At 72.3% G+C, this 54456-nt stretch carries 57 protein-coding genes and 1 pseudogene (1 of these 58 only partly in view); 23 read left to right on the top strand and 35 right to left on the bottom strand.

What is annotated here, in order from left to right:
• The 5 genes and pseudogenes from AB0K28_RS38585 to AB0K28_RS38605 all read right to left on the bottom strand — a co-directional run.
• A pseudogene (locus AB0K28_RS38585) lies at positions 1-517 on the bottom strand (hypothetical protein); the annotation flags it as partial.
• Complete coding sequence (locus AB0K28_RS38590; RefSeq protein WP_345404520.1) at positions 517-879, bottom strand: hypothetical protein; 363 nt, start codon at positions 877-879, stop codon at positions 517-519. The gene AB0K28_RS38590 and the pseudogene AB0K28_RS38585, both read right to left, overlap by 1 nt.
• Positions 876-1742 carry an extradiol ring-cleavage dioxygenase gene (locus AB0K28_RS38595; protein ID WP_364379960.1) on the bottom strand — a complete coding sequence of 289 codons (867 nt, stop codon included), beginning with the start codon at positions 1740-1742 and terminating at the stop codon, positions 876-878. The genes AB0K28_RS38590 and AB0K28_RS38595 overlap by 4 nt, the downstream gene beginning before the upstream one ends.
• A complete protein-coding gene (locus AB0K28_RS38600) occupies positions 1735-2544 on the bottom strand; it encodes a citryl-CoA lyase (protein ID WP_364379962.1) in 810 nt (269 codons plus the stop codon). Before AB0K28_RS38600 ends, AB0K28_RS38595 begins: the two co-directional genes overlap by 8 nt.
• Positions 2541-3737: a CoA transferase gene (locus AB0K28_RS38605; RefSeq protein WP_345404508.1), complete on the bottom strand. Its 1197-nt coding sequence runs from the start codon at positions 3735-3737 to the stop codon at positions 2541-2543. Before AB0K28_RS38605 ends, AB0K28_RS38600 begins: the two co-directional genes overlap by 4 nt.
• Positions 3738-3942: 205 nt before the next feature.
• On the opposite strand from AB0K28_RS38605, the gene AB0K28_RS38610 reads away from it, so the two are divergent.
• Entirely contained in the window at positions 3943-5376 is a 1434-nt protein-coding gene (locus tag AB0K28_RS38610; RefSeq protein ID WP_364379965.1) for an amidohydrolase family protein, read from the top strand.
• 42 nt (positions 5377-5418) lie between these two features.
• Here AB0K28_RS38610 and AB0K28_RS38615 read toward each other — a convergent pair whose 3' ends face one another.
• Positions 5419-6456, bottom strand: coding sequence for a helix-turn-helix domain-containing protein (locus AB0K28_RS38615; RefSeq protein ID WP_364379968.1), 1038 nt, complete (start codon positions 6454-6456; stop codon positions 5419-5421).
• A 178-nt stretch (positions 6457-6634) separates the two neighbouring features.
• On the opposite strand from AB0K28_RS38615, the gene AB0K28_RS38620 reads away from it, so the two are divergent.
• The 3 genes from AB0K28_RS38620 (at position 6635) to AB0K28_RS38630 (ending at position 8233) form a co-directional block, all read left to right on the top strand.
• The gene (locus AB0K28_RS38620; protein ID WP_364379971.1) at positions 6635-7276 is read left to right on the top strand and encodes a DJ-1/PfpI family protein; all 642 of its coding nucleotides are present in this window, start codon (positions 6635-6637) and stop codon (positions 7274-7276) included.
• A gap of 238 nt (positions 7277-7514) precedes the next feature.
• Entirely contained in the window at positions 7515-7961 is a 447-nt protein-coding gene (locus AB0K28_RS38625; protein ID WP_364379974.1) for a hypothetical protein, read from the top strand.
• Between the two features lie 2 nt (positions 7962-7963).
• Complete coding sequence (locus tag AB0K28_RS38630; RefSeq protein ID WP_364379977.1) at positions 7964-8233, top strand: hypothetical protein; 270 nt, start codon at positions 7964-7966, stop codon at positions 8231-8233.
• Here AB0K28_RS38630 and AB0K28_RS38635 read toward each other — a convergent pair.
• On the bottom strand, positions 8221-8604 hold the full coding sequence (locus AB0K28_RS38635; RefSeq protein ID WP_364379980.1) for a tautomerase family protein: 384 nt from the start codon (positions 8602-8604) through the stop codon (positions 8221-8223). The genes AB0K28_RS38630 and AB0K28_RS38635 overlap by 13 nt on opposite strands.
• A 24-nt stretch (positions 8605-8628) precedes the next feature.
• Positions 8629-9195 (bottom strand): TetR/AcrR family transcriptional regulator, encoded by a 567-nt coding sequence (locus AB0K28_RS38640; RefSeq protein ID WP_364379983.1) that lies wholly within the window; start codon positions 9193-9195, stop codon positions 8629-8631.
• A gap of 139 nt (positions 9196-9334) precedes the next feature.
• On the opposite strand from AB0K28_RS38640, the gene AB0K28_RS38645 reads away from it, so the two are divergent.
• Complete coding sequence (locus AB0K28_RS38645; protein ID WP_364379986.1) at positions 9335-10156, top strand: SAM-dependent methyltransferase; 822 nt, start codon at positions 9335-9337, stop codon at positions 10154-10156.
• 187 nt (positions 10157-10343) lie between these two features.
• Here the strand turns inward: AB0K28_RS38645 and AB0K28_RS38650 are convergent, their stop codons facing one another.
• Both AB0K28_RS38650 and AB0K28_RS38655 read right to left on the bottom strand, forming a co-directional pair.
• Positions 10344-11336, bottom strand: a complete 993-nt coding sequence (locus AB0K28_RS38650; RefSeq protein WP_364379989.1) for a hypothetical protein — start codon at positions 11334-11336, stop codon at positions 10344-10346.
• 201 nt (positions 11337-11537) lie between these two features.
• The gene (locus tag AB0K28_RS38655) at positions 11538-12101 is read right to left on the bottom strand and encodes a dihydrofolate reductase family protein (protein WP_364379992.1); all 564 of its coding nucleotides are present in this window, start codon (positions 12099-12101) and stop codon (positions 11538-11540) included.
• A 127-nt stretch (positions 12102-12228) separates the two neighbouring features.
• Here AB0K28_RS38655 and AB0K28_RS38660 point away from each other — a divergent pair, with 127 nt between their 5' ends.
• On the top strand, positions 12229-12681 hold the full coding sequence (locus AB0K28_RS38660) for a MarR family transcriptional regulator (RefSeq protein WP_364379995.1): 453 nt from the start codon (positions 12229-12231) through the stop codon (positions 12679-12681).
• On the top strand, positions 12678-13898 hold the full coding sequence (locus AB0K28_RS38665) for an epoxide hydrolase (protein ID WP_364379998.1): 1221 nt from the start codon (positions 12678-12680) through the stop codon (positions 13896-13898). The genes AB0K28_RS38660 and AB0K28_RS38665 overlap by 4 nt, the downstream gene beginning before the upstream one ends.
• Before the next feature lie 71 nt (positions 13899-13969).
• Here AB0K28_RS38665 and AB0K28_RS38670 read toward each other — a convergent pair whose 3' ends face one another.
• From AB0K28_RS38670 to ctaD, 3 genes are read right to left on the bottom strand one after another with little or no spacing between them, the layout of a single operon-like run.
• Entirely contained in the window at positions 13970-14458 is a 489-nt protein-coding gene (locus tag AB0K28_RS38670; protein ID WP_364380001.1) for an NUDIX domain-containing protein, read from the bottom strand.
• Positions 14459-14476: 18 nt separating this feature from the next.
• Positions 14477-14704 carry a DUF3040 domain-containing protein gene (locus tag AB0K28_RS38675; RefSeq protein WP_355427968.1) on the bottom strand — a complete coding sequence of 76 codons (228 nt, stop codon included), beginning with the start codon at positions 14702-14704 and terminating at the stop codon, positions 14477-14479.
• Between the two features lie 5 nt (positions 14705-14709).
• Entirely contained in the window at positions 14710-16365 is a 1656-nt protein-coding gene (ctaD, locus tag AB0K28_RS38680) for a cytochrome c oxidase subunit I (RefSeq protein WP_364380005.1), read from the bottom strand.
• Between the two features lie 239 nt (positions 16366-16604).
• Between ctaD and AB0K28_RS38685 the strand changes: the two genes are divergently transcribed.
• Positions 16605-17531: an AEC family transporter gene (locus tag AB0K28_RS38685; RefSeq protein WP_364380008.1), complete on the top strand. Its 927-nt coding sequence runs from the start codon at positions 16605-16607 to the stop codon at positions 17529-17531.
• Positions 17532-17669: 138 nt separating this feature from the next.
• On the top strand, positions 17670-18125 hold the full coding sequence (locus AB0K28_RS38690) for a VOC family protein (protein WP_364380011.1): 456 nt from the start codon (positions 17670-17672) through the stop codon (positions 18123-18125).
• A 135-nt stretch (positions 18126-18260) separates the two neighbouring features.
• Here AB0K28_RS38690 and AB0K28_RS38695 read toward each other — a convergent pair whose 3' ends face one another.
• The 3 genes from AB0K28_RS38695 to AB0K28_RS38705 form a co-directional block, all read right to left on the bottom strand.
• Positions 18261-18863, bottom strand: a complete 603-nt coding sequence (locus AB0K28_RS38695; RefSeq protein ID WP_364380014.1) for a DAK2 domain-containing protein — start codon at positions 18861-18863, stop codon at positions 18261-18263.
• Positions 18860-19879: a dihydroxyacetone kinase subunit DhaK gene (locus AB0K28_RS38700; protein ID WP_345404457.1), complete on the bottom strand. Its 1020-nt coding sequence runs from the start codon at positions 19877-19879 to the stop codon at positions 18860-18862. The genes AB0K28_RS38695 and AB0K28_RS38700 overlap by 4 nt, the downstream gene beginning before the upstream one ends.
• A 375-nt stretch (positions 19880-20254) precedes the next feature.
• Positions 20255-20953 carry an SDR family NAD(P)-dependent oxidoreductase gene (locus tag AB0K28_RS38705; protein WP_364380017.1) on the bottom strand — a complete coding sequence of 233 codons (699 nt, stop codon included), beginning with the start codon at positions 20951-20953 and terminating at the stop codon, positions 20255-20257.
• Between the two features lie 103 nt (positions 20954-21056).
• Between AB0K28_RS38705 and AB0K28_RS38710 the strand changes: the two genes are divergently transcribed.
• Complete coding sequence (locus tag AB0K28_RS38710; RefSeq protein WP_364380020.1) at positions 21057-21923, top strand: helix-turn-helix transcriptional regulator; 867 nt, start codon at positions 21057-21059, stop codon at positions 21921-21923.
• 110 nt (positions 21924-22033) lie between these two features.
• Here the strand turns inward: AB0K28_RS38710 and AB0K28_RS38715 are convergent, their stop codons facing one another.
• The gene (locus AB0K28_RS38715) at positions 22034-23047 is read right to left on the bottom strand and encodes a TauD/TfdA family dioxygenase (RefSeq protein WP_364380279.1); all 1014 of its coding nucleotides are present in this window, start codon (positions 23045-23047) and stop codon (positions 22034-22036) included.
• 203 nt (positions 23048-23250) lie between these two features.
• Positions 23251-24624: a hypothetical protein gene (locus AB0K28_RS38720; protein WP_364380023.1), complete on the bottom strand. Its 1374-nt coding sequence runs from the start codon at positions 24622-24624 to the stop codon at positions 23251-23253.
• A gap of 78 nt (positions 24625-24702) precedes the next feature.
• Here AB0K28_RS38720 and AB0K28_RS38725 point away from each other — a divergent pair, with 78 nt between their 5' ends.
• Positions 24703-25143, top strand: coding sequence for a nuclear transport factor 2 family protein (locus AB0K28_RS38725; RefSeq protein WP_364380026.1), 441 nt, complete (start codon positions 24703-24705; stop codon positions 25141-25143).
• A 10-nt stretch (positions 25144-25153) separates the two neighbouring features.
• On the opposite strand, the gene AB0K28_RS38730 is transcribed toward AB0K28_RS38725, so the two are convergent.
• Both AB0K28_RS38730 and AB0K28_RS38735 read right to left on the bottom strand, forming a co-directional pair.
• A complete protein-coding gene (locus AB0K28_RS38730) occupies positions 25154-25480 on the bottom strand; it encodes a zinc-binding dehydrogenase (protein ID WP_364380029.1) in 327 nt (108 codons plus the stop codon).
• 43 nt (positions 25481-25523) lie between these two features.
• Complete coding sequence (locus tag AB0K28_RS38735) at positions 25524-26408, bottom strand: S1 family peptidase (RefSeq protein WP_345404442.1); 885 nt, start codon at positions 26406-26408, stop codon at positions 25524-25526.
• Between the two features lie 120 nt (positions 26409-26528).
• Between AB0K28_RS38735 and AB0K28_RS38740 the strand changes: the two genes are divergently transcribed.
• A complete protein-coding gene (locus tag AB0K28_RS38740; RefSeq protein WP_345404439.1) occupies positions 26529-27797 on the top strand; it encodes a PP2C family protein-serine/threonine phosphatase in 1269 nt (422 codons plus the stop codon).
• 67 nt (positions 27798-27864) lie between these two features.
• Entirely contained in the window at positions 27865-28911 is a 1047-nt protein-coding gene (locus AB0K28_RS38745) for an aldo/keto reductase (protein WP_364380032.1), read from the top strand.
• On the opposite strand, the gene AB0K28_RS38750 is transcribed toward AB0K28_RS38745, so the two are convergent.
• From AB0K28_RS38750 to AB0K28_RS38790, 9 genes are all read right to left on the bottom strand, one after another.
• Entirely contained in the window at positions 28895-30475 is a 1581-nt protein-coding gene (locus AB0K28_RS38750; RefSeq protein WP_364380035.1) for an AMP-binding protein, read from the bottom strand. The genes AB0K28_RS38745 and AB0K28_RS38750 overlap by 17 nt on opposite strands.
• A 69-nt stretch (positions 30476-30544) precedes the next feature.
• On the bottom strand, positions 30545-31687 hold the full coding sequence (locus AB0K28_RS38755) for an FAD-binding oxidoreductase (RefSeq protein WP_364380038.1): 1143 nt from the start codon (positions 31685-31687) through the stop codon (positions 30545-30547).
• Positions 31688-31698: 11 nt separating this feature from the next.
• The gene (locus AB0K28_RS38760; protein WP_364380041.1) at positions 31699-32505 is read right to left on the bottom strand and encodes an ABC transporter permease; all 807 of its coding nucleotides are present in this window, start codon (positions 32503-32505) and stop codon (positions 31699-31701) included.
• Positions 32502-33494 carry an ABC transporter permease gene (locus AB0K28_RS38765; protein WP_345404429.1) on the bottom strand — a complete coding sequence of 331 codons (993 nt, stop codon included), beginning with the start codon at positions 33492-33494 and terminating at the stop codon, positions 32502-32504. Before AB0K28_RS38765 ends, AB0K28_RS38760 begins: the two co-directional genes overlap by 4 nt.
• Positions 33458-34552, bottom strand: a complete 1095-nt coding sequence (locus AB0K28_RS38770; protein ID WP_364380044.1) for an ABC transporter ATP-binding protein — start codon at positions 34550-34552, stop codon at positions 33458-33460. The genes AB0K28_RS38765 and AB0K28_RS38770 overlap by 37 nt, the downstream gene beginning before the upstream one ends.
• Positions 34553-34598: 46 nt before the next feature.
• A complete protein-coding gene (locus AB0K28_RS38775) occupies positions 34599-35630 on the bottom strand; it encodes an ABC transporter substrate-binding protein (RefSeq protein WP_364380047.1) in 1032 nt (343 codons plus the stop codon).
• Positions 35627-36676, bottom strand: coding sequence for an ABC transporter substrate-binding protein (locus AB0K28_RS38780; RefSeq protein WP_364380050.1), 1050 nt, complete (start codon positions 36674-36676; stop codon positions 35627-35629). The genes AB0K28_RS38775 and AB0K28_RS38780 overlap by 4 nt, the downstream gene beginning before the upstream one ends.
• Positions 36673-37788: an N-methyl-L-tryptophan oxidase gene (gene solA, locus AB0K28_RS38785; RefSeq protein ID WP_364380053.1), complete on the bottom strand. Its 1116-nt coding sequence runs from the start codon at positions 37786-37788 to the stop codon at positions 36673-36675. The genes AB0K28_RS38780 and solA overlap by 4 nt, the downstream gene beginning before the upstream one ends.
• A gap of 84 nt (positions 37789-37872) precedes the next feature.
• Positions 37873-38607 carry a GntR family transcriptional regulator gene (locus tag AB0K28_RS38790; RefSeq protein WP_364380056.1) on the bottom strand — a complete coding sequence of 245 codons (735 nt, stop codon included), beginning with the start codon at positions 38605-38607 and terminating at the stop codon, positions 37873-37875.
• A 100-nt stretch (positions 38608-38707) separates the two neighbouring features.
• Here AB0K28_RS38790 and AB0K28_RS38795 point away from each other — a divergent pair, with 100 nt between their 5' ends.
• The 3 genes from AB0K28_RS38795 to AB0K28_RS38805 all read left to right on the top strand — a co-directional run bounded on the left by AB0K28_RS38795 (position 38708) and on the right by AB0K28_RS38805 (position 41474).
• Positions 38708-39730, top strand: a complete 1023-nt coding sequence (locus tag AB0K28_RS38795; RefSeq protein ID WP_364380059.1) for an aminotransferase class V-fold PLP-dependent enzyme — start codon at positions 38708-38710, stop codon at positions 39728-39730.
• 144 nt (positions 39731-39874) lie between these two features.
• Complete coding sequence (locus AB0K28_RS38800; protein ID WP_364380062.1) at positions 39875-41173, top strand: ankyrin repeat domain-containing protein; 1299 nt, start codon at positions 39875-39877, stop codon at positions 41171-41173.
• A gap of 154 nt (positions 41174-41327) precedes the next feature.
• Entirely contained in the window at positions 41328-41474 is a 147-nt protein-coding gene (locus AB0K28_RS38805; RefSeq protein WP_345404408.1) for a hypothetical protein, read from the top strand.
• Here the strand turns inward: AB0K28_RS38805 and AB0K28_RS38810 are convergent.
• From AB0K28_RS38810 to AB0K28_RS38820, 3 genes are read right to left on the bottom strand one after another with little or no spacing between them, the layout of a single operon-like run.
• On the bottom strand, positions 41456-42016 hold the full coding sequence (locus tag AB0K28_RS38810; protein WP_364380065.1) for a TetR family transcriptional regulator: 561 nt from the start codon (positions 42014-42016) through the stop codon (positions 41456-41458). The two genes, AB0K28_RS38805 and AB0K28_RS38810, sit on opposite strands and share 19 nt — an antisense overlap.
• 31 nt (positions 42017-42047) lie before the next feature.
• Positions 42048-42914 carry a haloalkane dehalogenase gene (locus AB0K28_RS38815; RefSeq protein WP_364380068.1) on the bottom strand — a complete coding sequence of 289 codons (867 nt, stop codon included), beginning with the start codon at positions 42912-42914 and terminating at the stop codon, positions 42048-42050.
• Between the two features lie 34 nt (positions 42915-42948).
• On the bottom strand, positions 42949-43767 hold the full coding sequence (locus AB0K28_RS38820; RefSeq protein ID WP_364380071.1) for an NAD(P)H-binding protein: 819 nt from the start codon (positions 43765-43767) through the stop codon (positions 42949-42951).
• Between the two features lie 83 nt (positions 43768-43850).
• On the opposite strand from AB0K28_RS38820, the gene AB0K28_RS38825 reads away from it, so the two are divergent.
• Positions 43851-44420: a TetR/AcrR family transcriptional regulator gene (locus tag AB0K28_RS38825; protein ID WP_345404399.1), complete on the top strand. Its 570-nt coding sequence runs from the start codon at positions 43851-43853 to the stop codon at positions 44418-44420.
• Between the two features lie 143 nt (positions 44421-44563).
• Complete coding sequence (locus AB0K28_RS38830) at positions 44564-45553, top strand: MFS transporter (protein ID WP_364380074.1); 990 nt, start codon at positions 44564-44566, stop codon at positions 45551-45553.
• A gap of 81 nt (positions 45554-45634) precedes the next feature.
• Here AB0K28_RS38830 and AB0K28_RS38835 read toward each other — a convergent pair whose 3' ends face one another.
• On the bottom strand, positions 45635-46924 hold the full coding sequence (locus AB0K28_RS38835; protein ID WP_364380077.1) for a BadF/BadG/BcrA/BcrD ATPase family protein: 1290 nt from the start codon (positions 46922-46924) through the stop codon (positions 45635-45637).
• Between the two features lie 294 nt (positions 46925-47218).
• Here AB0K28_RS38835 and AB0K28_RS38840 point away from each other — a divergent pair, with 294 nt between their 5' ends.
• Positions 47219-48517, top strand: coding sequence for an alpha-glucosidase/alpha-galactosidase (locus tag AB0K28_RS38840; RefSeq protein WP_364380080.1), 1299 nt, complete (start codon positions 47219-47221; stop codon positions 48515-48517).
• Positions 48518-48525: 8 nt separating this feature from the next.
• A complete protein-coding gene (locus AB0K28_RS38845; protein WP_364380083.1) occupies positions 48526-49305 on the top strand; it encodes a DeoR/GlpR family DNA-binding transcription regulator in 780 nt (259 codons plus the stop codon).
• 169 nt (positions 49306-49474) lie between these two features.
• Here AB0K28_RS38845 and AB0K28_RS38850 read toward each other — a convergent pair whose 3' ends face one another.
• On the bottom strand, positions 49475-50743 hold the full coding sequence (locus AB0K28_RS38850) for an alpha-glucosidase/alpha-galactosidase (protein ID WP_345404381.1): 1269 nt from the start codon (positions 50741-50743) through the stop codon (positions 49475-49477).
• Positions 50740-51738 (bottom strand): carbohydrate kinase family protein, encoded by a 999-nt coding sequence (locus AB0K28_RS38855; protein WP_364380086.1) that lies wholly within the window; start codon positions 51736-51738, stop codon positions 50740-50742. Before AB0K28_RS38855 ends, AB0K28_RS38850 begins: the two co-directional genes overlap by 4 nt.
• A gap of 118 nt (positions 51739-51856) precedes the next feature.
• Between AB0K28_RS38855 and AB0K28_RS38860 the strand changes: the two genes are divergently transcribed.
• The 3 genes in view from AB0K28_RS38860 to AB0K28_RS38870 are tightly spaced (at most 2 nt apart) and all read left to right on the top strand, a layout consistent with a single transcriptional unit that may run on beyond the window.
• Positions 51857-53155, top strand: coding sequence for an ABC transporter substrate-binding protein (locus AB0K28_RS38860; protein WP_364380089.1), 1299 nt, complete (start codon positions 51857-51859; stop codon positions 53153-53155).
• 2 nt (positions 53156-53157) lie between these two features.
• Entirely contained in the window at positions 53158-54099 is a 942-nt protein-coding gene (locus AB0K28_RS38865) for a sugar ABC transporter permease (RefSeq protein WP_364380092.1), read from the top strand.
• Positions 54099-54456, top strand: the start of a protein-coding gene (locus AB0K28_RS38870) for a carbohydrate ABC transporter permease (protein ID WP_345404372.1). It continues 461 nt past the right edge of the window; 358 of the gene's 819 nt are visible here — the first part of the coding sequence; the start codon lies at positions 54099-54101; its stop codon lies beyond the right edge, outside the window. Before AB0K28_RS38865 ends, AB0K28_RS38870 begins: the two co-directional genes overlap by 1 nt.

The raw sequence follows: 54456 nt of genomic DNA on the forward strand, positions 1-54456 counted from the left end.
CTCCCCCGACGTGCTCGATCTCACCGACCTCGACCGCCCAGCCCCCGGCCCGGGCGAGGTCCTGGTCCAGGTCAAGGCCGCGTCCGTCCAGCCCTCCCAGCACCAGCACCTGCTCCCCGGCGGCCAGCTCACCCCGCCAGGTCAGCGCCTGGTACGCGGCCACCGCCGACAGCCCGAGCGCCGCCACGGCGACGGGGCCGGCGTCACCGGGCAGCTCGACGACGTCGCCGGCGGGCACGCAGGCCAGCTCCGCCATGCTCCCGTCGCCCGGCGCCATCCCGGCCGGCGTGGGGAACCACACCAGCCGCCCGCCCACTGTTCCGACCCCCTGCACGCCGGGGACGTACGGCGTCGCGGGCGCCCCGAAGTAGGAGGCCCCGCCCGCGCACAGCACGTCGAGCGGCGTGATCGGCGCGGCGAGCACCCGCACGAGCAGCTCCCCCGCCCCCGGCGAGGGGTCGGGCCGGTCGGCCGGGCGCGGCGGCCGGCCGCACGTGTCGATCTGCGCGGCCCGCATCAGGTGGCGATGTCCGGATACGGCAGCTGGTGGTGCGCGAGCCGCCGCGCGTACTCCAGCTGGAAGCCCAGCGGCTCGCTGTAGTCGCGCTCGAACATCGCGATGAACAGCGTCAAGGTGAGGAACGGATGCGCGCCCAGCTCGAACAGCTTGGGGTAGTCGTGGCCGGCCAGCGCCTCACGTTCGGCGTCGTCGAAGCGCAGCCACGTGGACGACTCGCCGGAGTGGCAGCCGAGGATGCGGTTGGCGTACTCGGCCTCCCACCACTCGACGGTGGCGCGGGGCTGCTCGCGGTAGCGCTCGACCAGCTCGGGGTCGCGATCGACGGTGAAGAGGAACTTGTTCAGCAGGTACTTGCTCATGCGCGGCCGCCTCCGTTCCGGTACCAGGTGAAGTACGCCTCCATGGTGTGGAACAGGTCGTAGGTGTCCACGTAGTCGGCCTTGCGCCCCTCCCCGGCGACCCCCATCATCAGCATGAAGTCCATGAAGCCGTGGGTGGCGTTGCCCGGGTTCCACAGGCTGTCGAGGGTGACCTCCGACAGGCAGCCCTCGATGTCGCCGGTGGAGATCCACTCGACGGCCTTGCGGTCGAAGTCGGGGTCGGGGCCGTGCGGCCCGAACTGGCGAGGGCCGCCCAGCTCCAGCGACAGGTGCCCGGTGCCGATGACCGCCACCCGCTGGTTTCCCGGCCACGACTCGACCAGCTCGCGGATGGCCTGGCCGAGCTGGATGAAGCGCTTCGGCTGCGGCAGCGGCGGGGCGAAGATGTTGGTGTAGACGGGCACGATCGGCAGGTCGTTCTGCGGGCGCAGGGTGATGATCGGGCACGTGATGGAGTGGTCGATCCGCAGCTCGTTGGAGAAGGCGAGGTCGAAGCCCATGTCCATGCCGCCGCGCAGCAGGTGCGCCGACAGGTCCTCCTGGCCCTGGAAGAGCATGCGGGGCAGGCCGAACTCGCGTTCCTCGTTGTAGAAGTTCGCGTCGTAGAAGGGGGCCTTGCCGACCAGGAACTGCGGCATGTTGTCCAGCCAGAACTGGTGGAAGTGGTCGGAGCCGACCATGACGAGGACGTCGGGGTTCGCCCGCGTCAACGTCTCGCGGAAGGCTTCGACCTTGCGTACCCACTCGTCGGCGAACGGCGGCCGGTCCTCCCCCGTCGAGGTGGAGGCGCGGTAGTAGAACGGGTGGTGGGTCGACGCGATGACCGCGACGAGTTCAGCCATGCGAACCTCCGTAGGGCTCGGGGTCGATGGGCCGGTTGTTGAGGTCCACCGACAGGAAGATGTCGTTGGCGACGGGGTTGCGCAGCTCCTCGGCGAGCTGCCCGATGAGCCCCGCGGTCCTGGCCAGCAGGGCGAACGCGCGCAGCAGCTCCAGCGGCAGGCCGAGGTCGGCGAGCGCGGCGCCGCACACCCCCGCGCCGTTGAGCGGCAGGGTACGGCCGAGCACCTGGGGATGCACCCGGCCGATCGCGGCGAACAGCAACAAGTGGGGGCCGTAGAGGCCCTCTTCCGCGGCGATCTCGAACAGCCTGGGCGTGCGCGGATCGCCGTCCTTGTGCACGTGGTGGCCGAGGCCGGGGATGAGCTTGCGTTCCTCGCGGCGGGCCCGCACGGTGCGCAGGGCGAGGGCGTCCCAGCCGGCGTCGTCGGCGGGCAGCGGGTCGCCGTGCTCCTGGATGACGTCGTCCAGGAAGCGGCCGCAGTCCTCGGTGACGCCGAGGAAGCGCGAGCCGCCGCCGAGCAGCCCCGCCGCCAGCGCCCCCTGGACGGAGTCGGGCGCCGACAGGTACGTCAGCCGCGTCACGATCGCGGTCGGCGTGAACCCGTGGTCGGCCAGCGCGGCCAGCACCGCCTCGAAGACGCGTACCTCGCCGGGCGACGGGCGGCGCTGGGTGGCCAGCCAGAACGCCAGCTCGCCGAAGCCCACCTCGCCCATGACGTCGCCGGCCAGATCCTGCCCGAGCAGGGTGATCGTCTTCAGTGACGACGCCCCGAGCGCCGTCGGGTAGTCGCGCTCGCTCACGCCCGCTCCTCCCCTTCCTCGCCGGCCCCGGTGAGCCACTTGCGCAGCTCCGTTCCGTGCTCGTCGAGCTCCGGTGGCGGCAGCGTATAGCTGACCGGCGTCTCGGAGAACCTGATGGGGTTACGGGTGGTCGGCACCGCCCGCTCGCCCTCGCCGACCTCGACCACCGGGTCCAGCCCGAACCGCTCGGCCATCGCGAACCCGCCGTCGATGGTCTGGATGGGACCGCTCGGCACGCCGGCCTCGACCAGCAGCTCGAACCACTCGACGGCGCCCCTGGCGGCCAGCCGCTCGACGAGGATGGGGCGCAGCTCGTCGCGGTTGGCGGTGCGGTCGGCGTTGCGGGCGTAGCGCGGGTCGTCGGCGATCTCGGGGATGCCGAGCACCTCGCACAGCTTGCGGAACTGGCCGTCGTTCGCGGCGGTGACGATGAGGTCGTCGTCGGCGGTGGGCAGCGGCTCGTACGGGAACACGCTGGGGTGCGCGTTGCCCATCCGGAACGGCACCTCCCCGCCCGCCACGTACGCGGAGCTGTGGTTGACCAGCCCGGTCAGCGCCGAAGACAGCAAATTGATCTCGACGTGCTGCCCGCGCCCTGTGGCGTCGCGGTGCCGCAGCGCGGCCAGGATGCCGATGACGGCGTGGTTGCCCGCCATGACGTCGAAGACGGAGATGCCGGCCCGGTACGGCGGCCCGTCGGGCTCGCCGGTGAGGCTCATCAGGCCGGAGATGGCCTGCACCATGAGGTCGTAGCCGGGCACGCGGGCGCCCTCGCCGGAGCCGAACCCGCTGATGGAGGCGTAGACGACGCCCGGGTTGGCGGACGTGACGGCGTCGTAGTCGAGACCGTACTTGGCCAGCCCGCCGGGGCGGAAGTTCTCGATGAGCACGTCGGCGCGCCTGGCCAGCTCTCTGGCCACCTCGGCGTCGCCCTCGTCGCGCAGGTCGAGCGCGATCGAGCGCTTGCCCCGGTTGACGCCCAGGTAGTAGGTGGACACCTCGCCCCGCGTGGGCGGCATCCAGCCACGGGTGTCGTCGCCCTTGGGGCCCTCGACCTTGACGACGTCGGCGCCCAGGTCGGCCAGCAGCATCGTGGCGTACGGGCCGGCCAGGATCCGGGAGAAGTCGGCCACCAGGACGCCGGACAGCGGCCCGCCCCCCGCCGGCCCGTTCGTTGCGGCGTCTGCTGTCATCCGGCCCTTCCCTTCGTTCGGTACGTTCGTTCAGCGGACAAATGTCCGTAATCGGGATTCTGGCACACGTCCGCACGCCTGGGCCACAGCAGCGGGCACCCTTGACACCAGGCGGGGCGCTCGTAGAGTTACGGCAAAGTAAATGACCGTTGTGCGGACATATGTTCGCGGGGTCTGCGTTCCCGTGCCGTGAGGAGTTCCTACGATGACCGAGTTCGAGGCCGGGCGGCCCCTGGTGCTGCGCGGCGGCACCGTGCTGCCCATGGACGGCAGGCGGGTGCTGACCGAGACGGACGTGCTGGTCACCGGCGACGAGATCACCGCCGTCGGCCCCGCGCTCGACGTGCCCGAGGGCACCGCCGAGATCGACGCCACGGGCGGCATCGTCATGCCCGGCATGATCGACACCCACCGGCACATGTGGCAGACCGCGATGCGCGGCTACGGCGCCGACTGGACGCTCACCCAGTACTTCGTCTGGTACTACCTGGAGTACGGCAAGCTGTTCAGGCCCGAGGACATCCACGCGGGCAACACCCTGGCCGCCATCGAGGCGCTCGACGCCGGCGTCACCACCGTCGTCGACTGGTCACACGGGCTGCGCACCCCCGACCACGCCGACGCCGCCGCCGACGCGCTGCAGGCCGTGCCCGGCCGGTACGTGCTGGCGTACGGCAACATCCAGGCGCCGCCCGCCGAGTGGACCACCGCGCCCGAGTTCCGCGACTTCGTGCGCCGCCGCATCACCGGCGACGACCTGCTCGGCTTCCAGATCGCCTTCGACGTGCTCGGCGACCCGTCCTTCCCCGAGAAGCCCGCCTTCGAGGTGGCCCGCGACCTCGGCGCCAGCGTCACCACGCACGCCGGCGTCTGGGGCGCCACCAGCGACGAGGGCATCAGGCTCATGTACGAGCACGGCTTCATGACCCCCGGCACCGTCTACGTGCACGCCGCCTCCCTGTCGGCCGACTCCTACCACCGCATCGCGGCCACCGGCGGCTCCATCTCCGTCTCCACCGAGAGCGAGCAGAGCGCCGGCCAGGGCTACCCGCCCACCTGGGCGATCCGCCAGCACGGCATCCCGGTCTCGCTGTCGATGGACACCAGCGTCTGGTGGAGCGGCGACCTGTTCTCCGCCATGCGCACCACGCTCGGCGCCGACCGCTCCCGCGAGCACCTGGAGGCGCACGCCAAGGGCGAGACCGTCACGCACGCCGCGCTCCGCGCCGACCAGGTGGCGCAGTGGGCGACCAGGGGCGGCGCCGAGGCCATCGGGCGCGACGACCTCGGCGTCATCGAGCCCGGCAAGAAGGCCGACCTCGTGCTCATCAAGAACGATCATTCGCCGGTGTCGTTCCCGCTGCTCAACCCGTTCGGGCACGTGGTGTTCCAGGCGCAGCGCGGCGACGTGCACACGGTGCTGGTCAACGGGCGAGTGGTCAAGCACGAGCACCGGCTGGTCGGCATCGACCTCGCCGCCGCCCGCGCCGAGGTGGACAGGACCGTCGAGTATCTGCGCGGGGAGATGGGCGAGGAGGCGTGGGAGAAGGGCATGAACCCGGACATCCCCACGGCCGAGGTGCTCGACAACCCGTACACGTACACGGACTACCGCAGCGACGCGACCCACCGCCTCTGATCACGCACGTCCTTCCCCGCCGGCCCGCTGTACGGAGGCCCGCTATCCGCTGACTCGCTGTGCGGACGCTTTTGCGGCGGCGCGGGAGCTTTCCGTGGCGGCGCGGGAGCTTTCCGTGGCGATGCGGGAGCTTTCCGTGGCGGTGCGGAAGGACGCGCGGTAGGTCTGCGGCGTCACGCCGGCCACCCGCTTGAACCGCTCCCTGAACGCGGTGGCCGAGCCGAACCCGGCCTGCACCGCGATGCGCTCCACGCCGTGGTCGGTGGTCTCCAGCAGGAACTGCGCCCGCCGTACGCGGGCCCGCAGCAGCCACTGCAGCGGCGTGGTGCCGGTCTGCTCGCGGAAGCGGCGGCTGAACGTACGCTCGCTCAGCCCGCCGCGCCGCGCCATGTCGGCCAGCGTCACGTCCCTGGCCAGGTTGTCCTCGATCCACGCCAGCACCGGCTCCAGCTGTGAGCCGCGCGGCACCGGCGGCTGCGCGTGCACGATGAACTGCGCCTGCCCGCCCTCGCGCTCCAGCGGCATCACCGACAGCCGGGCCGCGTCGGCGGCCACCGCCGAGCCGAAGTCGCGGCGGATCATGTGCAGGCACAGGTCGAGCCCGGCAGCGGCGCCCGCCGAGGTGAGGATCTGCCCGTTGTCGACGTAGAGCACGTCGGGTCGCACGTCCACCTGCGCGAACATCTGGGCCAGCCGGTCGGCCGCCAGCCAGTGGGTGGTCGCGCCTCGCCCGTCGAGCAGGCCCGCCGCGGCCAGCGTGAAGGCGCCCACGCAGATGGAGGCGATGCGGGTGCCGTCTCGTGCCGCCGCGCGCAGCGCGTCCAGGACGTCCTCGCCCGGCGGCGTGCCCCGTTCCGACTGGCCCGGCACCATGATCGTGTCGGCTTCGCGCAGCGCTTCCAGCCCGTGCGGCGCGGAGATCGTGAACGTGTCGGTCGCGACCTGCGGCTCCGCCGCGCACACCAGCACGCGGTACGGGCGGCGCCCGTCGGCCAGCCGCGCCCGCCCGAACGCCTCGATCGGCACTCCCAGGTCGGCCGCCACCACATGGTCCGTCGCGAGAACCGCCACCGTGTGCATGCCCGCCACCGTAGCCGAGATCCCGCCACACATGAACGCCCAGGTCGTCCGCCTGCTCCCGGATCCAGTCCCGGGTCGACCGGTTGGCGAGAACCCGTTGGAAATTGTCGATCCAGCCACTGGGGTACTCCCCCTCCGCCGCCCTAACGTGGGCCGCCGACGAAAGGAGCATCCCTTCATGCACGTTCACGTGGTCCTGTTCGACGGGTTCGACCCGCTCGACGCCCTCGGCCCGTACGAGGTCCTGCAAGCGGCCGCCCTCGCCGGCGGTGACGTCACAGCCGAGCTGGTCACCGCCGAAGGTCCCCGCGAGGTGCCCAGCGGCATCCCGCGCCTCACGCTGCGCGCCACCGGCACACTCGACCCGGCCGTCGCCGACGTGGTCATCATCCCGGGCGGGGCCGGCGCGCTGTCCGGCGACGGGGAGCACACCGTGCAGGCCGTGCTCGCCCGTTCGCTGGAGACCGGCCTGCCCGCCCTCGCCAAGCTGGCGCTCGAGCGGGAGGGCACGCTGGTCGCCACCGTGTGCGGCGGCTCGCTCATCCTCGCCATGGCCGGCCTCATCTCCGGCCGCCACGCCACCACCAACCACCAGGGCCTGGACGCCCTCGCCGCGACCGGCGCCCGCCCGGTGCGGGCCCGGCTGGTGGACGACGGCGACCTCGTGACGGCCGCCGGCATCACCTCAGGCGTGGACCTGGGGCTCTACCTGGTCGAACGCGAGACCGGCCCGCAGATCGCGCACGCCGTGGAAACGCTGTTCGCCCACGAACGCCGCGGCACCACCTGGTCCCCCACCGGCCCCACCGCCGCCTGGTAAGGCCAACCATGCCTCTCACCCCACCCCAACCAGTCCCCCACCCCTTGATGCCCCAGCCCCCGCACCACCCCACGCCTTTGGACCCGCACCACCCCACGCCCGCGGACCCGCACCACCCCACATTCCTGGACCCGTACCACCCCATGCCCCTTCACCCGCGCCGGCGGATGCTCCCGCCCTTCCCCCTTCACCGGCCGGCACCACAGAGGTGCCGCGCCTCGGACGCTGGGGGCCGGTCGTGACGAAGGTACTGCTGTCGTTGCACGTGCTGGCCGCCATCGTCGCGGTCGGGCCGGTCACGGTCGCGGCCTCCATGTTCCCGGCGGCGGTGCGGCGGGCGCACGCGGCCGGGGCGGACGCCGCCTCCGTCGCCCCCGTCCGGCTGCTGCACCGGATCTGCCGCGTCTACGCCGTGCTCGGCCTGGCCGTCCCGGTGTTCGGGTTCGCCACGGCGAGCAGCCTCGGCGTCCTCACCGACGCCTGGCTGATCGTGTCGATCGGCCTCACCGCACTCGCCGCCGGGGTGCTGGCCCTGGCCGTCCTACCGGGCCAGGAACGGCTGCTGAACGGGGTCGACGACGGCACGACCGCCCGGCTAGGGATGGTGACCGGCGTGTTCAACCTGCTCTGGGCCGTCGTGACCGTCCTCATGATCGTCCGCCCCGGCTCCACGACGGGGGTGTGACCGTGAACCGTCAACCCCTGCGCATCGCCGCCGCCGTCGAGCTCGCCACGCTCGTCGTCCTGCTGGGCAACGTGCTCACCGTGCACCTGCCCGCGATCTCGTCGCTGGCGGGGCCGGTGCACGGGTGCGCGTACCTGTTCACGGTCGTCGCCGCCGCGCGCGACCCCCGCCGTACGCTTCCCGCCGCCCTCGTCGCCTGGCTGCCCGGCATCGGCGGCCTGCTCGCCCTGCGCCTGCTCGCCAGAACCCCCTTGGAGGGTCAGGGCACGTAGTGCGCGACGCCGAGCCCGAACGACCAGTCGATCGACTCGTTCTCGGTCAGCGAGACGAGCACGTTGCGCGGCTCGGTGCCCGCGTACGCGTGGGCCAGCTCGGCGATGCGCCGGTAGAGCGCCTTCTTCACCTCCGGCGTGCGGCCGGAGCGCAGCGTGATCGCGACGAACACGGCGTCGTCGTCCCGGCGCAGGCCGGGAAAGGCGCCGTACCGCATCACGCTGCGAGTGCCGTCGTGCGAGGTCAGCACCTGGAACAGGTCGTCGGACGGGATGCCGACGGTCTCCACCATCGCGTCGTGGACGGCACGGCCGAGTGCGTCGAGCCGCTCGGGGTCGGCGCGGATCGCGTCGATGCGGACGAAGGGCATGATCGTCTTCCTCCCAGAAGAGTCTCAGAAGAGGGCGGACCGGGTGAGCAGGCCGAGCGCGCCTTCGACGGCGGTGGCGAACACACCGGGGTCACCGGCGGCGCGGGCCAGCACGTACCCGCCCTGGAGCACGGCGACGAGGGCGGTGGCCGTGGCGGCGGGGTCGAGGCGGGCGTCGAACTCGCCGGCCGCGCGCCCCTCTTCGAGCAGTTCGCCGATCCGCCCGGTGAGCCAGGCGAACGTCTCCTCGACCGGCCGCCGCAGCCCAGGATCGGCCATGACGTCGGGATCCTGGGTGAGCCGGCCGACGGGACAGCCCTTGAGCACGTCCCGCTCGCGCCGCAGGTAGGCGGCGACCCGCTCGACGGTCGTGCCGGGCCCGGCGAAGGCGGCCTCGGCCCGCTCCCTCAGCTCCTTCGCAGTGCGATCGATGGCCGCCAGGGCGAGATCGGGCTTGCCGCTGAAGTGGTGATACATACTGCCCTGCCCGGCTCCCGACCGCTGCTGAATCGCCTTGGGGCTGGTGCCGACATAGCCCCGCTCCCACAGCAGCTCACGGGTGCTCTCGATGAGCCGTTCCCTGGTGTCCATGCCGAACATACTAGTAGGTACAGCCCCACGCCTTGGCTACGAGATGACGTGCCGCGCTGCTCGGGGTGCGTACGGGGTCGTGACCGCGTGATGATCTCGGGCTTATGATCCGGGCAGGCCGAGGGAAGGGCGCAGTGCGATGACCGATGAGCAGGCTCCACCGGGCGTCGATCCGACGGTTCCGAGCGTCGCCCGGATGTACGACTACTACCTCGGCGGCAAGGACAACTTCCGCGCCGACCGTGACGCCGCCGAGCAGATCGTCAGGCTCGCCCGCGACTCAGGCGCCGACGTACGCGAGATGGCCCGCGCCAACCGGGGCTTCCTGATCCGTACGGTGCACCACCTCGCCGCCTCCGGCGTACGGCAGTTCCTCGACATCGGCACCGGCCTGCCCACCCAGGACAACGTGCACCAGGTGGCCCGAAGGGTCGCGCCTGACGCCAAGGTCGTGTACGTCGACAACGATCCGATCGTGCTGACCCACGCCCAGGCGCTGCTCGCCGGCAGCCCCGGCACGTACGTGCTGGACGGCGACGTGCGCCGGCCGGCCGACATCCTGCGCGACGCCGCCGCCCACCTCGACTTCGGCCGCCCCGTCGCGATCGTCCTGGCCGCCGTCCTGCATTTCCTCCCGGATGACGCCGAGGTGGCCGCCATCGTCGCCACGTTGCGCGGCGCGCTGGTGCCCGGCGGCCACCTGGTGATCTCGCACAGCTACGTCGAGCCGGACGAGGGCCGGCCGGAGCGGATGGGCGAGGCCCAGGACGTCTACCGGCGCTCGGCGTCCGGCTCGATCGCCTGGCGCGACCGCGACACCGTGCGCGGCTGGTTCGACGGGCTGGAGTTGCTGGAGCCGGGCGTGGTGCCGGTGCAGCACTGGCGCGACGACGCCCCGCACCCGGCGCCCGGCCTGGACAAGGGCGGCGTCCTGGGCGCGGTAGGCCGCCTGCGCGGCTGACGCGCACACACCGTGCTACGTCTGCCCGGCGGACACGCGGCCCCGCCTTCCCACCTCCGCCCCACAAACACGCAGCCCCGCCCTCCCACACCCGCCCCGCAGACACGCAGGTCCGCCGTCGCGTGACGGCGGGCCGCAGGGTGCCGTGGGCGAGCCGGCCGTGGAGCGGGGCGGCGGGCCGTAAGGGTCAGTAAGTGGGGCGGGTGCGGAGGAGGTCCGTGACCGTGGGGGCGCGCATCATGTGCGGGTCGAGGAGTTCGGCGCGGCGCCGGGGGATGCCGCCGGCCAGGGCGGCCTCGGTGAGCGCGTCCTTGACCCAGCGGGCGTCCACGGGGTGCCCGTCGTCCTGCCTGATCAGCGGCTCGCCCGGGGTCCTGGACGACGACAGCGTCCGCAGCAGGGGCCTGACCAGGGCCGGGATGGGGAAGGCGACGAGGTCGCCGCGCCCGTCGGGGACGGTGACGATGGCGGGTTCGCCGGCGGTCACCGCCCGCAGGTCCTGCAACGTGATGCCGGCCAGCGCCGCGACGGGCGCGCCGGTGGCGTCGAGCAGCGCGACGGCGGCGGCCTCTGCGGGCCTGCCGTCGGCGGCCAGCCGGGCGATGCCCTTGCGCAGCAGCCGCCGGTCGCCGGGGGTCAGCGCCGGGACGGACCCCGGGCGTACGGCGCCGCTGCGCCACGCGAACGTGTAGAACGCCGACAGCATCGCCCGCTTCCTCGACACGGTCGCGGGCGACAGGGGCTTGCCGGGGGTGCGCACGCCGACGGCGAGGGTGCCGCTGAGCGCGCCGTCGCAGTAGGCGTCGAGGTGGGCGCCGGTGGCGGCGAGCGGTTCGAGCGCCGGGTCGGTGTCGTGGAGCCAGCGCAGGAACGCGGCCAGCACCTGCAACCTGGCCTGCCGGGTGGCCGCCGACGGCCGCTCGGTGAGCCACGCGACCACGGTGCGGCGGGTCGGCGCGGCCAGCCCGTCGACGAGATCGACGTCGGCCGCGGCCACCTCGCCGCCGTCGCCGGGCTTGCGCCGCGGCCGCAGCCCGGGGATGCGCCCCACGCTCCCGGCCCGCGCCTTGCGAGCGCCGCCGTCGGAGGGTGTGCCCGGCTCGCGGGACGTCAAGGACTGCGCGTGTACGCCTCCGGAGGCGCCGGGGACGGCGGCGGCGTCGTCGTGGGCTCTCGGCATGCTCAGCACTCGACCGTACCCGCCCTCACCACGACAGCGGCATGGCCGAGCAGCCCCGGCCGCGCGATGGACGTCACGGAGGAGTCGGTGGCCGTCGCGCGGGCGTCGTGAGCGCCCGGGCGGCATGAGCCAGGCAGTCCAATCATGATCTCGATCTTCTCACGGAGCGGCACCCGGTCTTCCGCGTTCCGCCCCGGAGACTCAGTCGCGCTTGGGCGCGTAGTGCAGGGCGGTGATCCCGCACTCGAACGGCCGGGCCCCGGCGAGGCGGAAGCGCTGGTGACCGGCGACGTCGGGGAAGACGGGCAGGCCGCTGCCGATCGAGACCGGGTTGACGAACAGGTGGATCTCGTCGATGAGCCCTTCCGCGATGAGGCCGGAGGCGAGCTTCGCGCCCCCGTACGTGATGATGTCGCCGCCGGGCCGCTCCTTGAGGTCGCGGATGGCGGAGGCGAGGTCACCGCCGAGGATGGTGGCGTTGGGCCACGGCGACTCGGTGAGGGTGTTGGAGACGACGACCTTGGGGGTGTCGTTCATCCACGCGACGGTCTCCTTGCTCTCCCCTTGGGGCTCGGCGGCCCAGGTGGGGATGAAGCCCCCGGCGAGCTCGCGGCCGAGCAGGATGCAGTCGACCGAGGAGGTCATGGCGTCGATGTAGGCGCCGACGTCGTCGCTCCAGTTGAAGTCCATCCAGTCCATCTCGCCCTCGGGGCCGCCCATGTAGCCGTCGATGGTGGTCTGGATCTGGAGTTTGAGCGTACGCATCAGGGGTTCTTCCTTTCGGTCGGTCAGCTGGCTCAAGCCTGGCGGAGCGGACTTACGGAACGTTTACGGCGCGCCCTACCGCGACCGTAAGGTGCCGAATTACATCGAACTTTGATATAAAGCGGCTGTGACCTCCGATCTGGATCTCGGCGAGCTGGCGACCACGATCGAGGACTTCAACGCGTACTACATCCGCCTGCCCTCAGTTCGCCGGCTCAACTTCTCGACGCTGTCGGTGCTGCACACCCTGTCACGTAAGGGCCCGCTGCGGCTGACCGACCTGACGGCGACCGAGCAGCTCAAGCAGCCCGCGCTGACCGCGCTCGTGGCCAAGCTGGAACGCGAAGGGCTGGTGTCCCGCCGTCCCGACCCGCGTGACGGGCGCGCGGTCCTGCTGTCGCTCACCCCCGACGGCCGGCGGATCGTCGAGTCCAGGCGCGCCGACCGGGTGGAGCGCCTGCGCCGCCTGGTCGAGCAGCTGGACGACGGCGACCGGGCGGCGCTCGCGGACGTCGCGCGCGTGCTGGGCCGCCTGACCGAGATCGCGGCCGGGCTGGAGGAGCGAGGAGAGCCATCATGACGAAACCGCTGGAGCCGGTGCCGCTGCACGTGCCGGACGAGGTGCTCGACGACCTGCGCCGCAGGCTGGCCGCGACCAGGTGGGCGCCGGACCCGGGCAACGAGGACGGCCGTTACGGGGTGCGCCGGGCGTACCTGGAGGAGCTGGTCGCCTACTGGGCCGACGGCTTCGACTGGCGGGCGGCCGAGCGGGCGATCAACGCCTACGAGCACTACCGGGTGGACGTCGGCGGCGTCCCGGTGCACTTCATGCGCCGGCCCGGCGCGGGCCCGGACCCGGTGCCGCTGATCCTCAGCCACGGCTGGCCGTGGACGTTCTGGCACTGGTCCAAGGTCGTCGATCCGCTGGCGGACCCGGCCGCGTACGGCGGCGACCCGGCGAAGTCGTTCGACGTGATCGTGCCGTCGCTGCCGGGCTTCGGCTTCTCGACGCCGCTCACCGGGCGTCCCGACATGAACTTCTGGAAGATCGCCGACGTCTGGCACGAGCTGATGACCGGCGTGCTCGGCCACGAGCGTTACGCGGCGGCGGGCTGCGACGTGGGCGCGCTGGTGACGGGGCAGCTCGGCCACAAGTACGCCGGCGAGCTGATCGCCATCCACATCGGCTCGGCGCTCAAGCTCGACTTCTTCAACGGCGACCGGGCGTGGGACTTCAGCGGCGGCGCCCCCATCCCGCCCGATCTGCCGTCCGACGTGCACGCCCGGTTCATGGAGCTGGACCGGCGCTTCGCGGTGCACCTGGCCGCGCACATGATGGCGCCGTCCACGCTGGCGCACGGCCTGGCCGACTCGCCCGCCGGGATGCTCTCCTGGATGCTCGAACGCTGGGCGAAGTGGTCGGACAACGGCGGCGACGTGGAGCGGGTGTTCAGCAAGGACGACCTGCTCACGCACGCCACCATCTACTGGGCAGGCGAGGCGATCGGCTCGTCCGTCCGCACGTACGCCAACAACAACCGCTACCCGTGGACGCCGTCGCACGACCGCCGGCCGGTGGTGGAGGCGCCGACGGGCATCACGTTCGTGAGCTACGAGAACCCGCCGGGGGTGACGACCGGCGAGCAGCGCATTCGCGGGTTCCTGGAGAGCGACAGGGCGGCCTGGTACAACCACGTCGGGGTCACCTGCCACGACCGCGGCGGGCACTTCATCCCGTGGGAGATCCCGCAGGAGTGGGTCGCGGACCTGCGCCGCACGTTCCGCGGCCGCCGCTGAACCCGGACGCCCGGCCGCACGTTCCGCGGCCGCCGCTGAACCCGGACGCCGAGCCGCACCGGCGAGGACGGTCAGACGCCCAGCCGTACCGGCTCGGCCGGGACGCCCCCCGCGAGCAGCGCGCCGAGCGTGGCGGCGAGCGCGCGCGGCGAGAAGAGGTCGTCGCCGTGGCCCGCGGCGATCTCCGGCACGCTCCACCAGCGCATTCCGGTGATCTGCTCGGCGGCCAGCCGCGCGTCGTCCCACTCCCCGCGCGGCGTGAACGCGGGCGCGCGCACGAGGAAGTAGTCGTTGACGACGCCGTCGTAGCCGGGCGCGTGGTCGACGAGCGCGCGCTGGTGCCAGACGTGCGGTGGGAGCGCGGTCACGCGTAGCCCGACCTCCTCGGCCAGCTCGCGGCGCAGCGCCTGCAGGTCGGTCTCGCCGGGCTCGACGCCGCCGCCCGGCATCGCCCACACGACGGGCCCGCCGGCTGCGGTGGTGTCGTGGCGGCACAGCAGGACCTGGTCGTCGGGGTCGAGGATGATCGCGCGTACGGAACGGCGCATGCGGGGAGCCACGACCGGCCACCCTAACCGTCAGCAGGACAGCACGAAAAGCGTCATGATGCCGGAGATGAGCAGCACCATGGCCAGCACCGCGACGACCTCCCAGTTGCTGACCTGCGGGGCGAAGCGCTGCGGCCCGTCCTCGCCGGCCCTGGCGTTGAAGGCGCTCAGCCGGTTGGCCAGGCGCGCCTCGGTGTGGCGCAGTTCCAGCTCGATCTCCGCCAGGATGAGCCGCTCGTGGGGCGACAGGCCGTCCACGGGGTTCACTCCTTCTCCGCGGCGGCTTCGACGGCTGGACGGGCGGTGTGCGGATAGTGCAGGTCGAAGGCGGGACGTTCCGAGCGGATGCGGGGCAGGCTGGTGAAGTTGTGGCGGGGCGGCGGGCAGCTCGTCGCCCATTCCAGGGAGTTGCCGAAGCCCCAGGGGTCGTCCACGGTGACGCGGGGCGCGTGCCGGGCCGTCCACCAGACGTTGTAGAGGAACGGCAGCGTGGACAGGCCGAGCAGCAGCGCGCCGATGGATGAGATGAGGTGCAGGTCGGTGAAGTGGTCGACGGCGCTGTAGTCGGCGTACCGTCGCGGCATGCCGGCCACGCCGAGCCAGTGCTGCACCAGGAACGTGGTGTGGAACCCGATGAACAACATCCAGAAGTGCCACTTGCCGAGCCGCTCGTTGAGCATCCGGCCGGTCATCTTCGGCCACCAGAAGTAGAAGCCGGAGAACATCGCGAACACCACCGTCCCGAACACCACGTAGTGGAAGTGCGCGACGACGAAGTAGGTGTCGGTGATGTGGAAGTCGAGCGGCGGTGAGGCCAGGATCATCCCGGTCAGCCCGCCCAGCAGGAAGGTGATGAGGAAGCCGACCGCGAACATCATGGGCGTCTCGAAGCTGAGATGGCCGCGCCACATGGTGCCGGTCCAGTTGAAGAACTTCACGCCGGTGGGGATGGCGATGAGGAACGTGGTGAACGCGAAGAACGGCAGCAACACCTGCCCCGTCCCGTACATGTGGTGGGCCCACACCGTCATCGACAGGCCCGAGATGGCGATGGTGGCCCCGACCAGGCCGATGTAGCCGAAGACGGGTTTGCGGCTGAAGACCGGGATGACCTCGGTGATGATGCCGAAGAACGGCAGCGCGATGATGTAGACCTCGGGGTGGCCGAAGAACCAGAACAGGTGCTGCCAGAGCATCGCCCCGGCGTTGGCGGGGTCGTAGATGTGGGTGCCGAGCTTGCGGTCGGCCTCCAGCGCGAGCAGCGCGGCGGCCAGCACGGGGAAGGCCATCAGCACGAGCATGCTGGTCAGCAGGGTGTTCCAGGTGAAGATCGGCATGCGGAACATGGTCATGCCAGGGGCCCGCATGGCGATGATGGTGGTGAAGAAGTTGACCGAGCCGAGGATGGTGCCGAGCCCCGACAGGGCCAGCCCCATGATCCACAGGTCGCCGCCGATGGTGGGGCTGAACGTGGAGTGCGACAGCGGGGTGTAGGCGAACCAGCCGAAGTCGGCGGCGCCGCCGGCGCTGAAGAAGCCGCTGACGACGATGAGGCCGCCGAACAGGAACAGCCAGAAGCTGACCGCGTTGAGCCGGGGGAAGGCGACGTCGGGCGCGCCGATCTGGAGCGGCATGATGACGTTGGCGAACCCGGCGAACAGCGGGGTGGCGAACAGCAGCATCATGATCGTGCCGTGCATGGTGAACAGCTGGTTGTACGCCTCGTTGCTGACCAGCTGCAGGCCGGGCTGCACCAGCTCGGCGCGGATGATCATGGCCATGAGACCGGCCAGCGCGAAGAACAGGAACGAGGCGATCAGGTACATGTAGCCGATGGTCTTGTGGTCGGTGCTCGTCAGCCAGGCCACGACCAGCCGTCCCTTGCCCTTGGCCTCGACCGGCGCCAGGGCGGACGTCAACGGTTCGTCAGTACGCGGTTCTTCAAGAGTCACCGAAGCCCCCCATTTTGCCCCGACATGCCTGTGGCACCCTGTTTTCGCAGGTCAGCGCCGCACGACGGGCTTACCCCCTTCCCTGCGACCTATGCTCGGCCGCTCACCCACACCACCCGCTCGACCCCGCTCCGTAACCACGCGTGAGGCCGCCTCCGCCCCGGCGTGCGGGCTTGGATAGCCTGTCCGCTTTGGGAGGTATTGGGGTGTCGGGGGTTGTCGCGGCGTTCGCCGCACTGGTGTCGGTCGCCGTGCTCGGCTACGTCATCGGCGTCACCGGCCTGCTGCGGGCGAGCGACGAGCTGACACTGTCCCGGCTGGCGTTCTTCGTGGCGACCCCGGCGCTGATGTTCGCCACCGTCTCCAAGGCCGACCTCGGGGCGCTGCTGTCGCCCGTACTGCTCACCGAGGTCATCGCGGTGGCGTTCACGCAGCTGGTGTTCGTGCTGGTGGCCAAGCTGGCGTTCCGGCGGAGCACCCGGCAGGTCACGATCGGCGCCCTGGCCTCCTCGTACGTCAACGCCGGCAACCTCGGGGTGCCGATCTCCCTGTACGTCCTCGGCGACGCCGCGCTGATCGCCCCCATCCTGCTCTTCCAGCTCCTGGTGCTGACCCCCGTCTCGTTCCTGATCCTGGACAAGGGCGCCCGCTCGCCGCGCGCGGCCCTGCTGCTGCCGTTCCGCAACCCGCTCACGGTCGCCTCCCTGCTCGGGCTGGCGCTCGCGGTGAGCGGCGTCTCGCTGCCCGTCGCGGTCATGCGCCCGATCGACCTGCTGGGCGGCGCGGCCGTGCCCGTCGCGCTGCTGGCCTACGGTCTCAGCCTGTACGGCTCCCGCCGCCAGGCCCCCGCGCCCGGCGAGGACGGCGTGGGCAAGGACATCGCCCTGGCCGTGGCGCTCAAGGCGGTCGCCCAGCCGGTGGTGGCGTACCTGACGGCCCGCTTCGCCCTCCACCTGGACGGCACTCACCTCCTGGCCGCCACCCTCTTCGCCGCCCTGCCCACGGCCCAGAACATCTACGTGTACGCCGTCACGTACGACACCGCCCGCCGCCTGGCCAGGGGCACGATCCTGGTGACGACGGGCCTGTCCATCCCGATCATGACCGCCATCGGCGCCGTCCTGGGCTCCTGACTGGTCCGCGAGTCCTGATCCTTCTGGCACGCGTGGAGATCCGTCTGACACGAAAATGTTTGAGGGGCGTGTCGATTCCGGGGTGGCGCGTTCGACGCGTCGGTGAAGGACGACGACAAACCCGGGAGGAACTTCCCCATGCAGAAGATCACTACGTTCCTGTGGTTCAACGACCAGGCCGAGCAGGCCGCCACCTTCTACACCTCGCTGTTCGCCGACTCCCGCATCGTCGAGGTGCGGCGCGGGCCGGGCGGTGGCGTCATGGTGGTGACGTTCGAGCTGGCCGGGCAGCGGTTCATGGCGCTCAACGGCGGCCCCCAGTACACCCTGAACGAGGCCGTCTCCCTCTACGTCGACTGCCAGACGCAGGAGGAGATCGACGAGCTGTGGGCCACATTCATGGAGGGCGGCGAGGAGTCGAGGTGCGGCTGGCTGAAGGACCGGTGGGGCCTGTCCTGGCAGATCATCCCCCGACGGCTGCCCGAACTCCTCGGCCACCCCGACCCTGCCGCCGCTGAGCGGGTGATGAAGGCGATGCTCGGCATGCAGAAGCTCGACCTCCGCGCCCTGGAGGAGGCCGCCGGCGAAGCGTGACGGGCGACCGCTCAGCCGGGGGCCTTCGGCGTGGCGTGACGGGCGACCTTCTAGACGTGACGGGCGACCTTTTGGAACGGCCCCGCCCAGAAACCAGTGGTTGAAGGTCCCCGGCCTGGTGCGGCGGGTGACCGTTCAGAACAGGCCTGCTGAGAAGCCGGGGTCCTCCGTCGTCGCGAGGGCCTCGAACAGCAGGGCCACGCCCATCGCGCCCGGATCGGGCAGGCCGCGGGCGCGCTCACCCACGTAGCTGGCCCGGCCGCGGCGAGCGCGCAGGCCGGCGGTGGCGCGGGCGCCTTCGGCGGCGGCGCGGGCCGCGGCGGCGAAGCCCGTCCCGCGCTCCAGCTCAGCCGCCGCCGGAGCCAGCGCGTCCACGAGCGTGCGGTCGCCCACCTCCGCCTCGCCGACCCGCTGGATGGCGGCGAGGCCGGCGGCGGCGCCGCGCGCCCACCCGCCGACGGGGTCCTCGTCAAGGGCGCGGGCGATCTCGGTGAACAGCAGCCCGAACAGCGGCCCGCTCGTCCCGCCGACCTCGTCCAGGAACACCCGCCCCGCCACGTCGAACCCGTGCCCGGCGCCTGGCCCGTCCAGCTCGGCGAGGACGCGGGTCAGACCTGAGCGGAGGTTGTCGCCGAAGTCGCCGTCGCCGCTGGCCTGGTCGAGCCGGGTCAGCTCGTCATGGGCGGCGGCGACGGACTCGGCGTAGCGGCGCAGTACGGGCGCTGCGGTCGCGGTCATCGTCCCTCCTCGTCGACATCGTCCAGGACGGGGAACGCCGGGGTGCGGGCCGGGGCGCGCCACCACGTACGCCATCCGTCCTGCAACCGGGTCAGGGTCAGCGAGAACCCGGCCATGTCGAGCGCCGGCACGTACGTTCCCACCAGCGACTCCGCCACCCTCAGCCCGCGCTCCTCCAGCACGGCGGCGGCCTGGTCGAAGATGCCGTACAGCTCCAGCTGCGTGGTCGCGCCCATCCCGTTGACCAGCACCAGCAGCTCGCCCGGGCCTGGTGGCAGTCCGGTCAGCAGCTCGTCGATCATGCGGACGACCAGGTCGGGCAGCGGCGGCCGGTCGATGGTGGTGGCGGCCCGTTCGCCGTGGATGCCGACGCCGTACTCCAGCTCGCCTGCCCCGAGATGGAAGGCGGGCTCGCCGGTATGGAAGGAGGTCTGAGCGCGGGAGGCGACGGCCAGGCTGCGGGACGCGGCGGCGACCGCGTTGCCGAGGTCCGTCAGCTCGTCCAGGCCGCGGCCTTCGTCGGCGGCGGCCCCGAGCAGCTTCTCCACGACGACCGTCGCCCCGGTGCCGCGCCGCCCCATCGCACCGTCCGTGTCATCGGTGGCCAGGTCATCGTCCACGAGGACCCGCCCGACCCGCACCCCTTCGTGACGCAGCCGTTCAGCGGCGATGCCGAAGTTGATGCGGTCACCGGTGTAGTTCTTGACGACGTGCACGACCCCCTCCGGCCCGGCGGCGGCCAGGCTGGCGTGCAGGACCTGCCGGTTGTGCGGCGATGCGAACACCTGCCCCGGCGCGACGGCGTCCAGCATCCCCCGGCCGAGGAACCCGGCATGCATCGGCTCATGCCCCGACCCACCACCCGCGACCAGCCCGACGACGCGGCGCGGGTCCCGTTCACGTGCCCGCAGATGCACGGGCTCCTCGCGCAGTTCGACGAGGTGCGCGTGCGCACGGGCGAACCCACGCAAGGCAGGCGCGACGGGGTCACCGGCGGGCAGGAACGGCGCACTCATACCCCACCCCTCCCCCACTCAGGCTGCTTGTAGCGCGACCGGCCGATCCGCGTGGCAGCGAGGCCGGCCGACGGCCCGCCCTCGATCGGTCGGCGGCGGGGAGCCCGCAGTGGCGCTGGGGCGGCGGTGGTCGAGCTGTCCATCGGCATCCCTCCTGACTGGCTGCGCTCTCGTCCCGGCACGAGGACCAGGAGTTTCATGCTGGGTCCTCACGGCACGATCCGAGCCGTCGCCACGCCGCGCCCCGGCCCGCGCGCTCACGACACGCCGCCCGTCCCATCCGCATATCCTCACTCCACCCACGGGGCCAAGACACCGACGCCCCGCATCGCCCGCCCGAGCCTCACTGCCGCAGCGGGACGGCACGGAAACAGGTCAGGACCAGGGGATTTCGCCGGTGCGGCCGACGAAGCGGCCGGTGCCGGACTTCGGGGGTTCGGTGGCCAGGGTGACGATGGCGTCCGTGCCCTCGGTGACGGTCTGGGGGCCGGTGTGGCCGTTCAGGTCGGTGGCGGTGTAGCCGGGGTCGGCGGCGTTGACGCGGATGCCGGGCAGGGACTTGGCGTATTGGGTGGTCAGCATCGTCAGGGCGGCCTTGGAGGCGGTGTAGAGGGGCGCGATGGCCTTCGACTCGGGGCGCGACGGATCGTGGGTGAGCGCCAGGGACCCCATGCCGCTGCTGACGTTGACGATGCGCGGCTCCGGTGAGCGGCGCAGCAGCGGCAGGAACGCCGTCGTCGCCCGTACGACGCCGGCGACGTTGACGTCGAAGACCCCGAGAGCCACGGGGCCGGTCAGCGTGGAGGGGTCGCCGAAGGGGCCGTGGATGCCGGCATTGTTGATCAGTACGTCGATGCGCCCCTCGTGCTCGGCCACGTCCTTGGCGGCGGCGGCCACGGACGCGTCGTCGGTCACGTCGATCGGGACGAACCGCGCACCCAGGGCGGCGGCGGCCTCCGCACCCCGCTCGGGGTCGCGCGCCCCGAGCAGCACGGTGTGGCCGAGTGCGATGAGACGCCGGGCGGTTTCGCGGCCGAGCCCCTTGTTGGCGCCGGTGATGAAGGTAATCGTCATGAACATCATCATTCGGCACCGCCACCCACGCTCACCAGGGACACCACGACGGTAGGAACAGCCGTACCACCTTCGCTCGGCCGATATGCCGCAAGATGGGGACATGGGGACGAATGCCGGACTGGGGGCGATGATCCGTACGTGGCGGGACCGCCTGCCCCCGTCGGCGGCGGCGCTGCCCGTGGGACGCTCCCGCCGCGCCACCGGCCTGCGCCGGGAGGAGCTGGCCGAACTGGCCGGGGTCTCGGTCGACTACGTCGTCCGCCTGGAACAGGGCCGCGCCACCACGCCGTCGGCCCAGGTCGTCGCCTCCCTGGCCCGCGCCCTGCAGCTCTCCGCCGCCGAACGGGACCACCTCTACCGCCTGGCGAACCTCGTACCGCCGGCCGACGGCGCCGTCTCCGACCACATCGCGCCAGGCGTGCAACGCGTGCTCGCCCGGCTCGGGGACGTCGCGGTCGCCGTGTTCGCCGCCGACTGGCAGCTCATCCGCTGGAACCGCGCCTGGGCCGCGCTCCTCGGCGACCCCTCCACGGCACCCCGTCACCTCCGCAACTTCGCCCGCGACAGGTTCCCCGTGGACGACGCCCCGCCCCGGCTCGCCCACTGGCCCGTACACGAACTGGACGCGGCCACCACCGACGCCGCCGTCGTCTCCGACCTGCGCCGCGCCACCGGCCGCTTTCCCCGGGACCCGCGCCTGACCCGCCTGATCGACGACCTGCGGGCCGGCAACGAACGCTTCGCCGCACTCTGGGCGAAGGGCACTGTGGCCGCGCACCGCGAGGACCACAAGACCGTCGAGCACCCCTCGGTGGGACCGATCGCGGTGGACTGCGACGTCCTGACCGACGGCGACTCCGAATGCAAGATCGTGATCTTGTCGGCGGTCGCGGGCAGCGAGGACGAAACCAAACTCCACCTCGCCACACTCACCGGACCACCCTCGGGCACTCCGACATCGCTCTAGGCGACGGCCTGCTGCCGGCCGCGCCACTGCTTGCACTCCTGGACGTACCGACCCTCCACAGCGGCACTCGGCGGAGCGGCACAGCACGTGGTGGTCCTGATGAAACGAGGTCAGCATGCCGTCGTGTCCGTCCCGTTTCTGGGCACGGTCACCCACAAGCGCAGCAGGTGGCGGCGTCGCTCCGGCTCCGGGTGGTCCTCGAAGGCGGTGCGGCTGTGCAGGACGACGTGGTTGTTGAGGAACTGCATGTCGCCCGCCTGCAACTCCATCGTCATCGCGAACCGGGGGTCGTTCGTCAGCTCGTCGAGCAACGCCATCACCTCCAGTTGCGCGGCCGTCAGCGGGGGCACGCTCGCGCCCCGCTGCGCCGAGCGGAGGTAGTCGGGGCCGTACGCGATCGACAGCCCGCCGTCCGGGCGCCGCACGCAGATCGGCTTCGTGTAGAAGCTGTCCGGGCCGTCTCCGGTGCGGCGATCGTGCCACCACGGCCGATACAGCTCCTCTGCCAGGTCGGGCCTCAGCCGGACGATCTCGTTGTGCACCGCCACCGAGCTCACGATCGCGCTCAGTCCCCCCGCCTTCGCCGGCCGTACGCACAGCAACGCCACCACGTCGTAGGGGTCGCTGTGATAGCCCAGCCGCCCACGATGCTCGTAGCTTCGCGTCCGCCCCTCCGACGGATCCGAGCCCGTGTCCCGTACGTGCATCAGCGGCGCCTGCTCGGGTCCCTGCGGCATGACCTCGCCCACATGACGCGCCAGACCCACCGCCGCGACCTCCCGCTCCCGCTGCGTCATCTCCTCCACCGGCACCCCGCGCACCAGGACGAACCCCCGCCCATCCACAAGCTCCTCCCGGACGCGCCCCAGCACCGGCCCCAACGTCGGCAACGGGAAACCGTCGGCCGAGCCCGGATCCAGCGCTGGGTCGGCAGCCGGAGCCGGGCGGGGATCGGCTTGTCGGTTCGTGGCCGTGGGCCGGGAGTCGGTGCTCCTCTCGGTCGCGCGAACCGCCGCGAGCACTTCCCGCCGATGCTCCTCATCGAGCCGTACGATCCACGCCTCGTTTCCACGAACATCGTCCGCCCGCCACTCGCCGGGTCCGGCTGCCGGCTCGACCACCATCACGCCACCGCCTTCCTGCCGACCGCCAGCCGGTCCGCCGCCTCCACTCTCCCCGCCCCGGCCACCCCGCACAGCCCGTCATCGCCCACGGCAGAACATCTTCACCAGCAGCGAAAAGGCAGTGTCCCCGTGCTTCCGGCAAGGCCGGTGACGGCCCTCTCAGCGAGAAGAACGCCGCCTTCCGTCGACGAGGTGCCGCCTGCTCACAAGGGGGTGATGCCGCCGCGCGGAGGCGGGAGCCGTTCGCGTGATGCGCCGGACCACTCGGCCACCCGTCGGAGCGCCGCGCGGCCTCTCGGTCCCGCCTTGGGTGCCAAGCTCAGCGCCAGGCGGGCGGCGCGTTCTCGTAAGGCGGGGGTGTCCTGGGCGAGGACGGGAACCAGGGCTTGCAGGACGATGTCGGTGCGGGTTGCGTCGCGTAGCGCTGCCTCGGCCGCCCACTCCACGGCCACCCGCAGCAGCTTCTTCTCCGGCCGGGACGTCAGTGCCGCCATGGCCTCCGCGAGCAGGCCGTCGTCCAGGCGTCCTGCCTCCTCCAGGCGCCACAGCTGGGCCACCGCCATGTCGGCGACCGCGACGGGGCCGGCCGGGAGGAGGCTCGCGTAGTCGGAGGCGTGGGCGGCTGCCTCGTCGAGGGCGGGGTTGAGGCGGTCGTGCAGGCCCACGAGGTGGGCCGAGGTCAGGCGCCCTGCACGTGGACCCCTGGCCTCGTCCGGGAGGGGCCATTCGCCGAAGCGCGGCCGCCTCTCTATCCTTCCGGTGGCTGCCATCGGCCCCGAGATCGGGTGGGTGAAGCGGGCGGAGGTGCCGCATGCCGGGCGGGCCGACCGCGCGTTGATGGGGCGGGCGGGGGCGGAGCCACATTCTTGGGTCAGCTTGTGGAGGAGAGTCCCAAGGACGGATGCGCGGGTGAGTAGGCCGTCCTCAACGAGGCGTGTCACTGCGGCGATCAACAGCCAGAGCTCGGCGTGGGTGAGGCCGCCGAAGTCGAGGAGGTGCGGGGCGTAGGCGGCGGAGAGCGGGTCGTTCGCCAAGCTCCCGAGTGGTGACGATCGCGACGAGCGTAGCCAGCCCACGATGAACGCGTGGTCGCGGGGTGGCCGGATGCCCGTCTCGCGGGTCAGCTCGGCTGCCACCTCCCAGTGCCGGAGCTCAGGAAGCCGCAGGCGGGAGGTGATGTGGCGGGCCACGTCGGCCTGCCACTGCGGCGGTCTCCGGCGGAGCAGGGCGAGGAGGCGCCGGCTCTCGGTGCGTTCGCCGCGCGACCGCTCGTCCTTGCGCGGCGGCTCATCCCTGTCGGCTTGCAGTTCGGGTTTGAACAGCCAGGACGCCACTTCCGCGGGCTCGCTCAGGCAACCGGCGCCGGCCAGGAGCAGGGGTGTCGCCGCACAGCCCAGGCCGGGCGCGCGCGCCACGTGACCAGGTAGCTCGGCGGCGATCTCGGCACGCTGGGCTGGGCTGAGGGTGCTGATGTAGTGCTCGGTGCCGGGCACGTCGCCCGCCCGGATGCGTGTGAGCGCCTCGGCCCACGCTCGCGCGACCCCCGTACGCCCCGCCGGCGCCACCGCTTCCACCATGGCCGGGACCTTATCGAGCGGCCACGACAATTTCGGTTCTCGAACGTGATCACGAGAATGTGATATGATCATTTTGTCATGAACAGTCATGACATCTCCGGTCCAGAAGATGCCGCCGCCCGTTTCGTCGCGGCGATGAACTCCGGCGGTTCCCTCGATCACGTCTACGAGGACGACGCCGTTCTCGTCCCCGTCCCAGGGCACCCCGTCACCGGCGCGGCCCGCGCCGCCGCCAACCGTCACCTGCGGAGCTTCGGGGTGCCGATGGAGGCGGTCCCGCGGCAGGTGTACGTCGCCGGCGACCTCGCCCTGCTCATCCTCGACTGGTCGATGCGCGGCACCGCACGCGACGGCACCGAGATCGACATGAGCGGCACCGCGACCGACGTCCTCAGGCGGGGCCAGGACGGCCGGTGGCGGTGCGTCATCGACAACCCGCACGGCACCGACAACCCGCACGGCACCGACATCCCCCACGGCACCGACGGCCCCCATGGCACCGCCACGCCCCCGAGCTGACGCCGGCGCTCTATGGGGTCACGTCCAGGACGGCCTTGCCGGCGACGCGGCGGTTTAGGAGGGCTCGGGCGGCGTCGGTGAGCGAGTACGGCTCGAAAACAGCGGGTTCGTCCGATGCCCAGCCGATGTTCTGGACGTTCCCGCCGGGCGCCAGGAGCTGCCAGGCGGCGGCGAGCCGGGGGCCGCCTACGGTGTCGAGGATGAGGTCCACCGGGCGGTCCACGCCGTCCAGGCCCACCACCACCTCGTCGGCGCCCAGCCCGGCCGGCCCTTCGGCGCGGGCGGGCGAGCCCACCGAGGCGATGACGTGTGCGCCGCCCAGGGCGGCGAGCTCCACGCGACGACCAGCCCCCGCGCGAGGGTCAGTCTCCGCGCGAGGGTCAGGACGTGACCAGGGTCAGGCCCAGGGCTGAGAGTGCTTCGGCGACCGGCTGGAAGTACGTGGTGCCGCCCGTCGCGCAGCTGCCGGAGCCGCCCACGGTCAGCCCCTGGGCCTGATCGCCGGAGACGAAGGGGGCGCCCGACGTGCCGGGCTCGGCGCACACGCTCGTCCGCACCAGGCCGGTGATCACGCCTTCTGGGAAGTTCACGGTGACGTTGCGCTGCTGGATGACGCCGCAGTGCCAGCCCGCGATCGGGGTGGCCTGGCAGACGGACGCGCCGATCGGGGCGGGATTGGCGCCGCGGATGGGGCGTTCCGTGCCGAGGGCGGCGACGGCGCCGCGCGGGTTCCAGCCGGGATAGAGGGAGACCCAGGCGTAGTCGTCGCCGGGGTAGGAGGAGGCTTCGAAGACGCCGATCGGGGTGCCGTCGGCGGTGGTGGCGATGTCGCCGCGCTCGCCGCAGTGGCCGGCGGTGAGGAAGCCGCCGGTGGTGCCGCCGCGTACGGTGAAGCCGACGATGCAGCGTCCCTTGCCCTCGACCATGAAGCCGTCGCCGCCGCGGATGTCGGCGTACGGGGCTGGGCGGGCGGCGGACGGTTCGACGCGTACGGCGGACGGGTCCGCTCCTGCCGCGCGGGCGAAGGCGGTGGCCGCGGCGGGGTCGGCGGCCAGGATCACGATCTCGCCGGTGGTCGCGTCCACGTACCAGGCGTGCACGTCCGGGCCGGCGAGGCGGCCGGCGGCGTCGAGGCGGTTCTTGCCGGCGTCGAGCGCGGCCAGGGGGCGGGCGCCGGCCGAGGCGGGGGCGCCGGGGAGAGCGGATGTCCCTATCAGGGTGACGAGCAGAGCGAGGGTGGTGACGGCAAGGCGGTACACGTTCATGCAGGCGGGCCTCCTGCCCATCACCGTAAGCCGGTACGACCCCCGTACATCCCTATCATTTTCCCCCTATCACCGTGTTATGGCCCGCCGCGCCCATCGGCGGATGATAACCGTGAGTGCATGATCGCTCACCGCGACTTCGCGTCCGTGGCGGCGCGTGCGTCCATGCTCGGGGAGCTCATCGCCACCACCCACACCTGCACCCTGGAGCAGATCCCTGACCTGGTGGCGGAGCACGCGGCCCCGGCGGGGCTGCGCGACGTGGTGATCTACCTCGCGGACCTGCAGCAGGAGGTGCTGTCCCCGCTGGTCGCGGAGCCGGCGCCGGCCGGGGAGGCGCAGGAGGCGGAGATCGGCGTCGAGGGCACGGTGGCGGGCCGGTCGTTCCAGCACGGGGAGATCCTGCCGGTGACCGTGCGCGACCCGGAGCAGTGGTGGGTGCCCCTGGTGGACGGCACGGACCGGCTGGGGGTGCTGCGGATCACCGCCCCTGGCGCGGACGCGGGAACGCTGCACGACATGGAGCTGCTGGCCGGGCTGGTGGCGCTGCTGGTGGTCTCGAAGCGGCCGCTGAGCGACTCCTACGGCCGTCTGGTCCGCAGGCGGCGGATGACGGTGTCGGCGGAGATGGAGTGGCGGCTGATGCCGCAGCGCACGTTCGCGACCGACCGGCTGATGGTCAGCGCGGTCATGGAGCCGGCGTACGAGGTGAGCGGCGACGTCTACGACTACGCGATCGAGGGCCACGTCGCCCACCTGGCGATCTTCGACGCGATGGGCCACGACACGGCGGCCGGGCTGACCGCGAACCTGGCGCTGACGACGCTGCGCAACAGCCGCCAGTGCGGCATGACGCCCGCGCAGTGGGCGGCCAGGATCGACGAGGAGCTGACGGCGCAGTTCGGCGGGGAGCGGTTCACGACGTGCCTGCTGGCCACCCTCGACATCCTGAGCGGCGAACTGCGCTGGGTGAGCTGCGGCCACTACCCGCCGGTGATCGTCAGGAGGCGGACGACGGTCGAGCTGGACTGCCCGCCGTCCCCGCCGGCGGGCATCGGGCTGACGGAGACGGTGACGGAGTGCCGGGCGCAGCTCCAGCCGGGCGACCGGCTGGTCCTCTACACCGACGGCATCACCGAGGCGCGCAACCGGCAGGGCGAGGAGTTCGGGATGGAGCGCTTCGCCGACTTCCTCACCCGGCACCAGGCCGACGAGCTGCCGGTGCCGGAGACGTTGCGCCGGTTGATCCATCATCACCTCGCCTACCACGAGCGCCGGTTGAACGACGACGCGACGGTGCTGCTGGTGGAGTGGCCGGGCAGGCCGTACCCGAAGGGACGTCCCGAGGCGCTGGCGGGCCTGCCGCCGGAGACCGCCGACAACACTTAACGGAACAGACATGCCATTAGTGTGCTACCGTCCTTAACGGTAAATCTGTTCCATTTAGGAGGATGTTGTGGAATATCGGCGACTGGGCGGGCTCGAGGTGCCCGCGCTGAGCTTCGGCGCCGGCACGTTCGGCGGCAGGGGCGAGCTGTTCGGCGCCTGGGGCGACACCGACGTGGCGGGGGCCAGGCGGCTGGTGGACGTGGCGCTCGACGCGGGACTGACCATGTTCGACACGGCGGACGTCTACTCCGACGGCGCCTCGGAGGAGGTGCTCGGCCAGGCCGTGAAGGGACGGCGCGACAAGGTGCTCATCTCCACCAAGGCGGGCCTGCCCATGCACGACGGCCCGAACGGCGCGGGCACGTCCCGCTCACGGCTCATCACGGCCGTGGACGACGCACTGCGCCGGCTCGGCACCGACTACATCGACCTGTTCCAGTTGCACGCCTTCGACGCCGCCACCCCGGTCGAGGAGGTGCTGGGCACGCTCGGCGACCTGGTCACGGCCGGCAAGCTGCGGTACGTCGGCGTGTCCAACTTCTCCGGCTGGCAGCTCATGAAGTCGCTGGCCGCCGCGGACCGGCACGGCCATCCCCGGTACGTCGCCCACCAGGTCTACTACTCGCTCGTCGGCCGCGACTACGAATGGGAGCTGATGCCGCTCGGCCTCGACCAGGGCGTCGGCGCGCTGGTGTGGAGCCCGCTCGGCTGGGGGCGGCTGACCGGCAGGATCAGGCGGGGCAGCCCGATCCCGGCGGGCAGCCGGCTGCACAAGACCGCCGCGTACGGCCCGCCCGTCGCCGACGAGCTCCTCTACCGGGTCGTGGACGCGCTGGACGAGGTCGCGCAGGAGACCGGGAAGAGCGTGCCGCAGATCGCGCTCAACTGGCTGCTGACCCGGCCCAGCGTGGCCTCGGTGATCGTGGGCGCGCGCAACGAGGAGCAGCTGCGCGAGAACCTCGGCGCCGTCGGCTGGCGGCTCACCCCCGAGCAGGTACGCAGGCTGGACGCGGCGAGCGAGGTCACCGCGGCGTACCCGTACTTCCCGTACCGGAACCAGGAGGGGTTCGCCCGGGTCAACCCGCCGGTCGAGCGGCTCATCGCGGCCGGTTGAGCCGCGCCCTGTCGACCTTGCCGGTCTGGTTGCGCGGCACCTCGGAGACGAACTCCACGTCGCGCGGCGCCTTGTACCCGGCCAGCTCCTCCTTGACCGCCCGCCGCAACTCGTCGGCCGACAGCTCGGCCCCGTCCTCGGGGACGACGTAGGCGGCCAGGCGCTGCCCGTACTCCTCGTCGCTCACCCCCAGCACGGCGACGTCGGCCACGCCGGGCCGGGCTGCGAGGAAGTCCTCCACCTCCTGCGGGAACACGTTCTCGCCGCCGGAGACGATCATGTCGTCGTCGCGGCCGTCGATGAACAGCCGCCCGTGCTCGTCGCGGTGCCCGAGGTCGCCGGTGGCGAGCGGGCCGCCGGGGCCGAACGTCAGCCCGCCCGCCACGACCACCCGTCCCACCTGCCCGGACGGCAGCTCGCCGCCCGATGGGTCCTCGATGCGGACGGTGGTGCCGCGTGGCGGGCGGCCGACGGTGCCGGGCGCGGCGCGCAGGTCGGCGGGGGTGGCCAGGGCGGCCCAGCCGGCCTCGGTGGAGCCGTACAGGTCGTGGAGGACGTCGCCGTAGGAGTCCATGAAGCGGGTGGCGAGGTCGGCGGGCAGGGCGGAGCCGCCGGAGACGACGACCCGCAGGCGGGGCAGCGGCCGGGGCGGAAGGTCGAGCAGGCGGCGCAGCATCACCGGTACGGCGATCAGCGCGCCCGCGCCGGTACGGTCGAGCGCGTCGAGGACGGCCGCCGCGTCGAAGCGGCGCAGCAGCACGACGGGGCAGCCGAGGACGAGCGCGGCGGCGTACCAGAGCAGGCCGAGCCCGTGGAACAGCGGCGGCGCGATCAGCATCGGCTCGCCGCCGCGCAGCGGCACGGTACCCAGCATCGAGACGAACGGCTCGGCCATCGCCCCCATGGACAGCCGCCGCGGCGCCCCCTTGGGGGTGCCGGTCGTGCCGGACGTGAGCAGCACCAGCCGCCCCGGCCGCTTCGGGCACGGCGGCGCGTCCTCCGTCCCGGCGGATGCACCCAATCCCGCGCGGCCGTCCGCGGCCTTCCCAGCCTGGGCGAGGTCGTCGAGGTCGGTGATGTGGGGGCCGTCGAACTCGACCTCCGCCGACCCGGGCGCGGCGAGGAGCACGTGCACGCCCTCCCGCCGCAGCACCTCACGCAGCCGGGGGCCGGCCAAGCCGGTGTTGAGGAGCAGCAGGTCGGCCCCGAGCCTGGACACCGCCGCGACGGCGGCGGGGAAGCCGCGGTCGTTGGGCCACATGACGGCCACCGTGGTGCCGGGCCCGACGCCGAGCCGCCGGTGCAGGCCGGCCGCCAGCGCGGCGGCGTGGTCGTCGAGCTCGGCGAACGTGACGCTGCCTGCCTCGTCGATCACGGCCGCCCGATCGGGCCAGCGGGCCGCGGCGATGGCCAGGCCGGTGGCGGGGGTGAGGTGGAAGTGCCGGTACGCCTCCACCATGCGGGCCAGCGCGGCCGGGTGCACCGGGCCGAGCAGCCCGTTGCGGGTGAGCGTGGCGGCGGCCTGCACGCCGAAGCCGCCCAGGTCGATCAGCCGTCCGAGCACCGCCGTCCCCTCACCTTCCGGTACGAGCCAGGACGAGGTACGCGTACCCGCTGACGACCGGACGGAACGTTACTGCTGCCCCGGCCGGCGCGCGGGAGCAGGAGCGGGCCCGGCCGTGCCGTCGGTGAAGCGGCCGGGACGGAAGGGGGCAAGCAGCGGCGACTCCTCTCCGTACAGCTCCCCGGCCACCTCGTCCATCAGCAGCGGCGCCAGCGTGACCCCGCTGTGCGTGGCCACCGTGTAGACGCGCCGATCGGGGTCGGCGAACCCGGCCACGGTCAGCCCGTCGCCGGGCATCGCGCGCTGCCCGACGACGGCCCGCTCGACGGCGGCGCCGTCGGTGGCGTGCAGCACTCCGGGCAGCAGGGCCATCATCTTGGCGAGCACCTCGGCGGGCACCGGGGTGGCCGGATCGGCGAGGTGGTCGAGGGGCAGCGACTGCAGCAGGATACGTCCGCCGCCGTCGGGGCGCAGGTTGAGCGCGGCGGTGGTGAGGATGCGCGACAGCCGGGCGGGCACCGCGGTCGTGGTGACCAGGAAGCCGTTGGTGACCGTGCCGGACACGGCCGGGTCCAGCATGGGGACGGTCGCGCCGGCCAGCGCGGCCACCTGCTCGCTCCAGCGGCCCGCGCAGGTGACGACGGCGTCGCCGGCGAACGTCCGCCCGTCCGCGACCGTCACCTTGACCCCCGACGCCCCTGCCTCGATCGCGGTGACCTCGGCGCCGCACTCCAGCCTGGCCCCGTGATCGCGGGCCTCGCCGAGCAGCCGGCCGAGCAGCCGCAGCGGCTGGACGTACGCCTCGACGGGGAAGAAGACGTGCTCGGTGCCCGGCGGAGGGGGCACCAGGTCGGGTTCGAGGGCGAGGGCGCGGCGGGCGGTGACCCGCTCGACCGGGTAGCCCATGCCCTGGAGGCGGGAGACGCGGGCTTCGAGCTGCTCCTTGTGGTCGTCGGTGACCGCGTACTCGAGGTTGCCCGTGGGGTGGAACCAGTCGCCCGGCAACTGGTGGTGGGCCCAGACGGCGGCGTGGTTGAGGTCGAAGTACGCCTGCGGGGTCTTGTTGTTGGCGTTGATCCAGGCGACCGAGGTGGACGTCGTACCGGCTCCCGGCGTGCCCGCCTCCAGCACCGTGACCTGCGCGCCGCGCCGGGTCAGGCCGGCCGCGACCGCGGAACCGACCACCCCCGCGCCGATGACGACGACTCGCACGCTTGCTCCTCTCACTTGTGCTCCTCGTCGGCGCCGAACAGCTTGGCGACGCCGACGAAACGTTCGATGACGACGACCGCGACCACGGCGAACAGCACCATGAGGGTGCCGATGGCGGTGACGGTGGGGTCGTAGTCGTACTGCATGTAGTTGAAGATCCGTACGGGCAGTGTCTGCAGGTCGGTGGTGACCACGAACAGCGCCACCGTCAGGTCGTCGAACGAGGTGATGAACGCGAAGAACGCGCCCCCGATCAGCGCGCCGCGCACGGCGGGCAGCGTGACGTGCCAGAACACCAGGAACGGCGGGGCGCCGAGCCCGGCAGCCGCCTTCTCCGCCGACCGGTCCAGGCCGGACAGCCCGGCCAGCACCAGCCGTACCGCGTACGGGACGGTCAGCACGAGGTGGGCCAGCAGCAGCGTGAACGGGCTGGAGGCCAGCCCCATCTGGGCGAACCACTGCAGCAGCCCGATGCCGAGCACGATCGTCGGCACCGCGAACGCGCTCGACAGCACGCCCTCCAGCAGGGCGCGGCCGGTGAAGCGGTAGCGGTGGATGGCCAGCCCGCCGGCCAGGCCGACGACGGCGGAGATGACCGCCGCCGCGACCGCCACGCCGGCGCTGAGCGCGAACGACGCCAGGAACTCGGGCTTGGCCAGCACTTCGGCGTACCAGCGCAGGGTGATGCCCTGCGGCGGGAACGTGACGTAGGAGGTGGTGGTCAGCGAGGAGGCCACGGTGACCGCGACGGGCGCGATGAGGAACACGCCGACCAGCGCGGCGAACGCGCCGCCGAGCACCCTCCTGAGCCGGGTCATCCGAACACCACCTCCCCGCCGCGCCCGCGCAGCAGCCGCGAGTAGCCGAGCAGCAGCCCGGTCGTGACGACGACCAGCACGAACCCGATGGCGGCCGCGTACGGCCAGTCGAGGTTGACGGTCGCCTGGGTGTAGACGAAGTACGGCATGAGCTTCACCTTCGGGCCGCCCAGGATCGCCGGGGTGACGAAGCTGGAGGCGGTCAGGCTGAACACGATCATCGCCCCTGCCAGCATGCCGGGCGCCGACAGCGGCAGCGTGATCCGCCAGAAGCAGGTCCAGCCCGACGCGCCGAGCCCGCGCGCGGCCGGCACGAGCGTCGGGTCGATCCGGTCGAGGCTGCCCATCAGCGGCAGGACCATGTACGCCAGCATCACGTGCACCATGCCGATGAGCACGGCGGTGTCGTTGTAGAGCAGCTGCGGCGGCGTGATGCCGAGCCACTTGAGCACGGACGCGACGGGGCCGTTCGGGCCGAGCACCACCAGCCAGCCGTACGCCCTGATGACCATGCTGATGAGCAGCGGCGACAGCAGGAGCAGGGCGAGCCAGTTGCGGGTCCTGGGCGAGCGGCCGCGCATGTAGAGGGCGAACGGGTAGCCGATCAGCAGGCAGCCTGCCGTGGTGAGGGCGGCGACCTTGAGGGTGTTCCAGAGCACGGCGCGGTAGAAGGGGTCGCCCAGGAAGCGGACGTAGTTGTCGAGGGTGAACGCGCCGGTCTGGGTCCTGAAGCTGTTGGCGACCAGCGTGAACAGCGGAGCCACGAACAGCAGCGCGAAGATCGCGATGGCGGGCAGCGCCAGCAGCAGCCCGGTCCGCCACAGCGGCCTCGCCGCCGCCGCCCGCACCGACCCACCGCTCCCCGAGCCGTCGCCGTGGCCGCCGGTCGAGGGGTTGCCGTTCCCGTGGCCGCCGGTCGCGGGGCCGCCGGTCGCGGAGGTGCCCGCGCCGGTCACCTGGTCGCCAGTGACGCGTCCGATGGCCGCCATGAGCAGGTCACCTCCTCCCCCTCGGCGGGCACCCGCGCGTCGAACGGCAGCGCCGCCGTCACCTCACCGGCCGCGGTGGTCACCACGCAGCGGATGCGGGAGCCGAGGAAGCGCGTCTCGCGTACACGGCCGCGCAGCCCCTCCCCCGCGCCGGCGGCCACCCGTACGACCTCGGGCCGCACGTACAGACGGACCGCCGCGCCCTTGCCTGGCGCCTCGCCCACCGGCGTGCCGCCGACGGTGCCGCCGCCCACCTCGCAGACGTGCCCGCCCGCGGCGGTGCCGTCGAGCGTGTTCACCTCGCCGATGAACTGCGCCACGAAGTCGGTCGCCGGCCGCAGGTAGATCTCCCTGGGCCGGTCGAGCTGGTGGATGACGCCGCCGGCCATGACGGCGATGCGGTCGGAGACGGCCAGCGCCTCCTCCTGGTCGTGGGTGACGAGGATGGTGGTGGTGCCGATGCGGCGCTGCAGCGCCGACACCTCGTCGCGCAGGCGTACCCGTAGCTGGGCGTCGAGGTTGGAGAACGGCTCGTCGAGCAGCAGCAGGTCGGGCTTGATGACCAGCGCCCTGGCCAGCGCGGCCCGCTGCTGCTGGCCTCCGGACAGCTGGCGGGGGTGCCGCTGCGCCATGCCGTCCAGGCCGACCAGCTCCAGCACCTCGGCGACCTGCCGGCGCCGCTCGGCCCCGCCCACCTTGCGCATCCGCAGCCCGAACGCCACGTTGTCGGCGATCGTCATGTGCGGGAACAGGGCGTAGGACTGGAAGACCATGCCCATCGAGCGGCGGTGCGGCGGCACGGCGGTGATGTCGCGGCCGTCCACCTCGATCAGGCCGCCGTCGGCCGCCAGGTGCCCGGCGATCATGTTCAGCGTCGTCGTCTTGCCGCATCCGGACGGGCCGAGCAGCGTGAGGAACTCGCCCGGCTCGGTCTCCAGGTCCACCGCCGAGACGACCTCCTTGCCGCCCAGCACCTTGCGCACACCGTCGAGCCGCAGCCGCCCGCGCCGCACGGCCGCGTCCGCCTGCGCGTCCCCGGTCACGCTCGCCACGCTCATCACCTCTCGACCTCCTCCGCCGGCGCGAACGCCCGGGTCCTGCTCGTCACTGCTCGACCTCCTTCGTCCACCGGTCGGTCCAGGCGGCTCTTCGCGCGTTGACGTCCTTCCAGTCGAGCGGCCGCATCGTGGCGGCCCGCTCCGACGTGACGACCCGTTTCGCCAGCGCCGGCTCCAGCATGGCGTCGGCCACGACGGGCCCGTCGTAGCCCTTGGCCGCCAGGTCGTGCTGGATGCCCGGCTGGAGCAGCGCGTCGACGAACTTCTGCGCGAGATCGGCGTGCGGCGCCCCCTTCACCACGTTGGCGGTGGCCAGCAGCGGGATCGCCCCCTTCTCCGGATAGACGAACGTGATCGGGAAGTCCTTGTCGGCCAGCGTCTCCACCCGCGATCCGCCCCACACCGAGGCGACCGCCTGGCCTTGGAGGAAGTAGTTGGACACGTCGGCCGTGGTGTCGAAGGTGAACGCGTTCGCGGCGACCTTCTCAACGCCCGCGAAGCCGGACTCGACCGAGCCGTCGCCCTCGCGGGCGGCCAGCATGAGCGCGCCCACCCCGTACGTGTTGCTGATCGACGGCAGCACGACCTTGCCCTTGAGCTTGGGGTGGGCCAGGTCGGACAGCCGCTTGGGCGCGGGCAGCCCGTTGTCCTCGTACCACTTGCCGTTGTACGCGAGCCCGGTCGCGGTCAGCGCGAACCCGACCCCGATGTCGCCGGGCAGCCGGGCCACCTTCTCGACCTCGCCCAGCCGGGTCACCACCTTCGGGTCGAGCGCGGCCAGCAGCTCTTCCTGCGCGGCCTGCGCCTGTGGCCCGTCGTCGATGAGCGCCACGTCGATCTGCGGTGCGTCCTTCTGCGCCTTGAGCTTGGCGACGGTGTCGGTGGAGCTGCCGGCGATGTAGGTCACCTCGCAGCCGCACGCCTTCTCGAAGTCCGGCAGCACGGCCTGCTCGAAGACCTCCTGGTACGAGCCTCCGTACCCGGCGACGACGAGCCGGTCCTGCGAGGTCGCGGGCGCGGGCGGCGCGCAGGCCGTCAGGGCGGCGAGCGCCAGAGCGGCGGCGAGCAGCCTGGTCATGAGGTCTCGATCTCCTTGTTCCAGCGGTCCGTCCAGGCCGGGCGGTTCTTGTTGATCGCCGCCCAGTCGAGCTTGCGCAGCTCGGCGGCCCTGTCCTGGCCGACGACCGCGGTGGCCAGCTCGGGGTCGAGCTCGACGCCCTTGACGACGGGCCCGTTGAAGGCGGAGGCGGCCAGCGCCTGCTGCGCCGACGGCTCCAGCAGCGTGTTGACGAACTTCTGCGCCAGCTCGGCGTGCGGGGCGCCCTTCACCACGTTCACGGTGGCGATCAGCGGCAGCGCGCCCTCCTCCGGATAGACGAACTCGACCGGGAACCCCTTCTTGGCCAGCGTCTGCACCCGCGAGTTGCCCCAGATCGAGGCGACCGCCTGGCCCTGGAGGAAGAAATTGGACACGTCGGCGGTGGTGTCGAACGTGACGGCGTTCGCCGCGATCTTCCTGACGCCGGCGAACCCGGGGTCGATCTTGTGCTCGGAGCCGCCGCCGACCTTGGCCGCGATGAGCAGCGCGCCCAGCCCGTACGTCTGCGTGATGGACGGCATCACCAGCTTGCCCCGCAGCCGCGGGTCGGCGAGGTCGGCCAGCCGCTTGGGGGCGGGCAGGCCGTTCTGGGCGTAGTAGTCGCTGTTGTAGGCGATGCCGGTGGCGTTCAGCGAGAAGCCGACGCCGACGTCGCCGGGCAGCCGGGCGAGGTCGATGACCTGCGAGAGGTTGGTGACCGTCTTGGGGTCGAGCGGGGCGAGCAGGCCGGCTTCGACGGCCTGGTTCTGCACGCCGTCGTCGATCAGCGCCACGTCGATCTGCGGCGACTCCTTCTGCGCCTTGAGCTTGGCGGTGGTGTCGGTGGAGCTGCCGGCGATGTAGGAGACCCGGCAGGAGCAGGACTTCTCGAAGGCGGGGATGACGGACTGCTTGAAGGCTTCCTCGTACGAACCGCCGTACCCGGCCACGACCAGCGTCCCGGGGGCGGCGGATGGTGTCGGTGCGCCACAGGCGGCGACGGCGAGCGCCGCGGCCGCGAGCGCGGCGGTCAGAGAGGCTTTCATGGCGACCTCCGAAGGGGGCGGTTCGGGGCTAGATGGGCGATGGCGCGGCCGGTCGTGCCGGTTTCGACCAGGTCGGCGACGATGTCGCCGAAGACGGGGGCGAGCTTGAATCCGTGCCCGCTGAAGGCGGCGGCGACCACGACGCGGCCCTGTCCGCCGAGGAGCCCGTGGCCGTCGGGGGTGAACGCGTCGGCGTAGGTGGCGACGCGTACGGGGTCGGGGCGCAGTCCCGGCAAGGTGGCGGTGACGGCTTCCGCGACCTGCCTGACGTACTCGGCGGGGACGCTGCGGGCCAGGTCGGCGGGCGAGCCGATCTCCCGCCACGGCACGTGCAGGTTGACCTTGACGCCGGCGCCGTCCACGGAGGGGAAGCAGGAGTAGGCGGGTTCGCCGACGCGGATGGCGATCGGGCATCGGCCGGGCGCGAACAGGGTCTCGTCGCGGCGCGGGAACCAGGTCGAGGTGATCGCCTTGACGGTGATGGGCAGGCCGGGCAGCAGGTGCGCGGCCCAGGGGCCCGGTGCGATGACGGCGTGGGTGAAGCGCTGCTCGCCGTCGCCGGTGACGACGGTGACGCCGGTGGCGTCCTCCCGTACCTGCTCGACGGGGGTGTAGCGGCGGATCGTGGCGCCGGCACGCTCGGCCGTCGCGGCCGCCGCCACGACGGCGGGCTCGGGACGCAGGTAGCCGGCGTCGCGGTCGGCCACCATGACCTCGCCGTCGCGCAGCGGATGCTCGGGGACGCGCTCGGCCGCGTCCTTGCCGGTCAGCACCTCGACGGGCAGGTCGTGGGCGCGGGCGGCCGCCAGCACGGCGTCCACCGCGGGGTGGTCGCGCGGGCCCACGGTCACGCCGCCGACCGGGGTCAGCAGCCGGGTGCCCGCGGCCTGCTCCAGCTCCGTCCAGAGCGCGCGGGCCTCGTGCAGCAGCGGCACGTACTGCGGGCCCTCCTTGTACGCGGTGCGGAAGATGCGCGTCTCGCCGCCCGACGCGCCCCTGTCGTGGCCGGGCGCGTAGGTGTCGAAGCCGGTCGCGGGGATGCCGCGCGCGGCCAGCCGCCACAGGGCCATCGAACCGACGGCGCCGGTGCCGACGACGGCGACAGAGGTCAAGGGTCCGCTCCTTCCAGGGCATGGCGGGGGACCGTGGCGCACGCGGGCGCGACGGGTGACGTGTTTCGTACGGAAGGCGGTCGGTCAGTGGCGGTCGGAGGAGCCGCTCAGGTCGGTCTCGACGTAGAAGCGCTCGGAGCCGGGGGTGACGATCTCTTCGAGGAGCTCGGCGATCTCCCCGCGGCGGGTCCAGGTCTCGCGGGTCCAGCGGAAGACGGGGGTGCCGGAGGCGAGCCCGAAGAGCTCCGCCTCGTCCTGGCCGACGGCGTACGGCTCGACGTAGAGCCTGGCGCGGACCAGCTCGACTCCGCGATCGCGCAGGTAGGCGTGGGTGGTCAACGGTTCTAACGGCTGGTCGAGCAGGTCGGGGGCGAGCCGGAACGGCAGCACGTGCAGCTCGGTGTTGATCACCTTGCCGGCCGCGTTCAGCTTGTGGCGCTCCATCTGGACGACCGCCTCGTCGTCGGGCACGCCCGGCAGGCGCAGCCGCGCCGCGCGGGCGGGCAGCACCTGGGCCGCGACGACCCGGTGGTCTCCGTGCATCTCCGCCCCCTGGATCAGCAGGCCGGTGAAGCGCAGCAGGTTGTGCTGCCCGATGGCCTGCGCGACGAAGCTGCCGCGGCGGCGGAAGCGCACGATCAGCCCGGCGTCCGCGAGGTCGCGCAGGGCTCGCTGCACGGTGATGCGCGAGACGCCGAACTCCTCGCAGAGCTGGACCTCGGTGGGGATCCGGGTGCCCGGGCCCCACTGTCCGCTTCTGATGCGTGCCTCAAGCGCCCTGCGGATCCGCACGTGGAGCAAGAGGTCACGTTCTGACATGCCAAAATACTGCTTGTAGCGATTAGTCATGTCAATACTCCAATAGTCATAACTTTTCGGATTGTCCGGTTTTGCGCGAGGCTCGTCCTAGGCTGATCACATGGACATCGCCGCTGCCGCGAAGCTCTGGGACGCCGCGCCCGGCTGGCTCAACACCGCCTCCTACGGCCTGCCGCCCCGCCGCGCCGTCGAGGAGTTGCAGGCCGTGCAGGCCGACTGGCGGCACGGCACCAGCGACTGGAAGCCGTGGGACGCCTCCGTCGGACGGTCCCGGGCGGCGTTCGCCGAGCTGGTCGGCGCGCGGACCGCGGACGTGACCATCGGCTCGACGGTTTCCCAGCTCATGTCGCTCGTCGCCACCGCGCTCCCGCCTGGGGCCAGGGTGGTGGTGCCGGAGATCGAGTTCACCAGCAACCTGTTCCCGTGGGCGGTGGCCGCCGACGTGGTGACGGTGCCCGCCGACCGGCTGGCCGACGCGATCACGCCGGGCACCGCGGCGGTCGCGTTCAGCCTCGTGCAGTCGCTCACCGGGTACGTGACGCCGCTCGCCGACGTCGTGGCCGCCGCCCGCGCCCATGACGCGCTGGTCATCGCGGACGGCTCGCAGGCGTGCGGCTGGCTGCCGGTGGACGTCTCGGATGTGGACGTGCTGGCGTGCGCGGCGTACAAGTGGCTGATGTCGCCGCGCGGGGCGGCGTTCGCGTACCTGTCGCCGCGGGTGCGCGAGCGGATGCGCCCGCTGGCCGCCGGCTGGTACGCGGGCGCCGACGAGGGCGGCTCCTACTACGGCCCGCCCGTGCGGCTGGCGTCCGACGCCCGCGCGTTCGACCTGTCGCCGGCCTGGTTCTGCTACGTCGGCGCGGCGCCCGCGATCGAGCTGATCAACGAGATCGGCGTCGAGCGGATCAGGGACCATGACGTGGCGCTGGCCAACCGGTTCAGGGCGGGACTCGGCCTGGAGCCGTCGGACTCGGCGATCGTCTCGGTGGACGCACCCGGCGGGCGGCTGGAGGCGGCGGGGTTGCGCGCGGCGGTGCGCGAGGGCAAGGTCCGCGCCAGCTTCCACCTCTACACCACGGAGGAGGACGTCGACCGCGCCGTCGCGGCCCTGACCACGCCTTGAAAGGCGGGGGCGGGGTTAGGATGGGGGCGCGTTCGCCGGGCGCATCCGGTCCGCGGGGCAGGGACGATCCCACCGGCAGCACGACCTCACACGACCGACGGACCTCGTCCCGTGCACGCGGACCCGGGCAGACGGAGGTTCGCCGTGTCCGAGCTACCCACGCGCCCATCCCTTGAGCACCTGCGCAAGCAGGCCAAGGCCCGCAAACGCGAGCGCGGCATCCCGCTCAGCCGCGCCCAGCACGAGCTGGCGCGCGCCTACGGCTTCCCGAGCTGGCCCCGCCTGGTCGAGCACGTCCGCGCGACCTCGCTCGACGGCATCGAACGCGCCCTCGTCCTCGCCGACCCGGCCACCCTGACCAGCCTGCTCGCCACCGGGGACGCCGCGCGGGAGCCGGTCGGCGGGCTCGACCCGCTGCTCGTGCTGCTGCGCCGCGCCACCGCGCCGGAGTCCCGCGTCCGCGAGTGCGCCCGCCTCCTGCTCGACGCGGGCGCCGACCCCGGCGCGCACACGCCGGAGAACGGCGGCGAGTGGCGGCGCACGGCGCTGTTCGACGCGGTCGAACGCCGTGACCTGCGCCTCGCCCGCCTCCTCGTCGACCACGGCGCCACGCCGGACGAGGACGCCTTCTACCACGCCTGCGAGCAGTCCGGCACCGCGTTCCTCGACCTGCTGTACCGGCCGGGCTTCGAGCGGCTGATCGTCCGCAAGCTGGACTTCGAGGACGCCGACGGGCTGCGCTGGTTCCTCGCGCACGGGGCCGACGTGAACGCCGCCCACGCGCTGCACCACGCGATCGTCCGGGGCAGGAGCACCACGATCCTGACGATCCTGCTGGACGCGGGCGCCCGGATCGACCTGCCCTGGGACCGCTGGGACGCCGGCCGCCGCCCGCTGGCGCTGGCCGCCCGCTGCGGGCACCTGGCGGCGTACGAGCTGCTGCTCTCGCGCGGCGCGACCGCCGAGCTCGACCCGGTGGACGCGGCGGTGCTGGCGGTGGCGCGCGGCGAGTCGGCCCGCCTGCCGGTCGCGCCGGTGCCGGTGCTGGGCGTGCCGCACGACGGCGACTTCGGCTGGCTGCTGGGGCAGTTCGCGCTGCTCGGCCGGACCGAGGTGGTGCGGGCGCTGCTGGACGCCGGGATGGCGGTGGACACGCGGGGCTACAGCAACTTCACGCCGCTCGACCAGGCGGCCATGCAGGGGCGGACGGCCACCGTACGGCTGCTGATCGAACGCGGGGCGGACCTTGAGGACTGCGCGTTCGACGATGAGGGGCCGACGCCGCTCGACTGCGCGCTGTGGGGACTGCGGAACAACCGGGCCGAGGACGGCGACTACCCCGGCACGGTACGAGCGCTGGTCGAGGCCGGCGCCCCCACCCGGCATCGCCCGCCGACCGGCGACACCGCCATCGACGCGCTGCTCCTCGCCCGCGAGAGCTGATCGGGCAGGGCACGGCGGCGCTCCCACACGGCCCGCCGGGGCGCACGTCCTGTCGGGGCCTTGGTGGCAGGTGTGCGCCGCCGTCGTCGACCGCCGTACGCACGCGGCCACGGCCATCTGCGGGCTTCTCGCGTTGAGACTCTCACGGCTACGCTTGACCGGCTCGACTCCCCCGAAAGCCGGCATCACGCCGCCGTTCCTCACCCCGGCCGACGACCGGGCGGCCGGCGTCTACCTGCGGGTCGGCTACCGCAAGGTGGGCGAGATGCTGCACGTCTCCGCTCAAGGCCCGGCGAGATAACCCTGCACCACGGGGCCGATGTCGCGGACCAGGTCCTCCACCTCGGCCTCGGCCATCGGCGGCAGGCACAGGACGTAACGGGTCAGGGCGAGGCCGAGCAGCTGGGTGCTGACCAGCCCGGCCCGGTAAGCCGCGTCGGGCGCGTTGGTCACCTGGGTGACGAAGCCGGCGATCTGCTCCTGGAAGACCTCGCGCATGCGCTCGGCCGCCATGGGGTTGGTGCTGGCCGAGCGCAGCAGCAGGACCAGCACGTCATCGGACAGCTCACCCTCCCAGCGGGCCAGGAAGTGCCGGACGAGCAGCTCGCCCAGCCGGTCGGCCTGCGGCTCCCCCACGGCGCCGAGCCGCAGGTCGACGTCCACGGCCGCGCTGAACAGCCCGGCCTTGCTGCCGTGGTAGCGCATGACCATCGAGGGGTCGACGCCGACCATCGAGGCGACCGCCCTGATCGTCATGGCTTCGTAGCCCCGTTCGATGAGCAGTTTCCTGGCGGCGGCGAGGATCGCGTTCCTGGTCGCCGCCGACCTCTCTGTGAACGGCATGTCAACAAGTGTAGGCCAACGCTTGTACGACTTAGACGAGCATGTGCCGCCATGCCGTGTTGGCCGCCGTGACGGCCTCCGCGATGGCCTGCGGCCGGTCCTCCGGGGTGTGGTGGCCGGCTGTCTCCGGACGCTCGACGATCTCGACGGCGGCGAGGTTCGCCGCGCACCAGGCGAGCGTCTCCCGCGTCCACATCGCCCCCGGGCCGGGACGGAAGGCGAGCACCAGCTTGGGGACGTCCGCGCTCGCCGCCGCCCACCTCCCGAACGTCTCGATCCTGGCCACCACGTCGGCGGGCTCGCCGCCGAGCGGCAGCGACCGCATCCAGCGCAGCAGCGGGCGGCGGCTCTCCCGCGTCGGGTACGGCGCCAGGTAGGCCCCAAGGTCGTCCTCCTCCAGCGGGGTGGCGACGGTGGCGGGCAGGGAGCGGCGCAGGTGGCCGGGGTCGTCGAGGATCATCTTCTCGCCGGTGCCCGGCGTCTTGATCGCCCTGAACAGGTCGCGGCCTCCTTCGGGGAACTCCTCCCAGGTCATCGGCTTGATGACGGCCTCGGTGACGACGATGCCCCTGACCCTGTCCTGGTGGCGGGCGGCCCAGTCGAAGGCCAGCGCGCCGCCCCAATCGTGGCCGACGAGCAGCACGTCGTCCAGGTCCAGCGCGTCGAACCAGGCGTCCAGGTACGCGGCGTGGTCGGCGAACGTGTAGTCGATGTCCGGCTTGCCGGACTCGCCCATGCCGATGAGGTCGGGCGCCAGGCGGCGGCCCTCTGCGACGGCGGGCATGACATTGCGCCAGAGGTGGGAGGAGGTCGGGTTGCCGTGCAGGAACACGATCGGCTGCCCCGCGCCGGTCTCCCGGTGGTGGATGGTGGAGTCGAGGATGCGGGTCACGGGCATGATGCGGCCCTTTCTGTGGCGATGTCGGTGGTGGTCAGGGGCGGAAGGCGGCGGCGTGGCGGGCCGCCCAGTCGGCGAACGTGCGCGGTGCGCGGCCCAGGACGGCGGCCACGTCGGGGCTGACCCGCTGCTCGGCGGACGTGGGCGTGCCGAGGACGGACAGAGTGGCCTCGACGGCCTCCAGGGGCATGAACCGCGTCATCTCGGCGTGGGCCTCGTCCCTGGTCTGCTCGATGAAGCGCACCTCGGTGCCGAGCGCCCGCCCGAGTGCCGCGGCCCGCTCGCGCGGGGTGATCGGCTCGGGTCCGGTGAGCACGTACGTCCGGCCCGCGTGCCCGTCCTGCCGCAGCACCGTGGCCGCGACCTCGGCGATGTCGGCCGGGTCGATGAACGGCAGCGCGGTGTCGGCGAACGGCGCGGCGGCCGTCCGGCCCGCGCGCACGGATCCGGCCCAGGCCAGCGTGTTGGTGAAGAAGCCGCCGGGGCGCAGGATCGTCCACTGCAGGCCGGATGCGCGGACGGCGGCCTCGAAGGCGGCCGGGTGCGCGTACAGGCCGGGTCTGGTTCCCGCGCCCTGCGAGGAGAGCAGGACGACGCGCCGGATGCCCGCGCTCTGAGCCGTCTTCAGGACGGCCTCCGGCTCCTGCCCGGCGACCAGCAGGAACAACGTGCTCGCCCCGGCGAAGGCGGCCTCGAGGCTGGCCGGATCGCCGAGGTCGGCCGCGACGTGCCGGACGCCCGCCGGCTGCGGCGCGGGGTTCCGTGAGACGGCGGTGACCTGCTCTCCCGCGGCGGCGAGCAGGCGGACGACCTCGGCGCCGACGTTCCCTGTGGCACCCGTGACGACGTACATGAAGACCTCAGTTCTTAGTTAGTTGACTGACTTAGAACGGAGACCATAGCGGGCGGGGAGCTGGGCTGTCTATAGTTAGTCAGGTGACTGACTCAAAGCGGCCGGGAAAGCGGGAGCGGCTGGCGGGCGCCGCCGTACAGGTGCTGCACGAGCGCGGGGTCGAGAAGACGACCCTGGCCGACATCGCGCGGGCCGCCGACGTCCCCGTGGGCAACGTCTACTACTACTTCAAGACGAAGGACCAGCTCATCCAGGCCGCCATCGGCGAGCACGGCCGCGAGCTCGACACCCTGATCGCCGGCCTCGAACAACTCCCCACCCCGCAGGAACGCCTCAAGGCGCTGCTGCGCGGCTGGATGAGCCGACCCGACGTCACCGCCCGCTACGGCTGCCCCACCGGCACCCTCGCCTCCGAGCTGGACAAGCGCGACGACGGCCTGGACAAGGCGATCGCCGGGGTGATGCGGCGGCTGCTCGACTGGGTGGAGACGCAGTTCGCGGCCATGGGGCGGGCGGACGCGCGAGAGCTGGCCGTCGGGCTGTTCGCCTCCTACCAGGGCGTCGCCCTGCTCACCAACACCTTCCGCGATCCCGAGCTGATGACCGTGGAGGGACACCGCCTGGAGCGCTGGATCGACTCACTCGCCGTTTGAGCGACGCCGTCTGGAGCGCTGGATCGACTCGCTCGCCGTTTGACCCGCGGGCCGGAGGGCGGTAACGTCCCCCTCCCCTAGCGACGCCTTTCCGGGGCCCGCGGGTGGTGGGGGCCGTATCCATCGGCTCTCCGGAGGCCCGCATGTCCACCGCCTCGCGCGACTTCCGCCTGCTGCTGCTCGGGCAGACCACCAGCCAGCTCGGCGCCCAGGTCAGCGCCGTCGCGATCCCGCTGCTCACCGGCGTCGCCCGGGTGTTCTTCGACGTCGGCTACCAGAGCTACCTGCCGTCCGTCGCCGGTCCTGACCTGCTCAAGGGCAACGCCGCCATGGAGACCATCCGGGCGGGCGGCCAGCTCGCCGGGCCCGGCCTCGGCGGCTGGGCGACCACGCTCGTCGGCGCCGCGAACGTGGTGCTGGTGCAGGCCGCCGCGTTCGCCGTGTCGGCCGGGTCGCTGCTGGCGATCGCCGCCCGCGAGCCCGCCGTCCCGCCCGCGGCCGCCGGGAGCGGGTTGGCGAGGCAGATCCGGGAGGGGCTGGCGTTCGTGGCGCGGGCCCGCGTGCTGCGCGCGCTGCTCGTGACGAGCGCGGCCGGCAACCTCTCCTTCGGCGTCGCCTCGGCGGCCGGGTTCGTCTTCATGGTCCGTACGCTCGGCCTCCCGCCCGCCGCGATCGGCGCGGTGCTCGCGCTCGGCTCGATCACCGTGATGCTGGGCGCCGCCATCCCCCCGTTCTTGGCCCGTCGGTACGGTTCGGCGCGGATCGTCTGGCTCTGCCTGGCGGTGACCGGGCCCGCCGGGCTGCTCACGCCGCTCGCCACCTCCGGCTGGGGCGTCGCCCTGCTCGTGCTCGGCACCGCCGCGGGCGAGCTGGGACAGATCGTGTACGCCATCACGAGCGTCACCCTGCGCCAGCGACTCTGCCCCGACCGGCTGCTCGGCCGGGTGAACGCCACCATGCGCTGCTTCGTGACCGGCATCTTCCCCGCGGGCGCCCTGCTGGGCGGCGTACTGGCGGAGGCCGCAGGGGTACGAGCGGCGCTCTGGACCGCCGCCGTGATCATCCTCCTGTCGCCCCTGCCGACGTGGCGCGCCCTACACGGCCTCCGGGACATTGAGCAGACCCAGCTCTGACCGAAGCCGGCCGGCTCAGCGCCCACCGTGACGGGAACTGTCATGGCGTTCGCCGAGCGATGAACTGGGGTGCGTGGTGGCTCAGGAGCCGCTGGCGAGCCAGTTGGCGTGAGCGCCGTGAGCCCCGGCGGCAAGCCAGGCCGCTGCGGCGGCCGTGTCACCGGCGATGGCGACCGAGGTGGCCCACCGCTCCTCACACAACCGCCGGACGCGCTCGCGCAGCGGTCCCTGCGCCGTCAGAACGCCACCGGCCAGCACGATCGGCGACGTCTCCTCAGGCGCCCGAACCCTGGCCAGCGTGGCCAGCAGCCGATCGGCGGCCGACTCGAGGATCGCGGCAGCCGCCGGGTCACCCGCCTCAGCGGCCTGCCCGACGAGCGGTGCCAGCGGCGCGAGCGTCGTCACGGGCGCCGCCTGCGCCCGTATGATCATCAGATCAGCGGTACGCGAGCTCAACTCCACCCCAGGCCCAAGCACCGCCTCAGCAACCAACCGCGCCAGCTCACCCTCCGCCCCGGCAACGCCCGAGCCGCGAACGCGGCCCCCCACCTTCACCGGTGAGCAGCCGGAGCGGGCCGTAGCGTCCCGAGCACTCCCAGCCGACCCCGGGCGACCCCCGTCCTCCCCCACGCTCCCCACCGAACCTGAGCGGGCCCCGGCCTTGCCCAGACCTCCCACAGAGCCCGAGTGACCCCCGGCGTCGAGGCCGCCCGCGCTCCCCACCGCAGGTTGGGCCGCATCGTCCACGGGTGCATGGACGGCGTCAGGTTGTCCTGCCGGGGAGCAGTCTCCGATTTCGTTGGCTCCCGACCGGGCCGAGTTGTTACCCGACATGTCGGGCATGGGATGGGTTGGTGGGGTGGTGAGGTGGCGGATGGCGTGGCGGGCGGCGGCGCGGCCGAGCCAGAAGCCGGAGCCTTCGTCGCCCAGCAGCCAGCCCTGGCCGTCGGCGACCTCCGTGACCCGTCTGTCCGCTACGCGCAGGGCTACGGCTCCTGTCCCCGACAAGAGGACGTGGCCCGAGGGGTCAGGGGTGCCGGCTACGAAAGCGAGCAGAGGGTCTTCGACGCCGCGCACCGGGAAGTGCAGGCCGCAGTCGGCCCAGGCGCGGGTGAAGGCGGCGTGCACGGCGGGGTCCTCCAACGCGCCGAGGCCGGCGAGGCCGATCACCCCGTTCACCACCCGGCCGGGATCGGTCGCGCCGAGCGCTTGCTTGACGGCGGTGGTGATCTCGGCGAGTGCGGCATCTACGCCGTGTGCGGCGGGGTTCCCGCCACCGGCCAGGCCGTAGCCGGCGCGTTCGCCGGTGGACGTGGTGAGCAGGGCACGCGTGGAGGTGCCGCCGGCGTCGATGCCGAGGAAGAGGTCCATGGTCGCTCTCTTGTCGCGCTGAGGCTGGGGGTTGGCGCGCACTGTACTCGACCCGACCCCACCACCCCCAGCCTCAGCCTCAGCCGAGCCGACCGGCCCATCTCGCCAACCCCACCCAATAACCGACCCACCCCGCCGACCCAGTCCCCTGCGTCCCGGTCCCCGCCGACCCCGACGTGCTGATCCGACCGGCCGGCGTCGTCCCGCTGGCCCCGCCGGGGCCGCTGGGGCGGCTGGGTGCGCACGGTGGGCTGGGCCGTCCTCTCGCCTGGCGGAGCGTGGGATACTGCGGAAATGGCGCGGGTCGTGTTCATCGGGGTCGGTGACGTGGAGTTGACGCGCCGCGTGGTGTCCGCGCTGGTGCTGGGGGCCGGGCTGCGGGGCGAGCTGGAGATCGTGCTCCATGATGACGATCCCGGGAAGCTGGTGACGACCGAGCGGCTGGTGCGGGCGATCGACGCGGAGGCGGGGTCCGAGGCGAAGATCCGCAGCGTGTTCGATCGGCGGCAGGCGCTCAGAGGTGCCGATTTCGTGGTGAGTCATCTCGACATCGGCGGGTTCGAGGCGACGTTGCGGGACTTCGAGATCCCGCACCGGTACGGACTTCGGCAGACCATCGGCGACACCATCGGCATCGGGGGGATCTTCCGCGGGCTGCGGACCATCCCCGTGCTGGTCGAGCTGGCGCGGCAGATGGCCGACGAGTGCCCGGACGCCTGGCTGCTGAGCTGCAGCGACCCGATGGCGATGACCGGGTGGGCGGTGCACGAGGCGACCGGGTACGAGCGGTTCGCCGGGTTGTGTCACGCGGTGTGCGACACGCACGCGTACCTGGCCGACCTTGTGGGGCGCGATGAGGATGAGGTGAGCTTTCTCAGCGCCGGGCTCAATCACCAGTCGTTCGTGCTGCGGTTCGAGGCGGGCGGGCGGTCGCTCTATCCCGAGCTGGACGCGGTGCTGGAGGCCGACCCGCAGCTACGGCGGCACGTACGCGCCGAGCTCTACCGTACGTTCGGCTACTTCCCGACGCAGTCGAGCGAGCACGCCGCCGAGTACGTCCCCTGGATCATGCGCCACCCCGACGAGACCGCCCGGCTGGGCGTGCCGGTCGAGGAATACCTGCGGCGCGTCGGCAAGAGCCTGCACCTGTACGAGGAGACGCGGCGCGCCCTGTCGGCGGGCCACCCGCTGCTGATCCGGTGGCAGCACCAGGAGCCGGCGGCGGCGATGATCCTGGCGATGCTGACCGGCGAGGAGAAGGAGATCTACGTCAACGTGGCCAACCGGGGCCTGATCGGCAACCTGCCTGAGGGGTGTTGTGTGGAGGTGCCGGCGGTGGTCGGTGCGGCGGGTGCGCGGCCGCGGGCCGTCGGCGACCTGCCGGTGCAGCTCGCCGCGCTCAACAGGACGTTCCTGAACGTGGTGGAGCTGACCGTACGGGCGGCGCTCGACGGTGATCGTTCGCACGTCTATCATGCGGCGATGCTCGACCCCAACACCGCCGCCACGTTGGCGCTGCCCGCGATCAAGGCGCTGTGCGACGAGCTCATCGAGGCGCACGGCGACCTGCTGCCCCCGGCGGTCCGTGCCTGATGGAGTCGATGCCGACGGAGGTGCGCCGCGAGCGCATGCTGGCGCTGCTCACCGAGCAGGAGTTCGCGCGGGTGGCGGAGCTGGCCGAGGCGTTCGGGGTGTCGAGCGTGACCGTGCGCGCCGACCTCGACGCGCTGGAGGAGCAGGGCAAGGTACGCCGGGTGCGCGGCGGGGCGATGGCGGCCGGTCCCGCCCCGCATGTGGAGCCGTCGTTCGAGCTGTCGCTGGGCACGGCGGCGGTGGAGAAGTCGCTGATCGCGAAGGTGGCGGCGCGGCTGGTGACGTCCGGCGAGTCGGTGCTGATGGGGGCGGGCACGACCACGTCCTACGTGGCGCGCGAGCTGGTGGCGCGCTCGGAGCTGACCGAGGTGACGGTGTTCACCAACGGGTTGCGTACGGCGCTGGAGCTGGAGCCCGCGTTGCCCCGCATCTCGGTCGTGGTGACCGGCGGGAGCCTGCGCCGCCAGCAGCATTCGCTGGTCGATCCGCTGGGCGGCAAGCTGCTTGAGGGGATCAGGGCGCACACGGTGATCCTGGGCTGCGGCGGGGTCGATCCGGTGGCCGGGGTGACGAACGTGAGCCTGCCCGACGCCGAGATGAAGCAGCGGATGTTGCGGGCGGCGGCCAGGAAGATCCTGGTGGCGGACGCGTCGAAGCTGGGTGTGGTGGAGATGGCGCCCATCTGCGCGATCGGGGAGATCGATCTGCTGATCACCGGGGAGTCGGCCGATCCCGAGTGCGTGGCGGCGCTGCGCGACAAGGGGCTGGAGGTCGAAGTCGCCCGCTGAGCGGATCCATCGGGCCCCTCGCCGACCGTCCCCGGTGCCCGGGCCCCGCTGGTCGCGGCGGGGCCCGGGCGGCGGGCGAGGCCCGGAAGCCGGCGCGCATCAGGCGCCGAGCAGGCGGCGGGTCAGGCGCCAGGCGGGCGGCGGGAATCGCCTCACCGCCAGGAGGCGGTCAGGCGCGGAGTGCCTCTGGCAGGAGGTCGCCGTGGGCGCGGGTGAGGTCGTCGGCCATCGACCAGATCTCGTCGAGGGTGAGTGAGGCGGCCGTGTTCGGGTCCACCATCAGGGCGTGCCTGACCAGGCGGGGGTCGCCCTCCTGCGCCGCCCGTACCGTCAGCTCGTTGACGCTCACGTAAGCCCTGTTCAGGGCCGCGCACTGCGGGGGCAGCGCGCCCACGGCGGTGGGGCGGACGCCGGTGGCGTCCACCGCGCAGGGCACCTCGACGACGCAGCCGGGCGGCAGGTTCGAGATGAGGCCGTCGTTGACGACGTTGCCGTAGACGACGCGCGGCGTGCCGGTGACGACGCTGTGGATGATTTGCGGCGCGTACTCGTCGGTGCCGGCGATGTCGAGCTCGCCCCCGCCGCGTACGAGGTCGCGGGTGCGCTTGTACTCGGCCACGTTCTCCTCGCTGACCCGCAGGTACTCGCCGACGGGGATGCGCAGCCGGTCGAGCTCGCCGTCGTGGTGCATGAGCCACGGCACGTACTCGGCGGAGTGCTCGCTGGTCTCGGTCGGGTAGTAGCCGAGCCGCCGGTACATGTCGATCCTGACCCGCCGCCGCAGCTCGGGGTCGTCGGCGTCGAGCCGGGGGTAGAGGTTCTCGCCGTCGCGCTCGAAGCGCAGCACCCACGCCTGGTGGTTGACGCCGGCCGCGACGTACGAGACCTCGTCGTACGGCACCGACACCAGGTCGGCCAGCCCTCGCATGGTCCAGTAGACGGAGTGGCAGAGGCCGACGACGTTCTTGACCTTGCCCGACAGGTACCAGACGTTCATGGCCATCGGGTTGGTGTAGTTGAGCAGCAGCGCGTCGGGGCAGACGGCACGGATGTCGGCGGCGAGGGCGTCGAGCAGGGGGAAGGTGCGCAGGGCGCGGAAGACGCCGCCGGCGCCGATGGTGTCGGCGATGGTCTGGCGCAGCCCGTACCTGGCGGGGATCTCGAAGTCGGTCACCGTGGCGTCGTAACCGCCGACCTGCACCATGTTGATGACGAAGTCGGCGCCGTCGAGCGCCGCGCGGCGGTCGAGGTGGGCGGTGACGACGGCGGCGTCGCCGGTGATGCGGCGGGCGACGGCCTCGGCGACCTCCAGGCGCTCGGGGTCGATGTCGTGCAGGGCGATGCGCATGCCGCGCAGTTCGGGGAAGGCGACCAGGTCGGCGAGCAGCCCCTGGGTGAAGACGACGCTTCCCGCCCCGACGAACACGATCTTCTTCATGTGGTTGCTTCCTCCCAGGTGGGCTGGGCCGCGGTGCCCCCGGCGGCGCGGGTGGAGAGGGTGCCGCAGGTCACGGCCACGGTCATGGCCTGTTTGAGCGGCAGGCCGCGCAGGAGCGCGGCGAGCAGGCCGGCGTTGAAGCTGTCGCCCGCGCCGACGGCGTCCACGACGGTGGCGGGGGTGGCGGGCACCTCGGCGGGCTCTCCGTCGGCGAAGGCGAGCGCGCCGAGCGCGCCGCGCTTGACGACGGGCAGCGTGCCGAGGGAGGCCAGCTCCCGTACGGCCCAATCCAGCTCAGCGCCCCCGGCAGCGCCCTCGGCAGCGCTCTCGACTGCGCCCCCGGCTGCGCCCCCGACAGCGCCCGCGACAGGGCCCGCGACGGCGGTGGCGATGGCGAGGGCTTCGGCTTCGTTCGGGAGCAGGACGTCGGTGACGGGCAGGACCTCGGCGAGGCCCGCCCACCGTCCCGCCGGGTCGTCGTTGGTGTCGAGCGAGGTGGACGCCCCGGCCGCCCTGGCCAGCCCGAACAGCCCGGCGAGCCCGGCGGCGAGCCGCGGCTGGAGGAAGTACGACGACACGTGGACGTGCGCGGCCCGCTCCAGCAGCCCGCGCGGCACGTCGCCGGCGCCGAGCCGGTCGAGGCAGCCGGAGGCGGTGAGGATGGCCCGGTCGTCGCCGTCCACGAGCACCACGGTCATGGCGGTGGGCACGTCGGGGTCGACGACGCAGGCGGAGACGTCGACGCCGCCGGAGCGCAGGGCGTCCAGGACGAAGGCTCCGGCGGGGTCGTCCCCCACCCGGCCGACGAACGCGGTGCGCAGGCCGAGCCGGGCGGCGCCGTACGCGGTGATCGCACCGGAGCCGCCGAGCACCAGGCCGGCGGCGGGGACGAGTTGTTCCCGCTGGCCGAACTCGGGATGGCGAGGCGCGCCGGAGACGATCACGTCCGGGTTGGCGTCGCCGACGACAAGCAGGTCGAAGGTCGTTCTGGACACCACGGCACCGTTTCAGGTGTTGTGAAAGCTTGTCAAGCCTTGCGATTTTTCGAAGGTATTGACAAGACTTCGAAAGTAACCATGATTGGCTCCAATCATTCCGGGAGGAGCATCCACAGTGCGAAGAAGAACCGCGGCGGCCCTGGTCGCGGCGATCGTCCTGGCGGCCGGGGGCTGCGGAGGGTCGGCGCAGGAGGGCGCGAAGACGGTGGACCCGCAGGCGAAGGTGAAGCTCACCTGGTGGACGGGCCAGACGGCGGACGCCGAGAAAGTCCTCGAAGGGCTGGCGGCGACGTTCACCCAGCAGCATCCCAACGTGACGATCGAGGTCTCCTCCGGCGCCTCGACCACCGACGACCTGCTGCAGAAGCTCTCCGCCGGCTTCGCCAGCGGCGTCTACCCCGACATCTCCTACGCTTTCGGAAGCTGGGCCTCGCAGCTACAGGAGTCGGGCAAGACGCTCGACCTGACGGAGAAGGTGAAGGACCCGGCGGTCAAGTGGGCGGAGTTCCCCGAGGCGGCCCGCACGACCGCGACGCCGAACGGGCAGGTCATCGGCTTCCCCGCGATCGTGGACAACCTCTCGCTGCTCTACAACAAGAAGCTCTTCGACGCCAAGGGCGTGGCGTACCCGACCGACGAATGGACCTGGGACGACTTCCGCGCGGCGGCCAAGAAGCTCACCGACCCGGCGGAGAAGATCTACGGCACCGCGTACTCGGTGAGCGCCTCCGAGGACACGACCTGGCACTTCTGGCCGCTGCTGTGGCAGCGCGGCGGCAGCATCCTGTCGCAGGACCAGAAGAAGGCCGCGTTCAACTCGCAGGCCGGCGTGGACGCGCTGGAGTTCCTGCGGGCGATGGCGGTGGACGACAAGAGCGTCTACCTCGACCAGACCGACGAGCGCTACGCGCCGCTGTTCGCGGACGGCCGCATCGGCATGATCATCAACGGGCCCTGGTCGCTGTACGACCTCAAGCAGAAGAAGACCGACTACGGCGTGGCCTTCCTGCCCGGCACGAACGGCGACCACCAGACCGTCTCGGGCCCCGACCTGTGGACGCTGTTCGACAACGGCGACGCCAACCGGGCCTACTGGTCGTTCGAGCTGATCAAGTGGCTCACCTCGGCCGAGGGCGACGCCCAGTGGAACCTCACCCAGGGCAACCTGCCGCTGCGCAACTCGGAGACGAAACTGCCCGAGTACGAGAAGTACGTCAAGGAGTACCCGGGCGCCGAGAAGATGGTCGCCAACCTGGCCAACGCCAAGCAGGCCAGGCCCACGGTCAGCGGCTACGTGGAGATGTCGCGGCACGTCGGCGAGGCCATCGCCAAGGCCATGCAGGGCGCGGCGCCGCCCAAGCAGGCCCTCGACGAGGCGGCGCAGAAGTCGGCCATCGCGCTGGCCGGGGGCTGACGATGTCGGTGTTGTTCGCCGGGCGCCGGCGACCGGCCGCCCACGTCTCGGCACCGCCGTCCGGCAGGGTGCGGTGGCTGCACCGCACCCTGACCGGGTGGGGCTTCGCCGGCCCGGCCACGGTGCTCGTGGTGGGCCTGTCGATCTTCCCGGCGGTGTGGGCGTTCCTCATCTCGCGGCAGAAGTGGAACGGCATCTCCCCCGCCAAACCGATCGGCTGGCTGAACTACGAGCTCATGGCCCAGGACCCGGACCTGCTCGCGGCCGTGCGGCACACGCTGGTGTTCACGGTGCTCTTCGTGCCGGCGTCGATCTTCCTCGGCATGCTCGTCGCCGTCGCGCTGAACCGGCCGATCAAGCTGGTCGGCTTCTACCGTACGTGCATCTTCATCCCGTTCGTGGCGTCGGCGGCGGCCACCGGCATCCTGGCGAACTTCGTCTTCAACCCGCAGTACGGCGCCGCCAACAGCGTCCTGCGCACGCTCGGCCTGCCGCAGCAGCAGTTCCTGGAGAGCCAGTCGCAGGCGCTCGCGGTGATCTGCCTGATCGCGCTGTGGGGACAGGTCGGCTTCACCGTGGTGGTCTATCTGGCCGCGCTGCAGGACATCCCGAAGGACGTGGTCGAGGCGGCCCGCATGGACGGCGCCAACCGCAGGCAGGTCTTCCGGCACGTCACGATGCCGCAGCTCGGCCCGGTGACCGTCTTCACCTCCATCTGGCAGACGATCACCGCGCTGCAGTTGTTCGACCTGGTCTTCACCACCACCAGGGGCGGCCCGCTGGGCGCCACCCAGACGATCGTCTACTACGTCTACACCCAGGCGTTCAAGCTCACGAAGTTCGGCTACGGCTCGGCCGTCGCGTACGGGCTGTTCGCCGCCACCATGCTCATCACCGTCGGGATGATCCTCTACTCCCGGCGCAGCAAGATCGAGGCCTTCTGATGCGACGCCTGCCGTTCAGCCCGTGGCACCTGCTGCTGATGCCGCTGGCGCTGCTGTTCGCGCTGCCGCTGGTGCAGATGGTGCTGACCGCGTTCATGCCGGACAGCGACATCAACCGCTTCCCGCCCCGCTTCATCCCGAGCCGGCTGACCCTCGACGGGTTCGCCGGCCTGTTCAGCCAGTCGCCGGCGCTGCTGTGGCTGCTCAACACGGTGATCGTGGCAGCGGTCGCGGTCGTGGCGCACCTGATCCTGTGCTCGATGGCCGGGTACGGCTTCGCCCGGCTGAAGTTCTTCGGCAAGCAGGCCGGGTTCCTGATGATCCTGGCGACCATCATGATCCCGACGCAGCTGCTGA

The organism is Nonomuraea sp. NPDC049504, from assembly GCF_040676845.1.
GTDB classification, from domain to species: Bacteria; Actinomycetota; Actinomycetes; order Streptosporangiales; family Streptosporangiaceae; genus Nonomuraea; species Nonomuraea salmonea.

Excerpts from the sequence above, each read along its gene's own strand:
- AB0K28_RS38590 (WP_345404520.1), bottom strand. The coding sequence starts at position 879 with ATGAGCAAGTACCTGCTGAACAAGTTCCTCTTCACCGTCGATCGCGAC.
- AB0K28_RS38595 (WP_364379960.1), bottom strand. The coding sequence starts at position 1,742 with ATGGCTGAACTCGTCGCGGTCATCGCGTCGACCCACCACCCGTTCTAC.
- AB0K28_RS38605 (WP_345404508.1), bottom strand. The coding sequence starts at position 3,737 with ATGACAGCAGACGCCGCAACGAACGGGCCGGCGGGGGGCGGGCCGCTG.
- AB0K28_RS38610 (WP_364379965.1), top strand. The coding sequence starts at position 3,943 with ATGACCGAGTTCGAGGCCGGGCGGCCCCTGGTGCTGCGCGGCGGCACC.
- AB0K28_RS38615 (WP_364379968.1), bottom strand. The coding sequence starts at position 6,456 with ATGCACACGGTGGCGGTTCTCGCGACGGACCATGTGGTGGCGGCCGAC.
- AB0K28_RS38620 (WP_364379971.1), top strand. The coding sequence starts at position 6,635 with ATGCACGTTCACGTGGTCCTGTTCGACGGGTTCGACCCGCTCGACGCC.
- AB0K28_RS38635 (WP_364379980.1), bottom strand. The coding sequence starts at position 8,604 with ATGCCCTTCGTCCGCATCGACGCGATCCGCGCCGACCCCGAGCGGCTC.
- AB0K28_RS38640 (WP_364379983.1), bottom strand. The coding sequence starts at position 9,195 with ATGGACACCAGGGAACGGCTCATCGAGAGCACCCGTGAGCTGCTGTGG.
- AB0K28_RS38645 (WP_364379986.1), top strand. The coding sequence starts at position 9,335 with ATGACCGATGAGCAGGCTCCACCGGGCGTCGATCCGACGGTTCCGAGC.
- AB0K28_RS38650 (WP_364379989.1), bottom strand. The coding sequence starts at position 11,336 with ATGCCGAGAGCCCACGACGACGCCGCCGCCGTCCCCGGCGCCTCCGGA.
- AB0K28_RS38655 (WP_364379992.1), bottom strand. The coding sequence starts at position 12,101 with ATGCGTACGCTCAAACTCCAGATCCAGACCACCATCGACGGCTACATG.
- AB0K28_RS38665 (WP_364379998.1), top strand. The coding sequence starts at position 12,678 with ATGACGAAACCGCTGGAGCCGGTGCCGCTGCACGTGCCGGACGAGGTG.
- AB0K28_RS38690 (WP_364380011.1), top strand. The coding sequence starts at position 17,670 with ATGCAGAAGATCACTACGTTCCTGTGGTTCAACGACCAGGCCGAGCAG.
- AB0K28_RS38695 (WP_364380014.1), bottom strand. The coding sequence starts at position 18,863 with ATGACCGCGACCGCAGCGCCCGTACTGCGCCGCTACGCCGAGTCCGTC.
- AB0K28_RS38700 (WP_345404457.1), bottom strand. The coding sequence starts at position 19,879 with ATGAGTGCGCCGTTCCTGCCCGCCGGTGACCCCGTCGCGCCTGCCTTG.
- AB0K28_RS38705 (WP_364380017.1), bottom strand. The coding sequence starts at position 20,953 with ATGACGATTACCTTCATCACCGGCGCCAACAAGGGGCTCGGCCGCGAA.
- AB0K28_RS38710 (WP_364380020.1), top strand. The coding sequence starts at position 21,057 with ATGGGGACGAATGCCGGACTGGGGGCGATGATCCGTACGTGGCGGGAC.
- AB0K28_RS38715 (WP_364380279.1), bottom strand. The coding sequence starts at position 23,047 with ATGGTGGTCGAGCCGGCAGCCGGACCCGGCGAGTGGCGGGCGGACGAT.
- AB0K28_RS38720 (WP_364380023.1), bottom strand. The coding sequence starts at position 24,624 with ATGGTGGAAGCGGTGGCGCCGGCGGGGCGTACGGGGGTCGCGCGAGCG.
- AB0K28_RS38725 (WP_364380026.1), top strand. The coding sequence starts at position 24,703 with ATGAACAGTCATGACATCTCCGGTCCAGAAGATGCCGCCGCCCGTTTC.
- AB0K28_RS38735 (WP_345404442.1), bottom strand. The coding sequence starts at position 26,408 with ATGAACGTGTACCGCCTTGCCGTCACCACCCTCGCTCTGCTCGTCACC.
- AB0K28_RS38740 (WP_345404439.1), top strand. The coding sequence starts at position 26,529 with ATGATCGCTCACCGCGACTTCGCGTCCGTGGCGGCGCGTGCGTCCATG.
- AB0K28_RS38760 (WP_364380041.1), bottom strand. The coding sequence starts at position 32,505 with ATGACCCGGCTCAGGAGGGTGCTCGGCGGCGCGTTCGCCGCGCTGGTC.
- AB0K28_RS38765 (WP_345404429.1), bottom strand. The coding sequence starts at position 33,494 with ATGGCGGCCATCGGACGCGTCACTGGCGACCAGGTGACCGGCGCGGGC.
- AB0K28_RS38770 (WP_364380044.1), bottom strand. The coding sequence starts at position 34,552 with ATGAGCGTGGCGAGCGTGACCGGGGACGCGCAGGCGGACGCGGCCGTG.
- AB0K28_RS38775 (WP_364380047.1), bottom strand. The coding sequence starts at position 35,630 with ATGACCAGGCTGCTCGCCGCCGCTCTGGCGCTCGCCGCCCTGACGGCC.
- AB0K28_RS38780 (WP_364380050.1), bottom strand. The coding sequence starts at position 36,676 with ATGAAAGCCTCTCTGACCGCCGCGCTCGCGGCCGCGGCGCTCGCCGTC.
- AB0K28_RS38790 (WP_364380056.1), bottom strand. The coding sequence starts at position 38,607 with ATGTCAGAACGTGACCTCTTGCTCCACGTGCGGATCCGCAGGGCGCTT.
- AB0K28_RS38795 (WP_364380059.1), top strand. The coding sequence starts at position 38,708 with ATGGACATCGCCGCTGCCGCGAAGCTCTGGGACGCCGCGCCCGGCTGG.
- AB0K28_RS38810 (WP_364380065.1), bottom strand. The coding sequence starts at position 42,016 with ATGCCGTTCACAGAGAGGTCGGCGGCGACCAGGAACGCGATCCTCGCC.
- AB0K28_RS38815 (WP_364380068.1), bottom strand. The coding sequence starts at position 42,914 with ATGCCCGTGACCCGCATCCTCGACTCCACCATCCACCACCGGGAGACC.
- AB0K28_RS38820 (WP_364380071.1), bottom strand. The coding sequence starts at position 43,767 with ATGTACGTCGTCACGGGTGCCACAGGGAACGTCGGCGCCGAGGTCGTC.
- AB0K28_RS38830 (WP_364380074.1), top strand. The coding sequence starts at position 44,564 with ATGTCCACCGCCTCGCGCGACTTCCGCCTGCTGCTGCTCGGGCAGACC.
- AB0K28_RS38835 (WP_364380077.1), bottom strand. The coding sequence starts at position 46,924 with ATGGACCTCTTCCTCGGCATCGACGCCGGCGGCACCTCCACGCGTGCC.
- AB0K28_RS38840 (WP_364380080.1), top strand. The coding sequence starts at position 47,219 with ATGGCGCGGGTCGTGTTCATCGGGGTCGGTGACGTGGAGTTGACGCGC.
- AB0K28_RS38845 (WP_364380083.1), top strand. The coding sequence starts at position 48,526 with ATGCCGACGGAGGTGCGCCGCGAGCGCATGCTGGCGCTGCTCACCGAG.
- AB0K28_RS38850 (WP_345404381.1), bottom strand. The coding sequence starts at position 50,743 with ATGAAGAAGATCGTGTTCGTCGGGGCGGGAAGCGTCGTCTTCACCCAG.
- AB0K28_RS38865 (WP_364380092.1), top strand. The coding sequence starts at position 53,158 with ATGTCGGTGTTGTTCGCCGGGCGCCGGCGACCGGCCGCCCACGTCTCG.